Here is a 55,528-nt window from a genome sequence, read left to right as displayed (position 1 = left end):
AAGGCCGCAGCGCGCTCCGCCAACCTGGAGGCCATCGCGCACCTGGAGCGCGGGATCGAAGCCACCGTCCACATGGACAACTCTGAACGAAAGGACAGGTTGGAGCTTGAGTTTCAAGTCTCCCTTGGACCCTGCCTGATTGCCATGCAGGGACCGGCTTCCAACAAAGCGGTGGCAACCTTCGTCCGTGCGCGCGAATTGTGCGAGCGCCTCGGAGATCCTCCTGAACAACTGCAGATCATGTTTTGGTTGACCACCGCGAGCGTCATCCGCGGCGAATTGCCGGTAGCCCAGGAAACGATCGCGGCTCTGCTTCATCTCACCGAGACGCGCGGAGATCGGCCGGCGTTGCTCAATGCAACGCGAGGTCAGGCCATGATTCGCCTTTTCATGGGGCGCCTTGCCGATGCCCGGGAAGCCATCGAGCGCGCATTTGCGGAGTTCGAAACAAGCTCTGAGGATGACAGGTTGGCCGCCCGAGCGGCCGGCCAGGATGCCGGAGTGGCCGACCTTGCGCTGATGTCGTGGGTTCTCTGGCTGCTCGGTCACTCTGACACCGCGGTTACCCGCATGGATGCCGCGATCGAACGTGCCAACGCTATCAATCACCCTCATTCGCAGGCGTATGCCTGCTACTATGCCTCTGTTCTCCACGCTCTTCGAGGCGAGATGTTGCGTTCACAACGCTATGCCGAACGCTGTCACGCCTTGTCGGAAGAGCACGGCTTCCGGCAATGGCATGGGCTGGCGCAGGCGGTTCGCGGCATATGCGTAACGTCGCTGCAGCCATCGTCCCGCGCAGGCGAGGAGATCCGGGCTGCGATGGACGAATACCGTGGTGCGGGCTACCATCTGGGGATTACCGCGCTGTACGTGCTGCTTTGTCCGGTTCTGCTGCTTGGACAGGAATATGAGACTGCGCTCGCGCTCATCGAGCAGGGCCTCATGACGGTCAATCGCAACAGCGAACGGATATTTGAGGCCGAACTGTACCGATTGAAGGCGCGCACGCTGGTGCTCCGCGGCGCAAAGGATGATGGCACCGAGTTGCTCCAAAAGGCTCTCAGGACGGCAAGATGCCAACACGCCAAGGCTCTTGAACTCAGAGCGGCAACCGACCTTGCTGCGCTGTGGATGGAACAGGGCAAGCATGAAGAAGCACTTGAGGTCCTGACGCCCATCTACGGCTGGTTCACCGAGGGCTTTGAGACGCAGGACCTCAAGCAAGCAAAGGCCTTGCTCGACCGATTGGGGTGACCTCGACTATAGGAGGTTTAAATCCGGAGCCGGGTGAAGGTCACCATAGGCCTCTTTTACCTTCGGGTTGCGCAGCGCAAAGACAGCATACGGGATCGAGCCGTCTGGAAATTCACCTTTGTCGTTCGGCTCGACTTGTTGGCCTTTGGCGTCGACCCACCAGTGCATCTTCTGCGGCAGAATCTGCTGATCCAGCCGGGGCGGCTTGGCCTTGAGAATCGCCTGCATCAGCACGTCTTTGTTTATTCCTTCTCTCTCCAGAATTTCCTTCAGTCGCGCCTGAACTTTTCTGTCCTTCGCTGGGTTCTCGTTGATAAACCGCGCTTTTCCGATTTCGTCCTTGTTCTGTTTTGCAGTCTTCTCGCCAGCTCTTTTATATGCTGCGATTGCTTCTTCCGCGGCGGCCTTCCCGAGGGCCCGCCCGTGATCGAGGTTGCTGTGATTCCACTTGAAATTAATATGCGCGGGTACGTGGATCTCGACGACCGTGCCTGTCCACTTGCGAGGTTCGTCGCATTTGACGTGGTACTTGAACAGCCTGACATCATCTTCACCGACAGTCGCCGCAAACAATTGGCAAAGATTTGCCAGGGCGTCATGAAGGTCTTTCGGCTTTCGGACTTGCTTCGTATCTACGATCCTGCTGATCCATATCTCGTCAAGATCGCCATGCTCCTGCAGAAGGCTCTCGAAGTTGACCGTATCGACGAGCGCGCCTTCGCAGTAGGTCTTTCTGCCAATCTGTACGGTTTCCTCGATGAAGGGCAAAGCCGAACACGCACACAACGTGGATGCGTTGATGCCCCCCACGTAGTCTGGATCCTTCATTAGACGATTGCAGAACAACGCGAGTTTCTGGTCGTCAAGATTCCAGGCGTTGTGAAAGATGGTGGACTCGCATTTTTTTAGCTCTTCAAAATTTATGCTCTTCATAAAGTCGCTGTCTGGATAATTGATCCTCGATAACCCGGTGACATTAGAAAGATACATCATGGACGTCAGATAACGGACGAAGGGATTCGGCGCCATCACCTGGTTGAGAATCCATTTGTTTATGTCTCCTTTGTCCAGTTTCCTGAACTTATTCTCCTTGTCAGGCATGTGATCCAGGAAAATCGACATTGAATCCTGAAAGGCAGCCAGCGTCTTGTACGGATCCCATGCAAAATCCTCGTAATTGCTGGGCTCCCTAATGAACTTGCTCAGTGACTTCTTGATATTGCCCCAGTCCGGCCCGAACACAGTGTTTATGGGAAAGTGTTCGTAGCTTTCATCATCACGAAATACGCCATCTCTGAAGAATTGATACGTCTTCTCCGGCCTCTCTTTGTTTTTGACCTTCTCTTGATCGAACTGATTGTAGACGATGCCAACCCACGCACCGATGCATGACAGCGCCCAAACATCAAACGTTATCCCTTTGGCGGCGAGCGCATCCAGAACTCCAATGTGCAGCCCTGCTGCTGGCCCACCACCGCCAAGCGTAATTGCCCTGCGTAGCTTGTCTGGCTTTTCCTCAGCTGCTTTTTTCTCGGCTGGCATTCGCAATACTCCTTACAAAATATGGAATGCGCCCCCCCTCGACCTGAAATTGCGAAATGAGCGGCATACTAGTTTCTTTTAAAATAATTGGGAAGCGCTCCCCTCTGAGTGCAATGGTCGCGTAAGCGATCGAATATGGCAGCAGCGCTGACGCAAGGCCGATCGTCGATGAGATCATCGAGGCGTTCGGCCGGGGCGGCCATCGCATATGGTGACCTGCCCGTCTGACATGCAAGCGGAGAGGGATGCTGAAAAGCTTCGACAAAGCCGCCAAATAAAAAGCTCCGGGCGCGAGCCCGGAGCTTAGGTAAGCCTGCGCCAATACCGAAGCTATTGCTTCTGCTTGCCGTCCTTGTCGAAGGACGAGAGATAGGCCCATAGATTCTGGGCTTCCGTCTCGTTCTTGATACCGGCGAAGGTCATTTTGGTGCCGGGGATCTTTGCCTTCGGATCCTTGATGTATTCGAGGAACTGGTCCTTGTTCCAGGTGATGCCCGAGTTCTTGTTGGCATCGGAATAATTGTAGTCGGGCGCGGTGCCCGAGTGACGGCCGTCGATCCCGTTGAGTTCTGGTCCAACCTTGTTCTTGGCGCCCTCGCCGATCGAATGGCAGGGCAGGCACTTGTTGAACGAGGTCTTGCCGGCAGCGGCGTCCTGCGCCAGGGCGCCCGAAACCGTGGCCGCCGACGCGATGACCACCAATGCACTCAAGATCAGTTTGTTCATGGGATGAGCTCTTCGTTTCAAGGAAGGGAGTTCGATTGCGGGGGACTCGCCTGCTCTTGTTGCATGGCGTCCATGGGCCGGACAAGCCGCCAAAATGGTGTATGGATGTCATTTGTAATCAATAGTTGCCGCGTTGCAGCTGCGGATGGTTCGCGACCTGTTCAAGCCGAGGCGGATATGCTTGATTTGGCGACATAAAATCGAAATCCGGACGAGACGCCATGACTATCCTGATGCCGCAACCCGATGCCGCGATCATTGCCCGGCGCAACGAGATCGTCACCGCCCTGCGCGCGATCGTGCCGGGTGAGGGCGTGATCTCGTCCGAGCCCGAGATGCTGCCCTACGAGTCCGACGGGCTGATGGCCTACCGCCAGCCGCCGATGGTCGTGGTGCTGCCCGAGACCACCGAGCAGGTGTCGCGCGTTTTGAAATACTGCTTCGAGCAGCGGATCAAGGTGGTGCCGCGCGGCTCCGGCACCTCGCTATCCGGCGGCGCGCTGCCGCTCGCCGACGGCGTGCTGCTGGGCCTCGGGAAGTTCAAGCGTATCCGCGAGATCGATTTCGACAACCGCGTCGTGGTGACCGAGCCCGGCGTCACCAATCTCGCGCTCAGCCAGGCGGTGGCGCATGCCGGGTTCTATTATGCGCCAGATCCGTCTTCGCAGATCGCCTGTTCGATCGGCGGCAATGTCGCGGAAAATTCCGGCGGCGTGCACTGCCTCAAATACGGCATGACCACCAACAACGTGCTCGGCTGCGAGATCGTGCTGATGACCGGCGAGGTGTTGCGCATCGGCGGCAAGGCGGCGGAGAATGCAGGCTACGATCTGATGGGGATCATCACGGGCTCCGAGGGGCTGCTCGGCGTCGTGACCGAAGTCACGGTGCGCATCCTGCAGAAGCCGGAGACGGCGCGTGCGATGATGGTCGGCTTTGCCGAGGTCGAGGCGGCGGGCGAATGCGTGGCGCGCATCATCGGCGCCGGCATCATTCCCGGCGGCATGGAGATGATGGACAAGCCCGCGATTCACGCCGCCGAAGCCTTTGTGCAGGCCGGCTATCCGCTCGATGTCGAGGCGCTTTTGATCATCGAGCTCGACGGTCCCTCCGTCGAGGTCGACGAACTGATCAACCGCGTCGAGACGATCGCGCAGGGGTGCGGCTCGACCAGCTGCCGTATCTCGACCTCGGAAGCCGAGCGCAATCTGTTCTGGGCCGGTCGCAAGGCGGCGTTTCCGGCGGTAGGGCGGATTTCGCCCGACTATCTCTGCATGGACGGCACCATTCCGCGCGGCAAGCTGCCGCAGGCACTGGCGCGCATCCGCGAGCTCTCGGACAAATATGGTCTGCGCTGCGCCAATGTGTTTCATGCCGGCGACGGCAATCTGCATCCGCTCATTCTCTACGACGCCAACCAGCCCGACGAGATGGAGCGCGCCGAAGCGTTCGGCGCCGACATCCTGCGCTGCTGCGTCGAGCTCGGCGGCGTGCTCACCGGCGAGCACGGCGTCGGCATCGAGAAGCGCGATCTGATGCCGGAGATGTTTTCCGACATCGACCTCAACCAGCAGCAGCGTCTCAAATGCGCCTTCGACGCGCAGGGGCTGCTCAATCCCGGAAAGGTGTTTCCGACTCTGCACCGCTGCGCCGAGCTCGGCCGCATGCATGTACATGCAGGCAAGCTGGCATTTCCCGAGCTGCCGCGGTTCTGAGCGATGCCGGCCGGCGCAATCAGCGCGCCGGGGCGCGGCGTTTTGCGTGCAGCGTTTCGCGGCCCTTCACGTCGGCGTAATATTGGGGGGCCTCGCGCCGGTCGAAGCGGCCGTAGTCTCGCACCACGCGAATCCTGCGATGGCGCAGCTTTTCGACGCCGTCGATTTTCCTCGGCGACCAGCGGCTGGCGGCTTCAGCGTTCTTCCATCCGATCAAGAGCGCAATCTTCCCCTGATTGTAAATGCTGTCGAAGACGTCATGGTCGACGAGGCCGCCTTCTTTCAGATCGAGCCCGAAATGGGCCGGCAACAATTCTGTTCGGGTTGCGAATGCAGCGCCTTTCGACGGCGTGATCTCGGTGAATGTCACAAATGTGCCGGAGCCGACCTCGGTCTCATCAAGACGCTGCTCCCGGATCGACGCTTCCTTTGGGGGATCGGTGTCAAACGTCGCCTCACCGATGCGAAGATGGTAGTCCGCAAAGACCTCGAAGCGGCCCTTCTCCTGCATCTCGTGGTGCTCGCCGACGGTGCGCCAACGCACGAGCGATTTTTCGTCGCGCCAGGTCGAGTGCGACAAGACCCACCCGGACCTGAGCCTGCTCTCGAAACGCTCGTTGTCGATGAAACCGTCGATCGTCTCGATAATCGGCTTCAGGTACTTGGCCTTCTCGAGATAGTCGTCCTTCTTGCCTTCGTTCGGAAGTACTTCGAAGATCACGGAAAACATTGTTTTTTCCTTCTTGTTTGTTCAGGAGGGTACGGGCGCGGCATCGTCGCCGCGCAGGAAGTCGATGCTTTCGCGCCAGAGCGCCAGGCGTGTGGCTTCGAGATGCATCAGATGCGTGGCGCGGCCGATCTTGATGTCGCGCTTTTGGGGCGCCTGCGTGAATGCATCGAACAGCCAACGTGCATCCTCATCCAGCATCAAACCGTCCCATTCGCCGCGAATGATGGCAACCGGCGACCGCACCTTTGATGGATCATAGGCCAGTTGCCCGTGCCACGCCTTGATGATTTCGCTGAACGGGCCGAGCGGTGTCTTGACCCCGGCGGGAGCGCGCGAGCGGCTTTCGCGATCGCTGTCGAGATAGCGCTCGCCCCATTGCGCGAAATGGATGCGCGACAGCACCGGCGGCTCATGCGGGGGAACGTCCTCGACGAAACGATTCCACTGGTCTTCCAGTGTCACGATGCGCCAGGCCGCAAATTTCGGCGGGCCTTCGTAGCGGCGCGGACCGCGTCGTGCGATCGGCGCAAACAGCACCAGTCGGTCGATTAGCGCGGAATGGCTGCCTGCGAACAGGCCTGTCGGCATCGAGCCCCAGGAATGCGAGATCAGCGACAGTTTGTCCAGGCCTTGATGTGCGAGAATGAAGCGCGTCGCGGCCTCGAGCTGTTTTGCTGCATCATCTGCGACGCAAAGCGGCGGATTGTCGGACGGCGGCTGATCCATCTCGGGATAGCGGTCGGAATGACCGAAGCCGTAGAAATCGAGGCCCCATACGTCGAAGCCGGCCTCGTTGAGCGCGTCGCGCCAGGATCGTCCGTCGAAGCGGTGCGCAATCGACAGCGCCGAGGGAAAGGTCGCTCCATGGACATAGAGCACGGCGCGCCGGGTCCGGAAACTTGTGACCGCAGCGGGCAAGAAGCGCAGAAAAAGCGACAGTCCCCCACGCGGTCCCGGAATGCGAAAATGCTCTTCGCGGGAATCGAGTTTCTCGGCAGCCGAAAAGACCGTCATGTTCATACCACGTTGGTTTGGTGTTGATCCACTTGCGGTCGCGAGCGGCATTTCATCATGCCAACTCGCAACCGCAAGCAGCGGTTTCCTGCCTTCACTTCGACCGCGATCGAAGTGACAGCGGCAGGATCGGCCGTGGCGCCGTGAGCGTTACAGCAGCGCGTATTGCGTGCGCTCGCGATTGGCCAGCAGCGGCAACGCCTGATCCGCGATATAGGTCTTGAAATGCGCGCTCTGCTGGTGCGCCTTGAAGGCGGCTTCGTCGTGGAACAGTTCGTAGAACAGGAACTGCGCCGGGTTTTCCCTGGCGCGGCTGACCAGGAACATTTTTGCGCCGGGCTCGGCCTGCGCCTCCGGGAGGAAAAGCTGCAGAATCTCGGCAACCTTGTCCGCCTCTCCCTCTTTCGCTTCCCACTGCGCGACCACCAGAAGCCCGCCGTCGTTCACGGCCTCGTTGATGGTGCGTTGCTTGATTGCGTAACGGGTCATGTCGATCTCTCCTTCGCTTCGTCATCCGCCGATCGGGATCAGCAGATATAATTCGGTATATGCCGAATTGTGCCCGTCGATGTTTCGATGCTGATCGAAGTGAGTATGTTGATGCGGACGGCCGCCATGCCCGGCTTGAGGGGGACCGCGGCGCTGCTGAAGCGGGGGCGATCCGCGCCGTCCTATTTGCTTTCGGTCGCGATTTTGGCTACCGGCTTAGCCCGTGGACACGCTGAAAATCAGAGACGCCAGGGACGTGGAGGAAGCGGTGCGCGCGGCGATTGCCGGCGAGCAGCCGCTGGAGATCATCGGCCACGGCTCCAAACGTCTGGTCGGGCAGGTGACGGCGACCAATGCCGTGCTCGATCTGTCGCCCTTGAACGCCGTATCCGCCTACGAGCCGCAGGAGCTGATCATCACCGTCGAGGCGGGAGCGCCGCTTTCGGACGTGATGTCGCTGCTCGATTCCAAGAACCAGCAATTCGCCTTCGAGCCGGTCCAGCTTGCGGACCTCCTGGCCGCGCCGGACGATGGAACCATCGGAGGCATGATCGGCGCCGGCTTTGCCGGACCGCGCCGGATCAAGGCCGGCGGTGTGCGTGACCACCTCTTGGGGGCGCACGCGGTGTCGGGCTTCGGCGACAGCTTCAAGACGGGCGGCAAGGTGGTCAAGAACGTCACCGGCTATGACCTCTGCAAGCTGCTCGCGGGCTCCTGGGGAACACTGGCGGTCATGACCGAGGTGACGCTCAAGGTGATGCCGCGGCCAGAGGCCGAGAGCACGCTGTTGATCCGCGGCCTCGATCCTCTCGCCGCGAACCGGGCAATGACGGCAGGCCTCGGCTCGCCCTTCGACGTCTCCGCGGCGGCGCATGTGCCGGCCTCTGCCTTGCACGGCGAGGTCGCGGGCCTCGTCGAGGTCGGCTCACCCGGGGAGGCCGTGACACTGTTGCGGCTGGAGGGCATTGCAGCCTCGGTCCGTCACCGTGCCGGCTTGCTGACCGAGACGTTGAAGCCGTTCGGAGCGGTCGAGCTCGTGGAGGAGGCGCCCTCGCAGGCGGCGTGGGGTGCCATCCGCGACGTGCGGACGTTCGCGGCAAGCGGGCCGCTGGGGGCGTGGCCGGTGTGGCGGATCGTCTGTCCCCCGGCCTCGGGCGGCGCGCTAGGCGAGGCGTTGGCCCGCGAGACCGGCGGTGAGATGATCTATGATTGGGGCGGCGGCCTGATCTGGGCCGCGCTTCCACCCCAATCAAACGCTCGGCCCGACGGCCAGGCCACGCTGGTGCGCCAGCGCGCAAACGCACTCGGCGGCCATGCCATGCTGGTCCGCGGCTCGGTTGAGTTGCGCAGCCAAATCGACGTGTTCCATCCGCAGCCGGCCGGCCTTGCGGCTTTGAGCGAGCGCGTCCGCAACAGCTTTGATCCCAGGCGCATTCTCAATCGCGGCCGGCTTTCGCGGGAGGGCGTATGAAGACCGCGTTCAGTCTCGCCCAGCTCGCCGATCCCGACATCGCCGAGGCCGACAAGATCCTGCGCGCCTGCGTGCACTGCGGCTTCTGCACCGCGACTTGTCCGACCTATGTGCTGCTCGGCGACGAACTCGATAGCCCGCGCGGCCGCATCTACCTGATCCGGGAGATGCTGGAGAAAGAGAAGCCGCCGACCAAGGACGTGGTCAAGCATATCGATCGCTGCCTGTCCTGCCTTGCCTGCATGACCACCTGTCCCTCGGGCGTTCATTACATGCACCTGGTCGACCAGGCGCGGGTGCGGATCGAGGAGCAATATAAGCGGCCGCTGGCCGAGCGCTGGCTGCGCGCGCTGCTTGGCTTCGTGCTGCCGCGGCCGGCCGCGTTCCGCACGGCGATTCAGCTCGGCCGGTTGGCGCGCCCGCTGCTGGCTCTGTTTCCCACTGGCCAAAACTCGACGGCCGATCCATCCCTGTTGCGTCGCATCAAGGCCATGCTGGAGATGTCGCCGGGCGAGCTTCCGCCCCCGGGGCCGGCGGCCGGCCGCGTGTTTGCCGCGCAAGGCAAGCGGCGTGGACGCGTCGCGCTGTTGCAGGGCTGTGCGCAACAGGTGCTGGCGCCGCGAATCAACCAGGCCGCCATCAATGTCCTGACCCGCCATGGCATCGAGGTCGTGCTGGTCAAGGACGAGCAATGCTGCGGCGCGCTCACCCATCACATGGGCCGCGATGCGGACGCCTTGGGGCGGGCGCGGTCCAATGTCGCAGTGTGGGCGGCTGAGGCCGAGCGAAGTGGCCTCGACGCTATCGTGGTGACGACCTCGGGCTGCGGCTCCGTGATCAAGGACTATGGCTACATGCTGCGGACGGATCGCGACTACGCCGCGCGTGCCGCCAAGGTCTCAGCGCTCGCCAAGGACATCACCGAGTATCTTGCCGGCATCGAACTGAAGAGCGCGCGAGAGCAAAGCGGCGTCGTCGTTGCCTATCACTCGGCGTGTTCGCTGCAGCATGGACAGAAAATCACAGCACTTCCGAAAGATTTGCTTTCCAAGAATGGATTCGTGGTGAAAGATGTGCCGGAGAGCCATTTGTGCTGTGGCTCGGCGGGGACCTACAACATCCTCCAGCCTGACATTGCGACCAAGCTGCGCGACCGGAAGATCGCCAACATCGCAAGCGTCAAGCCGGACATGATCGCCGCGGGCAATATCGGCTGCATGATGCAGATTGCGTCCGCTGCGTCAGTTCCTGTCGTCCACACGATTGAGCTTCTCGATTGGGCGACGGGCGGTCCCAGGCCAGGATCGAATTGATCGATTGAGCCACCGCGGGAGATGCACGGACGACGAGACAGCGCCCGATGGACATTGATCGGCGGCAATTAGGAGGACCACGATGGCTAAAGCGAAAAAGGCCAAGAAGGGTAAGAAAGCCAAGAAGAAGAAACTCGTAGCGAAGAAAGCGGCGAAGAAGGCTTCGAAGAAGTCGGCAAAGACAGCCAAGAAGTCGGCGAAGAAGGCTGCCAAGGCGCCGAAGAAGTCGGCCAAGAAGGCGGCAAAGAAAGCTGCAAAGGCGCCTGCCAAGAAGGCGGCTCCAAAAAAGAGCGCAGCGAAGAAACCGGCTGCTCCGAAGCCCGCTCCCGCCCCGGCGCCCGAGCCTCCGGCTCCCAGCTGGGCCACACCGAGTCCCGCGCCGTCATGGGGCGATAGCTCCACGACCGGCGGGGAGGACCAGGGCCAATAGAAGCTGGCCATCAACGGCAGCGCCCGGCCTGGTCGGGCGTTCGAGTCCTATCCATGCGCGAGACAAAGGGGCTGCGGCATGTTCGCCGCGGCCCCTTTTGCCATGCGTTCAACCTTGCAAGCCCTTGTGCCGCTGTTAGCGCCTCTCGCGACTCGCCTGATTCGTCCTGCGCCTCTGCGAAAAATGGCTTTGCCGCCGTGGCCGCGCCACGCCCGCGTGAATTACGGGCCGGGATGCCGCAATATTGTTGTTGGAATGCCACACACGACAACAACCTTGTCGGGAATGCTCGATTAGCTCAAAAAGTCATCAAATGATATTGTTTTAATCTTCACGGTCACGTCAGCCCACGTCAGATTGCCAAATAATAAATTTTTGGGCCGCATCCGGCTACCGTTTCAGCTTGCGCGCTCCAAAGGTTTGGCTTGGGAAGTGTGATGGGGATCGACATGAAGAAATTCGCTTTGTTAGCAACGACGCTAGCATTGGTTTCGGGTTCGGCGTTCGCGGCCGACCTGCCTGTGAAGGCCTTGAAGGCGCCGCCACCGCCGGCGTTTGACCCGTGGGATATCGCCTTCGGTGGCGCGCTGATGAACGATTACATCTTCCGCGGTATCACGCAGTCGAACCACCAACCGTCGGTCGCGGCCTATTTCGAGCCGCGCTACAACATCAACAAAGACCTGCAGCTTTACGTCGGCACCTCGGGCGAGAGCATCTCGTTCTCCAACCGCGCCGCTGCTGAAATCGACGTCTACGGCGGTATCCGCCCGACCTTCGGCCCTGCTGCCTTCGACTTCGGTGTCTGGGGCTATCTCTATCCGGGTGGGCAGTGCGCGGATAACGTCCTGACGCCGGTCGGTGGCGTGCTCACGCCTGGGGGCGGTGTTTGCCCGGTCTCGACGACCACGATCTTCCTCGCTGACGGCAACGTCATGAAGAAAAACGTCAGCTTCTTCGAGGTCTACGGCAAGCTGAACTACACCATCAACGACAACTGGGCGTTCGGCGTGAACGAATACTATTCGCCGAACTTCCTGAACTCGGGTGCGTGGGGCGACTACGCCTCGATCACCGGCAAGTGGACTGCTCCGAGCACGACCTTCGGCTCCAGCGGCGTCGGCATGTATGTGTCGGGCGAGTTCGGCCGGCAGTGGCTCGGAACGTCTGACGCCTTCTACGGTGTGCCGGCCTTCCCGAACGGTATCAAATACGCCGATTACGATACCTGGAACATCGGCATCGGCTTTACCTGGAAGGTGTTGACGCTGGATCTGCGTTACTCCGACACCGACCTGAGCAAGGGCAATTGCAGCGCCTTCACCAGCGCCTTCAATGCCACCGGCACCACCAACGTGACTCCGATCAATCCGGGCGGCACGAGCTCCAACTGGTGCGGCGCGGCCGGCATTGCGAAGCTCTCCTTCGACCTGACGGCGATGAGCAGCCTGAAATAAGGCGGGTCTCCCAGCGGATCGCAAAGAAGGGCGGCAGGACAACCTGCCGCCCTTGTTCTTTGTGCGGAGTGTGACCAGCGCCGCTGGCCATGCGGCTTATTCGGCCAGCGACGATTTCATCTCCTCCCGGCTGCGGCCCCGCAGCGAAAAGACGTTGCCGTCGCGGGTGAGCGCGACGCTGCTGGTATGGAACGCGGCCAAGGTCGAGCGATGGCCTATCGAGACGATGGTGGTGGCCGGCAGCCGCTCCTCCAACAGACGATAGAGCTTCGCCTCCGCGCCCTCGTCCACCGAAGCCGTTGCTTCGTCGAGGAATAAGTATTGCGGGGCGTGCAGGAGCGCGCGGGCCAGTCCGAGCCGCTGCTGCTCGCCCAGCGATAGCATCCGGTTCCAATGCTCGTCCTCGTCAAGCCGGGGCGCGAGCTTGGCTAGTCCCACCGCAACTACTGTGTCGTGGACCTGTTCGTCGCTGAACGCGTCCGCTTGCGCGGGGTAGGCAATGGCGGCCTTCAGGGTGCCGATCGGGAAGTAGGGACGCTGCGGAAGCATCATCAGGCTGGCATGCGCGGGGATTGCGACCGAGCCGCTGCCATACGGCCAGATACCGGCGATGGCGCGGAACAGCGTCGACTTGCCGGCACCGGAGGGGCCGGTGAAGAGAACACGGTCGCCGCCGGAAATGTTGAAGCCTTTCGCCGTGACCAGCGGCTCACCATTGGGCAACTCGACCAGAAGCTGCTCGATGCTGATGGTGTCGGCCGCGCCGGACGGCTCGACCTGGATCGAAGACTTGCTGACAGCAAGCGCTGCGGAGCTCTTGATCGACATTTCGAAGCCGTCGAGACGCGCAATCACCGCGCGCCAATCCGCCAACGAGGTATAGGCCGTCACGAAGAAGGACAGCGAATCCTGCACCTTTCCAAATGCTTCCGCGGTTTGCATCAAGGCTCCGAGCAGGATCTTGCCGGCGAAGAAGGCCGGCGCGCAGAGAATGAAGGGAATGACCACAGCGGCCTGGGAATAGCTCTGCGTGAAGGCGCCCAACCGCTTGGTCCGGCTCATGATCCCATACCAGTTCGCGACCACCGAACCGAACCGCTGCCCCAATCGCTGCCGCTCCGCGTTCTCGCCCTTGAGCAGCGCGATTTGCTCGGTGTTTTCGCGGACCCGGACCAGGTCGAAGCGGAAGTTGGCCTCGTAACGCTCTTGCTGAAAGTTGAGATTGACCAGTGGCGAGCCGATCCACTGGGTCAGCGCTGTTCCGAAGATGGCATAGATCAGTGCCGCCCATACCAGATAGCCGGGCACCGACAGGTCGTGGCCATACATGAAAAATGGCGCAGCAGCCGACAGCCCCCAGAGAATGACGACAAAGGATATCAGGCTGACGATTGCCCCCAATAGCCCCACGCAAATGCCGAGCGTCTGGGAGACGAACGACTTCACATCGTCGGTCAGGCGCTGATCGGGGTTGTCAGCGGCATCGCCCTGCAGCTGCATGCGGTAGTAATTGGCGTCATGCATCCAGGCGCCGAGATATCGGGTGGTCATCCAGCGCCGCCAGCGGATCTGAAGCCACTGGTTGAGATAAAGCTGATAGACCGAAATCAAAACCGAAAAGGCGGCCAGCACGCAGAATACGATCATCTCACGGACAAAGCCGTCCCAATCCTTTTCCTGGAGCGCGTTGTAGAACCGGTTGCGCCATGCGTTGATCAGGACGTCGGCGCCGACAGAGGCTAGCTGCAAGGCGATCACGGCAGCGAGCAGCGTGCGACCGGCGATTTTGTCTTCGGAGTTGAAATAGGGGATGGCGATCCGCCATACGATTGCGAGCGTCGCGCGGATTTTTTGCACTGGTCCAACATCTCCTGACGGGATGGGTCGAGGCGGCTCAGCGGCCTGAAAATCGGCCTATTTCGAGCGCTTGCAGCCTGTTTAGACTAAAGTCGTATGTATGGCGATCTGGGTTCGCTTGTCGGGCCCCGCGAGTCGACCCTAGCATGGGCGTAACGGCGAGGGGCGGGGGCGCAATCCAATTCGCGAGGTTTTGAGCGGAGTTTGGCTTCTGCCGAATTCCTGAGCTGACCTCGCACATTGTCGGCCCCCGTGATCACGCCAAGCCACTCGATTCGTCCACGCCGGGTGGGCGGCCGAAGATGGCGCGGGGAGGATACGCAATGTGGAACCAAGTCTATAATCCGCTCGGAAACGCGGCGCTGTCGACGCTCGCCGCCGCCGTTCCGGTCGTCACCCTCTTGGTCCTGATCGCAAGCGGCAAGGTGAAGGCGCATGTCGCCGCCATCATCGCTGTGATCCTGACCAATCTGATCGCGATCTTCATCTTCACCATGCCTGCGGGCATGTCGATCCGGGCTTCGATCCTGGGCATCGTGACCGGTTTCTTCCCGATCGGCTGGATCGTGCTCAACGTCATCTTCCTCTACCAGATCACGGTCACAACCGGAAAATTCGAGCTGTTGAAGCGAGCCGTCGGCGGCGTCACCGAAGACCGCAGGTTGCAGTTGCTGCTGGTGGCGTTTTCCTTCGGCGCCTTCTTTGAGGGCGCGTCCGGCTTCGGCACGCCGGTTGCGATCACCGGCTCGATCCTGATCGGGCTCGGCTTCTCGCCGCTCGCCGCCTCAGGCCTGTCACTGATCGCCAACACCGCGCCGGTGGCTTACGGCGCGCTCGGTACGCCGATCCAGGGCCTGGCCTCCGTCACCGGGCTCGATCCCTATATCCTCGGCGCCATGGTCGGACGGCAATTGCCGTTCTTCTCGCTGATCGTGCCGTTCTGGGTGGTGTGGGCCTTTGCCGGCTGGCGCGGCATGAAGGATGTCTGGCCGGCGATCCTCGTTACCGGCGTTTCCTTCGCGGTCCCGCAATTCGTGATCTCGAACTTCATCAATCCCTGGATTGTCGATATCGGGGCCTCGCTGATCTCGATGGGCTGCCTGATCCTGTTCCTGCGCGTCTGGCAGCCGCGGCAACTGTGGCTTTCGCCAGCGCTGCGCGGGCGTGACGAATCGGCTGCGACCATGGCGGCCGCCAAGCCGCTGGACCGCACGCCGCTCACGCAAGCCGAGCTATGGAGCGCGCTTCTGCCATGGATCATCGTCTGCATCGTGATGCTGATCTGGGGCAACGGCGTCTTCAAGACCTGGGCGAATTCCATCTTCACCTGGAACTACGCTGTTCCCGACCTGCACAACATGATCAACAAGATGCCGCCGGTGGTGCCCAAGCCGACGCCGGAAGGCGCGGTGTTCGGCTTCACCTATCTGTCGTTCACCGGGACCGGCATGCTGATCGCTGCGATCATCTCGGGCTTCATGATGGGGCTGTCTCCCGCAAAGCTGATCACCGAATACGCCCGCACCATCCGGCTCTGCGGGATTTCGCTGATCACGATCTCGGCGATGCTGGCGATTGGCACGCTGACCCGACTCGGCGGCGTCGATGCCACGCTCGGTCTCGCCTTTGCCGCAACCGGCGTGCTCTATCCCTTCTTCGGCACGCTGCTCGGCTGGCTTGGCGTTGCGCTGACGGGATCGGACACCGCCTCCAACATCCTGTTCGGCAATCTGCAGAAGATCACCTCTCAGCAGCTCGGCCTGTCTCCCGTCCTGATGGCGGCCGCCAACTCTTCCGGCGGCGTGATGGGCAAGATGATCGACGCCCAGTCCATCGTGGTCGCCTCGACCGCCACCAACTGGTACGGCCATGAAGGCTCGATCCTGCGGTATGTGTTCAAGCACTCGATCGTGCTGGCCTGTCTGGTCGGCATCTTCGTGACCCTGCAGGCCTATGTCTTTCCGTTCACGGCGATGGTGCTGAAGTAGGCTCGCCGATATCCGCCAATCATCGGTTGCCCGCGGCGTCGTAAGGCCCGCGGGCAATTTTTTTTGAGCGAGCAAATCTGTTCAAGACCACATCCGTCCAATAGAACGACGCCGTCTCCCGCCATCGTTCCGGGCGCGCGCACGCGCGAACCCGGAACCTCGAGATTCCGGGTTCGGTGCTGTGGACCGCCCGGAATGACGAAAGATCCGAAGATTCGCGAGGTCGTATGATTCCCATCAAGTCTGCTTTTGCCGCGGCGGTTGCAACCGTTCTGCTCGCGTCAACGGCGAATTTCGCCCCGGCCCGCGCCGACAGCAGTTTTCCCTTCGGCATGGAAATGACGCTCGATGTGTCGCCGATGCCGGGCTCCAAGCGCATCCCCGACCTTGATATCGGCGACAACGGCGAAACCGTTCTCGAATTGTGGTGCAGGGGCGGCAAGGGCCAGTTCTCGGTCGCCGGCAACACCGTGATCTTCGTCGCAGGTCCGATGCAGGAGCGCCCGTGTCCCGCCGACCGCGCCCAGGCCGATGACGAGCTGATCGCTGCCTTGAGCGAGGCGACCAACTGGAGGCGCCAGGGCGATTCCATCTTCTTCGTCGGCCCGCGAACGCTGCACTTCAGGCTCAATACGAATTGAGCGGTCCCGGCGATGCGGAGCGCGACATCTCTCCCTGACGGGAAGAGGTGCGAATCACTTCCACGCCGATTTGTCGGAATCCCAGCGCTGGCCCTTGAGTTCCTTGGCGAGCGCCTCGACCGAGCCGGACTCGTCCTTCTGATCGCCTTCATCCTCGCCGGAGGAACCGTCCGATAGGTTGAGCTTCGCGCCGGCGCTCTCGTCGCTGGTCGTGATCACGGGCGTCCCGATCCAGACGATCAGGTGATCCGATCCGCCGGGGCGGTCCGGCGCGATCAGGCCGGCCACCTCGACGGTCTCGGTCAGGCCGAGCGCAGGAAACAGTTGGCTCGGTCGCTTGAAGGACAGCCTCAGCTTGCCGGTGGTGCTGCTCCAGCCTGCCGCGGAAAGCTTGGCTGAAAGCGTCCTGGTCAGCACATTGCCGATTGCCGTTGCGAGCTTCTCCCGGTTGAGCTTGTCGCCGTCGCGCCAGTCGGAGGCGGGAATGCGGATCGCGCGATCCATCTCGACGATCCCGGTGGTCCAGCCCGCGGCGACGACGCCGGAGGAGGATTTCGCCTTCTCGATCAGAGCGGCGGCGCGATCGGGATCGACGGAGAGATTGATGGTCTGTTGGCCGGCGCGCATGGCATCGCAGGTCACGGCAAGGCTGCTCACGGCAACCTCGACGTCCTGGCCCTTCAGGCCCTTGAGGAAATCCTCGACCGCCTCGAGCTTGAGCCTGATGCCGACCGATTCCGGCGACACCTCGCTGAAATCCTTCGGCTGCGGCGTGATGCCGTCGTCGGTTGACTGGCTGTCCTGGAATTCGCGTTCGCTGATGTCGGAATTGTCGGTCGAGGCCACCTCGGTCACATTTGGGCCGACCGCGATCTGGCCGCGGAATTCGAACGTGTCGCCGGTGGCCTTGCGCGTCAGTTTGACCGAGACCGGGGCCTTGTCGACCAGGCTCTGCGTCGCGCCCGACAGTGTCTGGCCGCTGACGGCAAGATTGACCACGAAACGGTCCTTGCGATCCGTCATCTTGCTGACGGGATAGCAGACATCGAGGGTTGCGGCCGTCACCTGCTTGCCCTGCCGGGTCTCCTTCAGGATCACGTCGGCATTGCCGTCCATCAGCCCGTCGATGGAGGTGAAGTAGCGCGTTTCGACCGCGCCCGGCGTCGGCTTGGTCTGCAGCTTCGTATCCGCAAATGCGAGGCCGGAGGAGGCGATCAACAGGCCAGACAGGCCGAGCAATAGCGCGCGCATCAGCAATTTCCTGTTCCATCGGTTCAATAGGCGGATCACCTTTTACGAGCGCCTTGGCCAAAAAAGAAGGCCGCCCGGAGGCGGCCTTCGATTTCATTTCGGTTCGGAACGGGGCTTCAGAAGCCCATGCCTCCCATTCCGCCCATGCCACCGCCGCCGCCCGGCATCGCGGGGGCGGACTCCTTCGGCAATTCGGCGACCATGGCTTCGGTGGTCACGAGCAGGCCCGCGACCGACGAGGCGTCCTGCAGCGCGGTGCGCACCACCTTGGCAGGGTCGATGATGCCCTTGGCGACCATGTCGACATATTCCTCGGTCTGGGCGTCGAAGCCGAAGGTCTCGGACTTGTCTTCGAGAATCTTGCCGACCACGATCGAACCCTCGATGCCGGCGTTCTCGGAGATCTGGCGGACCGGGGCTTCCAGCGCCTTCAGCACGATGTTGATGCCGGCCTGGACGTCGGCATTGTCGTTGTGGATGCGTCCGACAGCCTTCTTGGCGCGCAACAGCGCCACGCCGCCGCCCGGTACGATGCCTTCCTGCACCGCGGCGCGGGTTGCGTTCAGCGCGTCCTCGACGCGGTCCTTCTTCTCCTTGACCTCGATTTCGGTCGCGCCGCCGACGCGGATCACCGCGACGCCGCCGGCGAGCTTGGCCAGCCGTTCCTGCAGCTTCTCGCGGTCGTAGTCCGAGCTGGTCTCCTCGATCTGCGCCTTGATCTGGGCGACACGGCCCTCGATGTCGGCCTTCTTGCCGGCGCCGTTGACGATGGTGGTGTTCTCCTTATCGATCACGACCTTGCGGGCGCGGCCGAGCATCTTGATCGTGACGCTCTCGAGCTTCATGCCGAGTTCATCGGAGATCAGCTGGCCGCCGGTCAGGATCGCGATGTCCTCGAGCATGGCCTTGCGGCGATCGCCGAAGCCCGGCGCCTTGACGGCGGCGACCTTCAGGCCTCCGCGCAGGCGGTTGACCACCAGCGTGGCAAGCGCTTCGCCCTCGACGTCCTCCGCCACGATCAGCAGCGGCTTGCCCGACTGCACCACGGCTTCCAGAACCGGCAGCATGGCCTGCAGGCCCGACAGTTTCTTCTCGTGCAGGAGCACGTAGACGTCCTCGAGCTCGGCAGTCATCTTCTCGGCATTGGTGACGAAATAGGGCGAGAGATAGCCGCGGTCGAACTTCATGCCTTCGACGATGTCGACCTCGGTCTCGAGCGACTTGTTCTCCTCGACCGTGATGACGCCCTCGTTGCCGACCTTCTGCATCGCCTGCGCGATCATCTTGCCGATCGCCGCATCGCCATTGGCCGAGATGGTGCCGACCTGAGCAACTTCGGAGGATGACGCGACGGGCTTGGCACGCTTCTCGATGTCCTTCACGACGGCGGACACCGCGATGTCGATGCCGCGCTTCAAATCCATCGGGTTCATGCCGGCCGCCACCGACTTGCCGCCCTCGCGCACGATTGCCTGCGCCAGCACGGTCGCTGTGGTGGTGCCGTCGCCGGCGGTGTCGTTGGTCTTGGAGGCGACCTCGCGGAGCATCTGCGCGCCCATGTTCTCGAACTTGTCCTCGAGCTCGATCTCCTTGGCGACGGTGACGCCATCCTTGGTGATGCGGGGGGCGCCGAAGCTCTTGTCAATGACGACGTTGCGGCCCTTGGGGCCGAGCGTCACCTTGACCGCATTGGCGAGAATGTCCACGCCGCGCAGCATGCGGTCGCGCGCATCGCCGGCGAATTTTACGTCCTTGGCAGCCATTGTCCTAACTCCTTAAATATGCGGAAGGTTTGTGCTCGCCGCTTTGCCACTTCGTCATTGCCGGGCTTGACGTGGCAGTCCGGCTCTCGTGAGGGATGCATGCTCGGAACAAGTCCGGGCATGACGCATGAATACGCAGCGAGGTTACGGGTTTAACTTCGGGCCGGTTTCAGGCCAGCACGCCCATGATGTCGGACTCCTTCATGATCAGGAGTTCCTCGCCATCGATCTTGACCTCGGTGCCCGACCATTTGCCGAACAGCACGCGGTCGCCGGCCTTGACGTCGATCGGGATCAGCTTGCCGGCCTCGTCACGGCCGCCTGGTCCGACAGCGACGACTTCGCCCTGGGAGGGCTTTTCCTTGGCGGAATCGGGGATGATGATGCCGCCCTTGCTCTTCGCTTCCGCGTCGATGCGTTTCACCACAACACGGTCGTGCAGCGGACGGAATTTGGATTTGACCATGACGTTTCCTTTTTGAAGGCTCGCTTGTGAGGTGCGGTGGATCGAAAGAGCATCTGTTGCGCGTTGGTCGCGCCCCAGGGGGCGGATGGCTGGCAGTCGTGCTTTCGGAGTGCTAAATTGTGAGCCCGAAATATGGCCTGGCGCCGATCCTGTCAAGCAAAGCAGGGTTAAGTGCTCCTTGAGGCCGGTTGAGCATATTGCTAAGCGAAACCAAACCTGAAATCGGGGCGTAGTTGTTGCTCCGGCAGCGGATTTGGGGTTGGTTGGGCGTGGGTGCGACCACGATCCAGTTCGGGGGAAGGCCAATGGTGAGTTTCGGGTACGCGCAGACGGTTCGAAATCTGTCGGTCGTCGCGGCCTTATCGATAATTCTCGGGGCCTGCTCGAGCTTCAGCCTGGGCACGTCCACGCCGACGACGTCCGAGGCTGAGCCGGGTGTCGAGCCCGCGCTGCCGTCGAGCATCCGTTCCGAGGAGCTGGTCGGCAAGTGGGGGCTCGCCGCCTTCAACAACCCTGCCGACCGCGCGCGCACGGAGAAGATGGCCCTGGCGCAGTGCAAGCAGCCCTACACGATCGGCGCGGGGTCGACGGGCGGAGTGATAATGCATCTGGCTGACCAGGCGACGCCGCAGGAATTACGGCTGAAGGGCAGCCGCAGCGGCAAGAACTATATCGGTCCGGATGGTCCGCCCGGCGGCGACCAGGATCGCGAGATCATCTCCTTTGACGGGCGCGTCTTGGTCACGCGCTTCGTGGACAAGGATGCGGCGACCCGGTACCAGACCATGGTCTATGTCCGCTGCGGGCCGCGGGCCTGAGGCCACGTCACAGCATTCGGGCGGCGACGTCGCGAACCTGGCATCCTGAAAGTCGCGGCGCGAGAATCCGGGTTCGATACTGGCGTATCGCCCCGGAATGACGAAGCAAGGGCAAAACAAAAACGCCGGCCACGGGGCCGGCGTTTTGATTTTGGCTGCGGTCGAAACCGGGACTCAATCGAACAGCGCGTCGATGTCGTCCTGCGAGGCGTGACCGGCGTCGCCTTCGAGTTTCGGGCCGTTGAGGAGCTTCTCGTCTTCTTCCCGGGTGTCGACGATCGGCACCGCATGGGCCTTGATCGCGTCGACGCCGCCCCAGATGTCCATCATCACATTGATGTGGCCCTCGATCAGCTTCATCGTGTTCATGACTTTGTTGATGCGCTGGCCGGTCAGGTCCTGGAAGTTGCAGGCCTCGAAGATCGAAACCACGCGCTCCTGGATTTCCTCGGACAGGATCTTCTGCTGGTCGGGCGAGTTCACTTTCGCCAGCGCGCTGGCCGCCTGGTCGATGAACTCGGCGCATTCAAGAATCTGCTGGGTCGCCTGCTCGGTGCCGTTGGCGACGGCGCCGAGCTCGCCATTGACCTTGGCCATTTCCTGACCGTCGAAGCTGTTGCCGTGGATCGCCGCGATCTCGCGCTTGGTGCGGCTGATGGCGTCGTGGATGAGGTCGAGCTCGACCTTGAGCTTTTCGCACTGCTCGATCTGGGCGCGGTAGGTTTCGAGAAGCGCGCGCGCCTCGGCAACCTCGCGGGTGGCGGTGTCCTCGAGCACGTTGGCCGCGGCGCTCCTGCTGGCGTTGCCGCCGTTTGCCATCTGGGCGCGGATGGCACGCAGCTCAGCCATGATTTCACGATGCATCGGCGCCACTTCGCCTCCAGAAACTTCCTCGGCCGCAACCGGCACGTCGATGCCGATAGCCTCTTCAATGCGATAACGCTTGCGATGAACAACCATCAGGGCTCCCCCATACATTCCGCGAGGAGTCTTATCCAGCTGCTCTTTAACATCGGGTTCACGTCAGGAACTGTGACCGATAACGCCACGCAGTTATGGCAAACCGCGAATTAACCATCAGCGCCTTGCGTTTATCGAAAATAAACGCTGTCGCACAAATCGGGGCGGGCTGCCGACTGGGTGAATCGAAACGCGGTCTTCGTTTACCAGACCGACGCGGGTTCAAGGTTAATCGTTGCCTTGCGCAGCGCGCTTTCCCGCCTGCCGATCAAGTCGATCAGACGAACCAGTACAGAGTACGTCGATGTTGAAAACAACTTTCCTCGCGCTGCTTGCCGGCGCAGCCTTCCTTGCCATTGGCACAGATCGCGCCGCAGCGATTGATCCCGCAAGCCTTCCCGAGCCTGCCGTGATCTACGCGGGCTCGCCGCAGCAGATCGCACCGGTGCGCACCGCTTATGCGGAGCGCTCCAACATGGGCGGTGGCTTCATTGAATTCCTGTTCGGCGACCGGCCGGCGCAGGATCCGCGCTATCAGCAGCAGCCGACGTATCAGCAGCAGCCGGCCTATTACGGGCGAGAGCCGATGCCTCCGCAGCAGGGCTATCCGCAGGCCGTCTATCCGCAACAGGCGTACCCGCAAGCCGAGCAGGAAGCATACGATCCGCGGCAGCGGTCCTTCGATCCGAGATATGAGAAGCAGGAGGTCGACTATCGCGGCAGCGAGGGCGCCGGCACGATCGTGATCGACACGCCGAACAAGTTCCTGTTCCTGGTCGAAGGCAACGGCCACGCGCTGCGCTACGGCATCGGTGTCGGCCGTCCCGGCTTCACCTGGTCAGGCGTCAAGACGATTACGGCCAAGCGCGAATGGCCGGACTGGACCCCGCCGGCGGAGATGATCGCACGGCGTCCCGATCTGCCGCGCCACATGGAGGGCGGACCGGAAAACCCGCTCGGCGCGCGCGCCATGTATCTCGGCTCGACGCTCTATCGTATCCACGGCTCCAACGAGCCATGGACCATCGGCACCAATGTTTCCTCCGGCTGCATCAGGATGCGCAACGAGGACGTCATCGACCTCTATGGCCGCGTCAACGTCGGCACCAAGGTCATCATTCTCTGATTGGTTGATACCTGACAAAACAGAACGGCCACCCGGAGAGGGTGGCCGTTTTCACGTTCGCAGTACGGCGAGCCTCAGACGTCCTGGCTGTCGTCACCGCCGAAGTCTCCGCCATTGTCGGCGAAATCGTCAGTGTCCATGTCCATGTCGTCGGGGTCGTTGCCGCTGAAGTCGCGATCGTTGGAGCTCTGGTCGAACAGGCCGCTGCGCGATGAGTTGTCGGCATAATCACGGGACGAGCCGACATCGCTGATCCCTGCGTCGCGCGCCAGCGTGCTCCCCGACTGATCGCTCCAGGGGCTCGGACGATCGGTCTCGACGACCGTCGTCGGATCGCCGAAGCCGTGACGCGGGCCGCCCATCATGTTGCGAATGCCGCTCATCAACAGCGAGCCGCCGACCAGACCCGCCGCCGCGGCCGCAGCGGTGCCGAGGAACGAGCCGCCGCCACCGCCGAACGGCGGGGCGCCGTAGGACGATCCATAAGGCTGTCCAGGGCCCTGATAGCCGCCTTGGCCGTAACCTTGACCGTAACCTTGGCCGTAGCCCTGACCGTAACCCGGCGCCTGCGTCTGCTGCATCACCTGGCCGCTGTTCCACACCGGGCGGCTCGCAGGCGGCGGGACATTGGGTACCGAGCCGTGCGGCTGGTTCGGTCCGGCTTGAGCGGAGTTGCCCTGGCCGAAGATGGCGTCGCGCATCGAATCGAGGAAGCCGCCGGACTGCTGCTGTTGCGGCGGCTGCATCGCAGCCTCAAGCTCCTGGATGTGGGCGTTGGCGCGCTTCAATGCCTCGTCCTGGAGCAGCACGGTTTGCACCAGGGGGTAGATGGCGTTCGGTGCTTTGCGCAAGCCGTCTGCGATGGCACTGGCCGCATCGGGATCGCGCGGCGCACCTTCCAGCTTGGCGAGCCGGTCGAAAAGTTCATCAACCAATTGGCGTTCTTGCGGGTTCATTGTGTCTCTCCAGCGGCTTCCTGTTCCGAAGCGCGGCCAAGATGTAAGCCGGCTTCATGGCGCCCTGAAGTGCGGTTCCGGATTAAATTTAGGTAGGCGTCAGATTGGCCCTGGCCTTGCCGGGGCGACCCCTCAGCCCAATGTCAGCTGTTTTTCGGCGAGCAGGGCCGGGAATTGCTCGCCGGCCAGATAGGCGTGCTCGCGCTCGCGCTGCTCGGTGAAGGGGTCGAGGCTCAACAGCTGTTCGTCGACGAAGCCGGGATGGCACATCACCACGGCTTGCGCCGGCAGGCGATCGAGAAAGCCGCGCATCAACGCGCCGAAATCGGGCTTGCGCGAAAAATCATAGGCACCGGCAAAAGCGGGATTGACCATGATGCCGGCGCGGGCCGCGCGTGCGCGAAATTGTGCGCTCAGCATATCCAGCAACACGGCCTTCGGCGCGGCGAATCGTTGCAGCAACGGCGTGGCGCGGCCTGCCTGCCGGACCCAGGCCCTGGGCGCGATCTCTTTCACTGCCGCAAGGAACGCATCCCGGACGGCGGGGTAGAGTTGCACATGCTGATGGCCGTCGATGAAATCCGGCACGCGGCCGAACATTCCGGCGAAGGTCGCGAGCTGCAGCTTGAGCTCGGTATGGATGATCTCGGGATCGAGCCGTCGCAGCAGGCTCGCGCGCAAAAGTTTCGGGAAGGGGAGGAACATGCCGCCATCGAGGGGACGGAAGTGCATGGAGAGCGGCCGGAACGGCGCCGTCAACGTGGCATGCAGCCCGATCGCGCAACGCGAGCTCGCGCCCGCCACGCTTTGCAACGCGCCGATTTCCTCGCGGCCGATCGCAGGACCGACGACCATGACAGACGTGGCGTTAAGCCGGCCGCGCTCGATCAGATCACGGATGGCGCGGTTGACGCCCGGGCTGATGCCGTAATCGTCAGCGCACAGCCAGATCGGCGCGCGCCGCGCGGCATCGCTCATTCCGCGGCGGTCCTTTTGCTTTCGCTCTCGCCGCGCTCTGCCTCGAACTGCTTCTCGCTGTGCTCGGCGACGAAGTAGATCGGCCGTGCCTTCAGCTCGGACAGGATCTTGCCGATATATTCGCCAACGATGCCGATCATGATCAGCTGCACGCCGCCGATGGTCATGAGGCCGACGACCAGCGAGGGATAACCTGGAACCTGCTTTCCGGTGGTCCACACTTCCCAGATGATCGAGATCCCGAACAGGAAGGCGACCGACGCCAGCAGCACGCCGAGCAGGCTCGCGAAGCGCAACGGCGCCACCGAGAACGAGGTCAGCCCCTCGACCGACAGGCCCATGAGCCGGAAGAAGCTGAAGGTGGTGACGCCATGCGCGCGCGGGGCCGGCTCGTAGTCGACCCGAATCTGCCGGAAGCCGATCCAGCTCGCGAGTCCCTTGAAGAAGCGGTTCCGCTCGGGCAATTGCCGCAGCGCCGCGACCGCGCGCGGCGACAGCAGGCGGAAGTCGCCGGCGTCCTCGGGGATCTTCTGCCGCGCGCCCCAGTTGATCAGGGCGTAGAACCCGTGCACCGAAAGCCGCCGCAGCAGCGATTCATTGTCGCGATGGGCCTTGGCGGTATAGACCACGTCATAGCCGCCATCGATCCAGTGGCTGACGAGCTGCTCCACCAGCGCGGGTGGATGCTGGCCGTCGCCATCCATGAACAGCACGGCGCCGCGTCGGGCATGATCGAGCCCGGCCATCAACGCGGCCTCCTTGCCGAAATTGCGCGACAGCGAAACCACCTGCACGTCGAGCGCAGAGGCCGGCAATGTGCGCGCGATCGCCAGCGTCGCATCGCTGGAGCCGTCATCGACATAGACGACCTCGCAACCGAGTCCATAGCGCTGCCGCAGCGCGATGGCGAGATCGCAGATGCGCTGATGCAGGGCCGCGAGGCCCGCCGCCTCGTTGTAGGCGGGGACGACAATCGACAGCCCCTTGGCCGCGGCAGTGACCGCGGTCGTGGACAGGTTCGAGACGTCGCTACCGAGCATCATCAATCAGATTTCCCAACTCGCCCCTCGAGCATGCCCCGCCCGAGAGCCGGTTCATGCGTCCACCTTGCGCCGTGCTACCATATGGTAATCGTCCCGGCTTGTCGCCACGCCTCGATAGCGGCGCTTGGGCGCAGCGCTCACGTCTTGAGGAAAGCCTCGAGCCGCGCGAACAGCGGGTTGTCCCGGTCGAAGACGTAATCCAGCGAAGCCACCGAGACGGTGTCGGCGCCGTTCGTGCGCAGGAAGCTGACCAGCCCATAAAGCTGCGCCGGCGGGCAGTGCAAGGTCAGCATGCCCGACGAGGTCGGGCCGCCGAACGGCGCGACCACGCCGAAACGATTATGTGCCTCGGCGAGCATTGCTGCATCGCATCCTTTGAAACGGGTGCGGACCTCGCTGTATTGATTGGCTCGCGCGCGGGCATGGATGTGATCGAGGATGACGCGCGCAGTCTCCAGCGTGGCGCCCGACCAGTCCGCCTCGCGCGAGGCCACGAGGTTGGCATGGCTCTTCAGGATCACGCCGTCGTCCAGCACCTTCAGGCCGTTGGCTGCGAGCGTCGCGCCGGTCGTGGTGATGTCGACGATCAGCTCGGCGGTGCCGCCGGCCGGCGCGCCTTCGGTTGCGCCCGCGCTTTCGACGATGCGGTAGTCGACGATGCCGTGGCTCGCGAAATAGCCGCGGGTGAGGTTGATATATTTGGTCGCGACTCGCATCCGCCGGTTATGCTGGGCGCGAAAGCCGGTGGCGACATCGTCGAGATCGGCCATGGTGCGCACGTCGATCCACGCCTGCGGCACGGCCACCACGACGTTGGCGCTGCCGAAGCCCAGATTGTCGAGCAAGAGCACCCGCTTGTCCGCATTGACGATGCTCTCGCGCACAAGGTCCTCGCCGGTGACGCCGAAATGCACGGCGCCGCGCGAGAGCTGTGCGGCAATCTCGCTCGCCGACAGATAGGCGATCTCGACATTGTCGAGGCCGGAGATGGTGCCGCGGTATTCGCGCGCCCCGCGCGGCTTGGCGAGCGTAAGCCCTGCGCGGGAGAAGAACGCCTCGGCATTCTCCTGCAGTCGGCCCTTGGAGGGAACGGCTAGAACAAACGGCCCGCTCATGACGTCCTCGCATTCCGGCCGATCTTGATGAGTGCCTCGACCCATGCTGCGAAGCCGACCGCAGGGATCGGCACGGGCGCGCCGAGCCGCGTCATCAGTCCGTCATAGCGGCCGCCGGCCACAAGCGGCTCGGCGCCGTTGCCTCGCGCATGCAGTTCGAACTCGAAGCCGGTGTAGTAGTCGAGCCCCCGTCCGAAGGCAGTCGAGAAACGCAAGGTCTTTACGTCGATGCCGCGCGCCGCCATGAACCCGATGCGGGCCTCCAATTGATCGATCGCCGCTGTGATCTCGAGCTTCGCCTCGCGCGACAGTGCCCGCAATTGCGCGACCGCTGCGTCCGGATCGCCAGAGATGGCGAGGAAGCGCTTGATCAAATTGAGCGCGTTGTGCGGCAGCGCGCCGCCCTTCAGGGTCGATTGCTCCAGGAAGCGGTCGGCGATCTCGGCCACGGTGCGGCCGCCGACATTGGTGGTGCCGGCGATCGACATCAGGTCGGTGACGAGCGCGAGCGCCGCCTTGCGGTCGGAGCCGGCAAGCGCCGCCAGCACGCCCTCATATTCGTTGCGGCCGGGGATGGTTGCGAGCGTCAACTGCTCGAGGTCCTTGTCCAGCGAGATCTTGCGGTTGAAATCCTTGACCAGCCGACGGCGCCAGACTGGATAAAGTTCAAGCGCATCGATCAATGCATTGAACAGTGCGACGTCGCCGGTGCGGATTTCGACGTCCGTGACGCCGAAAGTGTTGATCGCTTGCAGCGCCAGCGCCAGCATCTCGGCATCGGCCGCGGCGCGGTCCTGTCGGCCGAAGGATTCGATGCCCGCCTGCAGGAACTCGCTTGGGGTAGTGCCGCGATAGCGGAATACCGGGCCGAGATAGCTGAAGCCCGCGGGCTGGCCGGCGCGATCTGACGCGAGGTAATCCCGTGCCACCGGGATCGTCAGGTCAGGGCGCAGGCAAAGCTCCTCGCCGCTGGAATCGGTGGTCAGGTAAAGGCTCTTGCGAATGTCCTCGCCGGACAGATCGAGGAAGGGCTCGGCCGGCTGCAGGATGGCAGGCTCCGCCCGCTCGTAGCCCGCCTGGGCGAACGAGGTTAGAAGAGCACCCGCCCAAGGAGCGGTCGAAACGGCGGTTCCGGTCATCAAAATTGGGTTCCGGCGGTCAAAGTTGGGCAGCCCTTAGCATGGCTTTACAACGGTTTCGACAGCGATCGGCCCAAGCCTCGATGCGAAATGACCTTAACGAGAACTGCCTTAACGGAAAAAGCGGCGACCTAGCCGCTCTTTTCGGCCCGCCAGTCGCCCAGCACGGCCTGAACCACCGCCAACGCAGCCACCGCGGCGGTGTCCGCCCGCAAAATCCGCGGGCCGAGGGACAGCCGCAAAATCTGCCTCTCGCGCAGCAAAAGCGTTCGCTCCTCCTCGGCAAAGCCTCCCTCGGGACCGATCAGGACGTCGATACCGCCATGGGCCGCACCATGTTCCAGCGCCCGCAAGGGATTTGCGACCTCGGCGGCCTCGTCGCAGAAGATCAGCAGGCGACCCGCCTGGCGGGAGGCCAGGAACCGCTCCAACGGCACGGGCTCGGCGACCTCCGCCACGCTCAGGATGCCACATTGCTCGGCCGCCTCAATGACATTGGCGCGCATCCGTTCGCCATTGACGCGGGCAACCTGGGTGAACCGGGTCAGCACCGGCTGCAGCCGCGCCGCGCCCATTTCGACGGCCTTCTGCACCATGTAATCGAGCCGGGCATGCTTGAGCGGGGCGAAGGCGTAGGTGAGGTCTGGCAGCCTGTCCTGCGGGCGCGTTTGTTTAATGGCGGTGAGCGTTTCCGGACGCTTGCGGCCTGCGATCTCGGCCTGCCACTCGCCGTCGCGGCCGTTGAACGTCAGGATGCTGGCCCCGGCGGCAAGCCGCAGAACATTGCCGAGATAATTGCTCTGATCGCGCTCCAGCGCGACTGCGACGCCTGGCCGAAGTTCCGCATCGACAAAGAGGCGGGGCGCGCGAAAATCGACTTCGGGCATGGTCGTTCCAGCTGGCATATCGTTCCGATTCCACCCGATTTTAACCTAAAGGTTTAGAATCAGGGGCAAATATTGGCTGCGCCCTGCGGCTCCACGCCGCGCTGTTGCCAAATTCCGCGTTCTTGTTAAGGACCAGCAGGAATCGTAAAAAAGCCTGTATTCGGACACCCGAGCCGTGATCACAAAAGCCTCGTGCCGGGCGTTGAGGGCATCACGGGCCTTGCCGGAGAAACTGCCTTGATCATCCGTCGCTTGCTGGTACCGCTCACGGTTGCCGTCGTCGCTCTCCATGCTGGGCACGCCGCTGCACAGAGCGCGTTTCCTGCGCCGCTTCCCAGTCGGGGCGTGCAGCCGAACGACCCGGCATTCCCGCCGGTCAATGGCGCGGCGCCGTCGGCGTCGGTTGGAACGGCGTCGCCATTTCCCTCGGGCGGTGCGGCGCCCCTGACGGGCGGCGGTGGCGCCGGCTTCGGCCCGCCACCTGCTGCGGGTCCGACGCAGGCTGCCGGCGAGGCATGCATGAAGGAGTTCACGCCGCTGCGCGAGGAAGCCGAAAAGCGCGGCAAGCTGATCAAGGCCGCGAGCGACCATCATGCCGGGCCGGACGAGGCCTGCAAGTTGATCAAGAACTACTCAATGGCCGAAGCCAAGATGCTCAAATATGTCGAGACGCATCAGGCCAAATGCGGAATCCCGCCGCAGATCGGCGATCAGATCCGCGCCGGCCACAAGAATACCGAAGCGCTGGAGACCAAGGTTTGCAATGTTGCCCAGCAGATGCAGCAGCGCGGGCCGGCAGGCCCGAGCCTGAGCGAAGTGCTGGGGTCGGCGACGTCGGTGCCGGAAGCCACTGCGGCCAAGAAGGGCGGCAGCACCTTCGATACGCTGAACGGCAACGTGCTCGCGCGGTGATGCCGTGAGCGACGCGGCAGCGCGTGTTGCAGACGCGACCGGCAACTGGGTCGATACTCATGCGCCTTTGTGGCTGCGGCCCTATCTGCGGCTCTCGCGCCTCGACCGTCCCATCGGCTCCTGGCTGTTGCTGCTGCCCTGCTGGTGGTCGGCGGCGCTCGCAGCCGGCGTTGCGCGCGACCTCTCGCAATTGCCGCTGATGATCCCCTTGTTCCTGCTCGGCGCCTTTGCGATGCGCGGCGCGGGCTGCACCTGGAACGACATCACCGACCGCGACCTCGATGCCAAGGTCGAGCGCACGCGCTCGCGGCCGATACCGGCGGGCCAGGTCAGTGTGAAGCGGGCGCTGGTTTTCCTTTTGTTGCAGGTGCTGGTTGGGCTTGCCGTGCTGCTGCAGTTCAACCGCTTTGCCGTCCTCACCGGCATCGCCTCGCTTCTGGTCGTTGCGATCTACCCCTTCATGAAGCGCATCACCTACTGGCCGCAGGTCGTGCTCGGGCTTGCATTCTCCTGGGGCGCGCTGATGGGCTTTGCGGAGGTACTGCAGCGGATCGATGCGACCGCGCTTCTGCTCTATGCCGGCTCGATCTCCTGGGTGATCGGCTACGACACCATCTATGCGCATCAGGATGCCGAGGATGATGCGCTGATCGGCGTCAAATCCACGGCGCGCCTGTTCGGCGCACGCACGCATCAGGCGCTCGTGATCTTCTATGGATTGGCCGTGGTGCTGATTGCAGCCGCGCTCTTGCGTGGCGGCGTGCACTGGCCGGCCTGGCTCGGACTCGCTGCGTTTGCGATGCATCTGGCCTGGCAGATCAACCGGCTCAGGATCAGCGATCCCGTGCTCTGCCTGCGGCTGTTCAAGTCTAACCGCGACGCCGGATTGTTGTTGTTTGCGGGACTGCTGGTCGATGCGCTGATGCGCGCTTAGTTCCGCGCGATGATCTCGCGCTCGCCGCTAAAGTTCTTCGCCGCATCGAGCAGGCCGCCGGCGCGCCGACGCAGCAGGAATTTCGGCCGGCGCGTGCGGATGACGTTGCGGCGACGGCGGCGCTGGGCCGGCTCTCGCGACGAATCATCGAGCATCGGCAACGCGAAGATGTCGCTCCACAGCTGCCAGGCGGCGGCGAGTTCGTCCGTATCGGTCGTGATGCAAAGGGGAATGCTCAACGAGGGATCGCGATGCGCCAACACCAGCATCTCGCCGTCCTTGACGCTGCGCAATCCGATGCCGAGATAGTCTCTGACACGAAGCTTGACCGACATCTGCATGCCGCGAACGGCACGATGCAGTACCACGCGTTCGCGGTGAAGCTCGACCTGCCGCACGAAACCGTCGGCACGGGCATCATGCGCATGAAAGCTGACGGGCAGAGAGAGTGGGTCGAGCCGCAATGCGCGGCTCGACCCGGCGGGATTGATCCCACCTGTTGCTGTTTGACGCCTCACGGCTTTGGTCTCCCCGCCGGGAATTGTTCCCCGGTCGTTGCGTAAGACCTTACGCGGTCCCCGTCCGTTTCGCCTTAAAAAGCCTGGTTAAAAGGAGGTCACCGGGCCTCGTTCGCTCCTCATGATTGACAAGACCTCACTGTGCATGATTGACGAGAAGTTGCGCGTCTCCGGAGATTCTTATGGATCGGCTGCGTAAAAGCGCTTGAAGTCCGCGCCAGTTGGGCACATCTGGGGTGATCGGGATTATTTCCGGCGCTTCCTCCACTGCATGGGAAAACGTTTGTGATCTCTTCACCATCGGCCGCATCGACTGCTCAAGCTGCTGGCTCCGACCTGTTCGATCAATCGGCCTTGTCGGACCTCGCGCAACGTCTCGTGGAGGCGGCCAGACGCGCCGGTGCGGATGCGGCCGATGCGGTCGCGGTGCGCGGCGTTTCGCAGGGCGTCGAGGTGCGCGACGGCCGCGTCGAGGAATCCGAACGCTCCGAGGGCGATGACGTCGGCCTGCGCGTGCTGGTCGGACGGCGGCAGGCGGTGGTCTCGACCAATGATGTCTCGGGCGACGGCGTCGCACGGCTCGCCGAGCGCGCCGTGGCGATGGCGCGGGTTGCGCCGGAAGACAAATTTGTCGGGCTCGCGGACGCGTCCCTGCTCGCGCGCGATTTCCCCGAGCTCGATCTGCTCGATCCGGTGGTGCCCTCGACCGCGGAGCTGGAGCGGCGTGCGCAGGAGGCCGAGGCCGCGGGCCTTGGCGTGAAGGGCGTCACCAAATCGGGCGGCGCGTCGGCCTCATCAGGCATCGGCGGCATGGTGCTGGTGACGAGCACAGGCTTCCACGGCAGCTATCTGCGCTCGAGCCAGAGCATCTCCATGACGGCGATCTCGGGCGAAGGCACCGGTATGGAGCGCGACTATGATTACACCGCAGCTCCTCACGGAGCCGATCTCGACGCGCCGGAGCGCGTCGGCCGCAGCGCCGGCGAGCGCGCGGTTGCGCGCGCCAATCCGCGCAAGGTCGAGACCTGCCAGGTGCCGGTGGTCTACGATCCGCGCGTCTCGGGCTCGCTGGTCGGCCACCTCGTCGGCGCCATCAACGGCGCCTCGATCGCTCGCAAGACGAGCTTCCTGAAGGACAAGCTCGGCGCGCAGCTGTTTGCGGGCGACATCCGTATCATCGACGATCCCCTGCGCAAGCGCGGCCTGCGCTCGCAGCCCTTTGATGCCGAAGGGGTGAGCGTGAGGAAGACCGCGCTGATCGATCAGGGCGTGCTGACGACATGGCTGCTGGATTGCGCGACCGCGCGCGAGCTGGGACTGGCAACCACCGGACACGCGCATCGCGGCGTCTCCTCGTCGCCGTCGCCGGGGCCGTACAATCTGCACCTGGAAGCTGGCGCCGTCACGCCGACGGAATTGATTGCCGATATCAGCCAAGGCTTCTATGTCACCGACCTGATCGGCTCCGGCGTCAACGGCGTCACCGGCGACTATAGCCGCGGCGCATCCGGCTTCTGGATCGAGAACGGCAAGATCACCTATCCGGTGAGCGAGGTGACCATCGCGGGCCACCTGCTCGAGATGTTCAAGTCGCTGGTCGCGGCCAACGACCTGGAATTCCGCTACGGCGTCAACGCGCCAACGCTGCGCATCGAGGGGCTGACGCTTGGCGGACGCTAGCCCGCAGATCTTGTTAGCCGACGCAGAACTCCTGAAAGACACCGTACGCGAGGCGGGCGCGCTTGCGCTCTCGTTGTTTCGCACCGAGCTGAGAAACTGGACCAAGGGGGCGTCCTCACCGGTCTCGGAAGCCGACATCGCCGTCAACGATCTCCTGGAAGCGCGGTTGCGCGCGGCAACTCCCGACTACGGCTGGCTGTCGGAGGAAAGCGTCGACGGCGAAGATCGGCTGGGCAAGAGGCTGACATGGATCGTCGATCCGATCGACGGCACGCGTGGCTATCTCGCCGGGCGCGAGGACTGGTGCGTGAGCGTGGCGCTGGTCCAAGACGCAGCTCCCGTGCTTGCCGCAGTATTCGTGCCGGTAGCCGGCGAGTTCTTCTTTGCCATGCGCGGGCAGGGCGCCATGCTCAACGACCGCCGAATCCAGGCGACGCCGGGCACGAGCCTGGATTTCTCCCGCATCGCCGGACCCAAACCGTTGGTCGAGCGGTTGAACACGGAAGCCGGCGAGATTGCCTTGTATCCGCGAATCGGCTCATTGGCGCTGCGGCTCTGCCGGGTCGCGCAAGGTCGATTGGATGCGGCATTCGCCGGCGGAAATAGTCGCGACTGGGATCTTGCAGCGGCTCATTTGATCGTGCAGGAAGCGAATGGTAGAATGACCACGCTTTCCGGTGAGGGGATTCTGTATAATCGCCGGGAGGTTACACACGGGGTACTGGTGGCGGCGGGACGCGATCGTCATGCGAGCATTGTCTCGCATTTTCGAAAGTCTTCGCCCGCCTGAGGCGCCTTGACGTCATCGGGATAATGCTTGCCGGGCATCAATAGGAAAGACAGCCATGCCAGATAGTGCCCCGCAGCCCCAACTGCTTCATCTCGTTTTCGGCGGTGAACTGGTTGACCTCGAACACAATACGTTCAAGGACCTCTCGAAGTTGGACATCGTCGGTCTCTTCCCCAATTACGCCTCGGCACATGCAGCCTGGAAGGCCAAGGCGCAGCAGACCGTGGACAACGCACAGATGCGCTATTTCGTTGTGCACCTCCATCGGCTGCTCGATCCGAGTCAAGACGCGAAATCGGACCATTGAAGAAGCTGCTTCGCGATATTTTGCGCAGCGGCTGGTTTCAGCGTGCTGTGGGGTTCCTCGCAGCCGAATATTTGCGGCTGGTTTGGAAAACCAACACGTTTATCTTTGACCCGCCCCATGTCTACGGCATGGTCGAGGCACGGCAGCCCGCGATCTTCGTGTTTTGGCACGGCCAGCATTTCCTGACACCGTTCATCAAGACCAAGAAAGAGCAACGCGGCAAGGTCTTGATCTCGCGGCATCGCGACGGCGAATACAACGCCATCGTTGCCGAGCGACTCGGTATCGGTACCATTCGCGGCTCCGGCGACCATGGCGGGGCTTTCCACCGCAAGGGTGGGGTCGGCGCCTTCAGGGAGATGGTGTACGCGCTTGAGGACAACTATAATGTGGCCCTCACCGCCGATGTGCCGAAACGCGCGCGGGTTGCCGGCCTCGGCGTCATCATGCTGGCGAGGGAAAGCGGACGGCCGATCATGCCCTTTGCAATGGCCACCAGTCGTTTCATCCGTCTTAAGAACTGGGACCGCACCACCATCAATTTGCCGTTCGGGCGCGGCGCGCTGGTCGGCATCGAAGAGATCCGCGTGCCGCGCGACGCCGACGCCGCCACCATGGAACGGCTGCGCCTCAGGCTCGAGGCCTATCTGAATGAGGCGACCCGGCGCGCTTACGCCAAAGTGGGCCGCCCGGAGGCCGGTCGTGCCTAACACGCTACCGATGACGCTGCGCGTGTACCGCAAACTGTCGTCTGCGATGGTGCCGCTCGCGCCGGCGCTGATCAACCGTCGCCTCAAGCAGGGCAAGGAGGATCCAGAGCGGATCGGCGAGCGCCGCGGCATGTCCCGCGACGTGCGGCCCGCGGGCCCGCTGGTCTGGATCCATGGCGCGAGCGTCGGGGAGGTGCTGGCGGCGGGCGCCCTGATCGAACGGCTGCGCGCGCTCGACATCCGCATCCTCTTGACCTCGGGCACCGTGACGTCGGCCGCGATCGTCGCAAAGCGCTTCCCGCCCGACGTCATCCACCAATACGTGCCGTACGATTCCCCGCGCTATGTCGCGCGCTTCCTTGATCACTGGCGCCCGTCGCTGGCGCTGTTCATCGAGTCCGATTTGTGGCCGAACCTGATCCTGCAAAGCGCAGCGCGGCGGCTGCCGATGGTGCTGATCAACGGGCGGATGTCGCAGCGCTCCTTTCCGCGCTGGCGGCGGATGTCGGGCACGATCTTGGCGCTGCTCGACAAGTTCGATCTCTGTCTTACGCAGTCGAGGACCGACGGCGAACGCTTCTCGGCGCTTGGCAGCCGTAATGTCATCGTCACGGGCAATCTGAAGCTCGACGTGCCGGCGCCGCCGGCCGACCCGGTCAAGCTCGAAAAGCTCACTGCGGTGATGCGCGGCCGCCCCGTCATCGTGGCGGCCTCGACCCATCCGGGCGAGGACGAAATCCTGATCGAGACGCAGCGCACGCTCGCAGGCTTCTTTCCGCAGCTCTTGACCGTGATCGTGCCGCGCCATCCGGACCGCGGCGGCGCGATTGCAAGGCTGGTCGAGGCCGCAGGGCTGACGGCCAGCTTGCGCTCGCGCCAGGAACTGCCGACGGCTGCAACTGACATTTATGTCGCCGACACGCTCGGCGAACTCGGCCTGTTCTATCGTCTCGCGCCGATCGTCTTCATGGGCGGCTCGCTGGTCGAGCGTGGCGGACAGAATCCGATCGAGGCGGTGAAGCTTGGGGCTGCGATCGTGCACGGCCCGCATGTCTTCAACTTCACCGACGTCTATGAGGCGCTGGACCGGGCCGGCGGCGCGCGCGTGGCCGCCGATCGCGAAGCGCTTGTGAGGCAGCTCGGCCAATTGCTGGCCGATACCGACGCGCACGACACGCTCGTCGCGGCGTCCCGCGACGTGGTTGATCAGCTCGGCGGCGCGCTGGAGCGCACGCTTGGCGCGCTCGAGCCCTATCTGCTGCAGTTGCGGCTCGAGATGGGAGCTGCCGATGCGTGAGCCGGCGTTCTGGCACCGGCCCCGATCCTTAAAATCACATCTGCTTCGGCCGCTCGCGGCGCTCTACGGCACGGTCGCGGCGCTCCGCCTGCAGCGCAAGGGCTTTGACGCCGGCGTGCCTGTGCTCTGCGTCGGCAACTACCATCTCGGCGGCGCCGGCAAAACTCCGACCGTGCTGGCGCTGGCGAAGCTCCTGCGCGAGCTCGGTGAAAAGCCGGTCGTGCTCAGCCGTGGCTATGGCGGAGAGCGGCGCGGCCCGCTGCTGGTCGATCCTGATCGCCACGGCGCGCGCGACGTTGGCGACGAGCCGTTGATGTTGTCATCGCAGCTTCCCGTGGTGGTGGCGCGCGACCGCATTGACGGCGTGGCGCTCGCCAGATCGCGCCTTGCAAGCGTGATCCTGATGGATGACGGCTTCCAGAACCCGGCCCTGGTCAAGGACGTCGCGCTGATCGTGATCGACAGCGAGCGCGGCATCGGCAACGGCCTGGTGTTTCCCGCCGGCCCCTTGCGGGCGCCGCTGGCGCCGCAGCTTGCACGCACCGATGCGTTGGTCGTGATCGGCACGGGCGCCGCAGCGAATGGGGTGGCGGCCGCCATTGCCGCGCCCGGCAAGCCGGTGCTTGCGGCACATCTCGAGCCGGACGGGGCCGTGGTTGCGAGGCTTGGGGGGCAGCGCGTGCTGGCCTTCGCCGGGATCGGCGATCCCGGCCGTTTCTTCCGGACGCTGCAGGCAAGCGGGATCGAAGTGGCGCGGCAAAGGGCCTTCGCCGATCATCATCGCTTCTCAATGAGCGAGATCGAGACGCTGATTGGGGATGCAAAGCGCGATCGCCTGATCCTGGTGACGACGGAAAAGGATCTGGTGCGGCTGCGCGGCGAGGCACAGCTGTCGGCGCTGGCGCGCGAGATCGTGCCGTTCCCGGTGAGGCTGCAATTCGACGATGCGACCGGCTTAAAGAGTTTTCTCGCCGATCGCCTGTTCAAGGCCCGCGAGAAGGCGTTTCGCGGGTGATTTTTGCAGGGTGGGCAGAGCGTAGCGAAACCCACCGTTTCGCGCGAGATCGATGGGTTTCGCTGCGCTCAACCCCATCCCGCGATTCTACATTCGTCGCTATTTCTGGAGCTGAGCCGGATAATGCCGCTGCAGCACGGCGATGGGCGTCGCGTAGGCTTCCTGGAGATCGACGCTCCAATATTTGAGCTCGTCGAGCGGGATTCGTGCGTCGGTCACCGCGCAGCGCACATAGGTTCCGGGCGAGATCACGCGGAAATCGCCGTCCAGATATTGCACCTGCGCTTCGCCATGGCCCGAGGGACCGAATTTATTCAGCACGGTTTTGGAGCTCCGATCAAATGCCGGTAATGTTTACGCACGTTCAAGCTTGCTAACATAAATAGGGTGCGCTGTCCGCCCGCAAAACCCACCGATTTGTGATGTTTTACGTTTCCGACCACATGCTATTTTTTTGCCGGGGTGGCGCTGGTTTTGGGTTCCGGCATAACGGTTTGCAACGTTGGATGCGCGTTCTCGCCGCAATCGCAGGGCTGATCATGGCCGCGGCTCAGGCCGCGCCTGCACCCGCGGCATCGCTTAACCAGGTCGAGATCCCTTCCGGCAACGTCACCCTGCGCGCCCAACTGTTCAAGCCGACGGGCGACGGGCCGTTTCCGACCGTGATTGCGCTGCATGGTTGCGGCGGCCTTTCCACCCGCGCCGAGCCTGTGCTGCCGCGCTATCGCGACTGGGCCGAGCAACTGGTGAAGAGCGGCAGCGCGGTGCTGCTGCCGGATAGCTACGCCTCGCGCGGGCTCGGTCCGCAATGCCGCGTCAAGGAGCGGCGGCTTTCCGCACGCCACGAGCGGGTGGCCGATATCCTCGCGACCCGGCGATGGCTGATGGAGCAGAGCTGGGCAAGGCACGACCGCATCAGCCTGATCGGCTGGGCCAATGGCGCGAGCGCGCTGCTCTGGGCGATACGTCCGCAATTGCTCGCGCGCAATTCCGATCCGGATTTCCGCTCGGCGATCGCCTTCTATCCGGACTGCCGGCTCTCGGCCGGGCTCGGCTGGAGCGCGCGGGTGCCGACCCTGCTCTTGATCGGTGCCAAGGACGACGTGTCCTCGCCGCCGGCCTGCCGGCAGATGATCGACGGTGCCCGTGGGCGCAGCGCGCTGACGCGGATCGTGGTCTATCCGGGCGCCTTTCATGATTTCGACCGCCCCAATCTGCCGGTGCATGCCGTATCGGCCACAGCAGATGCCGCTACCCCCGAGCGCGGCCATGTCGGCACCGACCCTGAAGCCCGCGAGGATGCGCAGAAGCTGGTTTCGGAGTGGCTCTCGCGGTAACCGCATCGCATTCGCCGTCAAGGCTTGATCCGGCCATCCACGTCTTGGCCATGAAAGAAAGTGGTGGGTGCCCGGGGCAAGCCCGGGCAGGACTGCGAATGCGAAGCCCCAAAGCGCGATGAGATTTGGTTGAATCGTCGTCGCGCTTAAGGTCTTTGATTGAGCATGATCTTTTCGGAAAACCGCTACACGCTTTTCCGGATCATGCTTTAGAACAAGCTTCCCTGATCGGTAGATTTAGCCACGCGCTTCGGCAGTCGCGGTCCGCGCGGAGCCGCCTTCGGGCGCTCGGGTTGCATCAATACAGGCCGATCCGCGCCGGCGGTTGCCGCAACGCGTCCATCTGCAAACTCCAGCTCCAGCCGCGTGCCGGGCTCGACATCGGCCGCCGCATGCAGCGGATGTCCGGTCTCGTTGCGGACCAGGGCAAAGCCGCGCGTGAGCACGCTGCGGTAGGACAGCGCGGCGAGCAGCTGCCCGCTGTGGTTCATGCGCGCTTCCATCCGGTCGAACATGGTCAGCATGGCGCGCTCGGCGCGCTCGGCGAGCCTGAGCGTGCGCTCGCGGCTGCGCGCAATGGTCTGGCGCTGGGCCTGTGCGTTGGCGAGCCTTGAGGCGCGCAGGCGTGCCTCAAGCCCTGCAAAGCGGTCGCCGCGGCGACGCAGCAGCGTGCGCGCGGCGAGGGAGAGCCGTTCGCCGCAGACCTGCTCGCGATGCCGCGCCTGCTCGACCTGGCCGCGCAGCACCCGCAGGGTGAGCCTGGCGCCGGCCGCGACAAAGCGGCGGAAATGCGCATGCGTATTGGCGCGCAGGCCATGGGACAGGGCGCCTCCGGCGTTGTCGAGCCGTTGGCGCGGGATCGCGAGCAGCTCGCCGGCGGCCGGCAGTGCGCGGGCAGCCGCACGCAATTCGTTGCGACGACTTTCCTGGCCGCGCTGCCAGCAGATCATCAGGCGCCGGCGCAAGGTCTCGATCTCGCCCATCAGCTCGCTGCGCACGGGCACGGCCATTTCCGCCGCGGCCGTCGGTGTCGGCGCGCGCTTGTCGGCAGCGAAATCGATCAGCGTGATGTCGGTCTCGTGGCCGACGGCAGATATCAGCGGAATGTGGCTCTCGGCCGCCGCCCGCACCACGATCTCCTCATTGAACGACCAGAGGTCCTCCAGCGAGCCGCCGCCGCGCGCGACGATCAGGACATCGGGCCGCGGGATCCGGCCGCCCTCGGGCAGCGCATTGAAACCGCGGATCGCAGCCGCGACCTGTTCGGCGGAGCCGTCGCCCTGCACCTTGACCGGCCACACCAGCACCTGGCGCGGAAAACGGTCGGACAGGCGATGCAGGATGTCGCGGATCACGGCGCCGGTCGGCGAGGTGACCACCCCGATCACCTCGGGCAACCAGGGCAGCAGCTGCTTGCGCCGCTCGTCGAACAGGCCTTCTGCGGCGAGCTTGCGCTTGCGCTCCTCCATCAAGGCCATCAGGGCGCCGATGCCGGCCGGCTCCAGCGCCTCGATCACGATCTGGTACTTCGAGGAGTTCGGATAAGTGGTCAGCTTGCCGGTGGCGATGACCTCGAGCCCCTCCTGGGGTTTGAACCGCATCCGGTAGTGCACGCCCTTCCAGATCACCGCCTCGATCTTGGAACTCTCGTCCTTTAGCGCGAAGTAACAGTGCCCTGAGGAATGAGGCCCGCGGAACCCCGAGATCTCGCCGCGCACCCGGACATGACCGAAATTGTCCTCGACCGTGCGCTTCAGCGCAGAGGACAGCTCGGAGACGGTGAATTCGGGCGCGTTGATCAGGTTTTCCGCTACGGCCATTGCGAATCGCGAGGTTGAGTAGGGCCCAAGTTAGGGATTTTGGCCGGCAAGCGCCAATGAACCCTTGTGGTGTCCAGTACTCTGTAATATAGAGTACTCTATAATGGAAAATGGGAGGAGGATCATGCTGTTGAAATGGTTGCTCTGGTTTCCGCTAGGCCTCGCGCAATGGGCCCTATGCATCATCGGTGTGGCCGCCCTTGTCCTCGCCGCGATGATCGCAACGCCGCTGACCCCGCTCCCCGAGCTGCGCTCCGTCTCTGAGACGGCCCGCGCAGTCGACCGCAGCACCATGCCGGCGTTGAACCATTTCAGCGCCAGGGACGGCACGACGCTGACCTATCGCCACTATCCGGCTGGCGGTCCTGCGGCCGGACCGATCGCCATCCTCGTCCATGGCTCGTCGGGCTCGAGCCCGGCAGTGCATGCGCTCGCGGCTGGCCTTGCCGCCCATGGCGTGGAGACCTATGCGCCCGACATCCGCGGCCATGGTGGCTCCGGCACCCGCGGCGACATCGGCTATCCCGGCCAGCTCGAGGACGACATGGCCGATCTCGTCGCGCTGGTGCGGCGGACCCATGCGGACGCGCCCATCACCTTGCTCGGCCATTCCGCCGGCGGCGGCTTTGCACTGCGGCTGGCCAGCTCGCCGATCCAGAATCTGTTTGCCCGTACCGTGCTGCTCGCGCCCTATCTCGGCTATGACGCGCCGACCAACCGGCCGGATTCCGGCGGATGGGCCCGGCCAGATCTCCCGCGCTTCTTCGGACTCTCGATCCTGCGCCGTCTCGGGATCGAGTGCTGCGAACAGCTCCCGACGCTCGCTTTTGCAGTTCCGGCAAACAGCAGTGAGATCCTCGCATCCACCTATTCGTACCGGCTGATGCGCAACTTCGCGACGCGCGGCTATCGCGACGATTTCGCCGCCGTGACGCATCCGGTCACCTTGATCGCCGGCGCGGGCGACGAGTTGATGCTGTCGGATAAATATGCCGATGCTGTGCATGCGGTCGCGCCCAAGGTTGACGTGAAGCTGATCGATGGCGTCAATCACATGAGCATCTTGAGCGATCCGAAGGCCGTCTCGGCGATTGCCGAGGATGTGGCCAGGCGCGGGATGGCGGGAACATGATCGACAGCAAGCAGGCCGCAGCGGCGCTCAGCGACATCGACGATATCGTGCGCCGCGTGCGGCAATCGCAGGTCTACAATCTGGCAAGCCTCATCATGATATGGTGGGGCGTGCTGGTTTTTGCTGGCAACATCGCGACCTGGCTCTGGCCCTGGTACGCCGCCTACATCTGGCCGGCGGTCAATACCGGGGGCGTCCTGGGCACGGTGGTGATCAGCGCGCTCCTTCAAATCCGAGCGCGCTTGCGCGCTGTCGACGGCCGGGTCGTCGCTGCCTATGTCCTGTTCTACGCATTCGGCTATTTTTGTTCTGACGTGCTGGGCGATTTCGGTCCGCGCGAACTCGGCGCGTTCTGGCCGATCTATTTCATGCTGTTCTATGTGCTCGCGGGCCTATGGTTCGGCCAGGCCTTTGTCGCACTCGGGCTTGCCATCACCGTGCTGACCCTGGTCGGCTATTTCTATGTGATGGGCGGCACCTTCCTGTTGTGGATGGCGGTCGTGAACGGCGGCGGATTGGTGCTGGGCGGTCTCTGGATGCGGTGGAACTAGCGCGGTGGCCGATCTCGACGACATCATCCACCAGCCCTTGCGGCTGCGCATCATGGCGGCGCTGAATGCGTTGCCGCAAGGAACGGGGCTGGAATTTTCCAGGCTGAAGAAGCTGACCGGCGCCACCGATGGCAATCTCGGCGCCCATATCGAGACGCTTGCCAAGGCGGGTTATGTCGACGTGGAGAAGGCGTTCGTAGGAAAAAAACCGCAGACTACGGTGACTGCGACCGCCGCCGGGCGCGGCGCGTTTGCGCGGCATGTCGCAATGCTGCAGGAGATCATCGCCGGCGGCGGGGGCGAGCGGGCGTAGTGGCGTGTTCGCGCCGGGGGCGCCGTCCGGAATGACGGTGCAAATGGCGCTTTCCCCTTGCAGAAGGAGGGGGACTCGTGTCACCGGACCCAAAACCGCTCTTCGTTAGGCTCTTCCCATGAACATTCTCCTGATCGGCTCCGGCGGCCGCGAGCATGCCCTGGCCTGGAAGATCGCAAGCTCGCCGCTGCTGACAAAGCTCTGGTGCGCGCCGGGCAATGCGGGAATCGCGCGCGAGGCCGAATGCATCGCGCTCGATGTTGCCGACCACACCGCGGTAATCGCATTCTGCAAGACCAACGCGGTCGAGCTCGTCGTGGTCGGACCTGAGACACCGCTCGCAGCCGGCATTGTCGACGATCTCGAAGCCGCCGGCATCAAGGCGTTCGGCCCGCGCAAGCAGGCATCGCAGCTCGAAGCCTCCAAAGGCTTCACCAAGGCGCTATGCAGCGAGTTCGGCATACCGACCGGCGCCTATCGGCGCTGCACCAGCGCCGCGGAAGCGCTCGACTATGTGCGGGCGCAGGGCGCGCCGATCGTGGTGAAGGCCGACGGGCTCGCTGCCGGCAAGGGCGTGGTCGTGGCCAGGACGCTGCAAGAAGCCGAGGACGCCATCGCCATGATGTTCGAGGGCGCGTTCGGTTCGGCCGGCGCCGAGGTCGTGATCGAGGAGTTTCTGGAAGGGCGTGAGGTCTCATTCTTCGCGCTCTGCGACGGCGAGACCGCGATCCCGCTCGCCTCCGCCCAGGACCACAAGCGAGTGTTCGATCATGACCAGGGGCCGAACACCGGCGGCATGGGCGCCTATTCGCCGACGCCATTCGTCACCGCCGAAGTTCACGACCAGATCATGGACCGTATTATCAGTCCTACGGTCGCCGGCATGAAGGCGCGCGGCACGCCGTTCTGCGGTGTGCTCTATGCCGGGGTGATGCTGACCAAGGGGGGGCCGAAACTGTTCGAGTTCAACGTCCGCTTCGGCGATCCGGAATGCCAGGTGCTGATGCTGCGGATGATGTCCGACATCGTGCCGGCTTTCCTCGCCGCATGTGACGGCGAGTTGAAGCATTTCGATCTGCGCTGGTTTCCAGACTCCGCGATCACCGTGGTGATGGCGGCCAAGGGCTATCCCGGCGACTACAGGAAGGCCACGCGCATCGAGGGGCTGGACGAGGCTGAGAAGATCGATGGCGTCGAGATCTTCCACGCCGGCACGGTCGAGAAGGATGGCGCCATTCTCGCCAATGGCGGGCGTGTGCTCAACGTCTGCGCGATCGGCAAGACGATCGCGGAGGCGCAAGCGCGCGCCTACCAGGCGCTCGACCGTATCAACTGGCCGGATGGCTTTTGCCGTCGTGACATCGGCTGGCAGGCCGTGGAGAAAGAGCGGGGCGGGAATTAGTCTCCGTCATTCCGGACGATGCGCAACGCGCGTCGATCCGGAATCCAGAGCTTTTTTGGCACTTCGTCCCCTACTGCGAGATTCCGGGTTCGCGCTAATGCACGCCCCGGAATGACGATGCTTGTTGCTACAACAAATCACCGCCCGCAGCCGATGCCGTGGTGCCGTGCTCGCGGAACGCCTTGATGACGTTGCGGCCGACCTTCCATTTGTGCACCTCGTCGGGACCGTCGACCAGTCGCTGCGAGCGCACCTGGGTGTACCATTTGGCCAGCACCGTATCCTGGCTGAAGCCGAGCGCGCCGTGCAGCTGGATCGCGGTGTCGATTACGTGATGCACCATATGCGCCAGATACACCTTGGCGATGGAGTTCTCCTGCCGCAGGTCGAGGCCCTTCTCCGCCTTGTAGGCGATGTGCAGCAGCATCAGGCGGCCGATATAGAGCTGGCTTGCGCATTCGGCGAGCATGAACTGTACGGCCTGGCGGTCGGCGAGCAGCACGCCGAACGTCGACCGTTTGGTGACATGCGCCACCGCCATGTCCAGCGCGCGCTGGGCCTTGGCGACGTTGTGCATGCCGTGACGAAGCCTTCCGTAGGCGAGGCGATGCTGGCCCATGGCGAAACCATTGCCCTCGCCGCCGACGAGGTTGTCGGCCGGCACTTTCAGATCCCTGATCTCGATCTCGGAATGTCCGCCGGAGAGCACGTCGTAGTGCGGGCCTTCAATGGCCATGTTCTTGATGTTGCGCTTGATGCGATAGCCGGGGTTGGGCAGTTCCACGATGAAAGTCGAGAACTGCTTGTGGCGCGGCGCGTTCGGATCGGTCTTGGCCATCACAAGCGCGAGATCGGCGACGCTCGCCGACGAAGAGAACCATTTCTCGCCGTTCAGGATGTAGTTCTCATTGCCGTCCTTCACCGCCGAAGTCTGCATGCCCGTGGCATCGGCGCCGGAGGCCTTTTCCGTCATGGAGAAGCAGATGCGCTTGTCGCCATTGAGCAGGGGCTTGAGGAATTTTTCCTTCTGGTAGGGTGTGCCGTGCTCCAGGATCGTCAGCATGGAGGCATCGTCAGGGCCCTGCGTATTCATCGAGAGTGCGCCGAGAATGCTCTCGCCCAATTCCATCTGCACCAGTGCATTGGCCAGCGGCCCGAGCCCCATGCCGCCATATTCCTTCGGCACGAAGGGGCACCACAATCCTTGCGCGCGGGCCTTTGTCCGCAGTTTGCCGAGCACCTCGTCGAGCGGTTTCTCGTCCAGTTCCTTCTCCGCGGGGATGCATTCATCGTGCACCCATTGACGGACCTTTTCGCGGATGGCCTTGGCCTCATCAGGGATTTCGAAGTCGATCGGCATGGCATTTCCTCTACTGCTTCTTTATGGTGGTCCCCGCCTATTTGGATATATCCATGGGCCGAATGCGGCAACGAAAAACAAAGTTTGAAGCACCATGTCCGACTTCGCCGACCTCTTTCCGGGTTTTGCCTCAGAATGGATCAACACGAGATCCGGACGCATCTTTGCACGCGTCGGCGGCAAGGGACCTCCATTGTTGCTGCTGCATGGCTTCTCTGAGACGCATGTGATGTGGCATCGTGTGGCGCCGCAACTCGCCGATCGCTTCACGCTGATCATAGCGGACTTGCCGGGCTATGGCTGGTCGGACATGCCCGAGAGCGATGCGGAGCATACGCCCTACACGAAGCGCGCAATGGCGCGCACGATTGTCGAGGCGATGCAGCAACTCGGCCATGTGCATTTTGCGCTTGCCGGCCATGATCGCGGCGGCCGTGTTTCCTATCGGCTTGCACTCGATCATCCCGGACGGCTGTCGAAGCTCGCAGTGCTCGATATCCTGCCGACCTATAACTACTGGGAGCGCATGAACAGGCTTTATGCGCTGAAGATTTATCACTGGACGTTCCTCGCCCAGCCCTATCCGTTGCCGGAAACGCTGATCACGGCGAGTTCCGACTTCTTCCTGAAGACCAAGATGGCGAGCCAGACCAAGTCGAAGACGCTCGACGCCATCGACCCACGCGCGCTCGAACATTATCTGGCGCCGTTCCGCGATCCGTCGCGGGTGCATGCGATGTGCGAGGATTACCGCGCCGGCGCCTACGCCGATTACGATATCGACAAGGCGGATTTCGAAGCGGGCAAAAAGATCACCATCCCGATGCTCGCGCTGTGGGGCGACGCCGGTATCGCCAGCGCCGCGGCCACGCCGCTTGACACCTGGAAGAAATGGGCGACGAACGTGACGGGCTCGCCGGTCGATTCAGGGCATTTCCTGACGGAAGAGAATCCGGGAGAGACGGCGAAACTGCTGCGGGAGTTTTTCCTCGCTGGCTAAGTGGCCGAGGCTCGATCCGCATTCTCGTCATGGCCGGGCTTGTCCCNGCCATCCACGCCTTTCTTCACGCGGCTGGCGCGTGGATGCCCGGGACAAGCCAGGACAAGCCCGGGCATGACGGAGCACGCGGCCGCTACCTCCGCGCCTTGAAAAACGCCTTCAGCATCCCCGCTGCTTCGCGCTCACCGACGGCCGAATAAACCTCTGGCACATGGTGGCAGGTGGGGGAGGCGTAGAAACGCACGCCGGAATCGACCGCGCCGCCTTTCGGATCGGTTGCACCGTAATAGAGCCTTCGGATGCGGGCGAAGGAGATGGCGGCTGCGCACATGGTGCAGGGCTCGAGGGTGACGTAGAGGTCGCAGTCGGTCAGCCGTTCGCTGCCGATCTTTTCCGCAGCGGCGCGAATGGCGAGAATCTCGGCATGTGCGGTCGGGTCGCGGTCGGCGAGCGTCCGGTTCCCGGCCGTGGCGATGACTTCGCCGGCCCGCACGATGACGCAGCCGATCGGCACCTCGCCCGCCTGGCCGGCCGTTTCGGCCGCTTTCAGCGCCAAATTCATCAAAGAAGGTGCGTTCATGCCTCGTATCTTGAAATAAAAGCTGCTAAACGGGCCACCTTCAGCAAAAGTGCATATGGTTTTTTTGCGAAAGTAGCGGCGCGCGACCGCGCGCGATAGCGTTTTGACCCGACCAAGAGAGCCTTTCATGCCCCGCGACAAAGATAAAGACAACGCTCACACGCGGGGCCCGCGCGATCGTGCAGGTGGCCGCAAGGAGCGGCCGGCGGGCGCGCGAGGCGGGGAGAAGAAATTCGCCAATCGCGGCTTCGGCGGCAAGCGCGAGGAGGGCGGCCGGCCGCATCGTGGCGACCGCGATGCGCGCCCGTACCGAAAGCGCGAAGACCGCGGCGAGCGGCCTTTCCGCGCCCGCGACGATCGCGGTGAACGGCGTGATTTCCGTGAGGGGCGCGGTGAGCGGAAGGATTTCCGCGAGGGCCGTGGCGAACGGAAGGATTTCCGTGCGGGCCGCCGTGAGAGCAATGACTTCCGCGGGGATCGCGGAGAGCGTAAGGAATTCCGCGACGATCGCGGCAAGCGGCAGGATTTTCGCGGAGAGCGCAGTGAGCGCGGCGAACGCCGCCCGTTCCGCGAAGATCGCGTCGAACGCGGTGAGCGGCGGCCGTTCCGGGAGGATCGCGGCGAGCGCCGGCCGTTTCAAAAGGACCGTGCCGAGCGCGGTCGTTTCCGCGACGAGGCGCCGCGCAAGCGGTTTGATCGTCGCGACGAGGCGGGTGACGCAAAACCCTGGCGCGAGCGTGAGGACCGGCCGCGCGATGCGCGACGAAGCGCGGAACGAGGCGGTGAGGACCGGCCGCGTTTTTCGCGCGACCGCGATCAGCGCGGAGGCGATGATCGCCCCAAATTCAGCCGCCCGCGTTCTGAGCGGCCGCGCCGCGAGGACGACGAGGGAGGCGAGCGTTTCGCCAAGCGTCCGGCCTTCGGTGGCCGTGGCGCCTATCGCGAGCGCAAGGATGATTTTCGCGACCGCAAAGGCGGTTTCGAGAAACGTGCGCCGCGCGAGGAGACGAAGCCCAAGAAGACCGGCGAGCGGATCGCGAAGGTGCTGGCCCGCGCTGGCCTTGCCTCGCGCCGCGATTCTGAGGAGTGGATCGTGCAGGGGCGCGTTGCCGTCAACGGCCGCGTGATCAATTCGCCCGCGCTCGACGTCACCTCCAATGACGTGATCACGGTCGACGGCAAGCCGCTGCCGGAACGCGAGCGCACGCGGCTGTTCATGTATCACAAGCCGCGCGGGCTGATGACGACCCATGCCGATCCGGAAGGGCGGCCGACCGTGTTCGACAATCTGCCCGAAGGTCTGCCGCGGCTGATCAGTGTCGGGCGGCTCGATTTCAACACCGAAGGCCTGCTGCTGCTGACCAATGACGGCGGGCTCGCGCGCGTGCTGGAATTGCCCGAGACCGGCTGGCTCAGGCGTTATCGTGTGCGTGCCCATGGCGAGGTGACGCAGGCGCAGCTCGACGAATTGAAGAACGGCGTCGAGGTCGACGGCGTCAAATACGGCCCGATCGATGCCACGCTGGAGCGCGACCAGGGCGCCAATGTCTGGCTGGTGTTTGCGATCCGCGAAGGCAAGAACCGCGAGGTGCGCAATGTGCTTGCCCATCTCGGGCTCGAGGTGAACCGGCTGATCCGCATCTCCTATGGTCCGTTCCAACTCGGCGAGATCGAGGAGGGCGCGGTCGACGAGGTGAAGACGCGGGTGCTGCGCGAGCAGCTCGGCGAAAAGGTCATTGCGCAGGCCGGTGCAGATTTCGCGCTTCCCCCGCCGGCGCGCGGCGACGACGAGGGCGAGGAGCGTCCGGCCAAGAAGCCATTCAAGCCCGCGGGAAAGAGCGCGCTGATCGCCGACCGCAAGGGCCGCCGCGTACTGGTGCAACGCACCGGCAGCGAGGAGGCGCGCGCCCGCAACGAAGAGGAAGCACACGGCTATGGCCCGCCGCGCCGGCCCAAGCGCGGCTATCACGGCAAGCGCGATTTCAAGCCGCGGGACGAGTAGGCCACGATGCGTGTCGTCGGGGGACGGCTGAGGGGCCGCAATCTGGCTTCGCCTGCATCGCGAGAGATCCGTCCGACCGCGGACCGACTGCGCGAATCCGTGTTCAACATCCTAGTTCACGCCTATGGCGATCCAATCTCAGGCGCGCGGGTGCTCGACCTCTTTGCCGGCACAGGCGCGCTCGGCATCGAGGCTGTTTCGCGAGGAGCCGCCTTTGTGCTGTTCGTCGACAACGGCACCGAGGCGCGCGCTCTGTTGCGCAACAATGTCGAGGCGCTGGGACTCGGCGGCGTGACCAAGGTCTATCGCCGCGATGCCACTAATCTCGGCCCCGCGCACCCTGTCGAGCCTTTCTCGCTCGTCTTCCTCGATCCCCCCTATGGCAGGGGGCTCGCCGAGAAAGCGCTCACCTCGCTCCGCGACGGAGGCTGGCTGACACAGGAGGCGCTGGTTGTGGTGGAGGAGGCGAAGGCCGCGGGTTTTGTCGCGCCGGATGGTTTTGCGGAAGAGGAGCGCCGCGACTACGACGATACGGAGTTCGTGTTCTTGCGGGCTGCGAGCCTCTAGAGAGCATGATCCGAAAAAGCGTGTAGCGGTTTTCCGGGAAGATCATGCTCGATCAAAAAGCAAGGCGCGGTGACGATTCGGCCTAATCCCATCGCGATTTAGGTCTGCTGTCGTCCCGGCTCGCGCGTTGCTTGCCTCCCGAACACGACACTACTTCCTCCCGAACAGCCGTTCGATATCCGATAGCTTGAGCTCGACATAGGTCGGCCGGCCGTGGTTGCACTGGCCGGAATTCGGTGTTTCCTCCATCTCCCGCAGCAGCGCATTCATCTCTTCGGGCTTCAGGCGGCGGCCGGCGCGCACCGAGCCGTGGCAGGCCATGGTGGCGGCGACATGCATCAGCTTGCGCTCCAGCGGCAGCGCCTCGTCCCATTCGTCCATATGCTCGGCGAGATCGCGCAAGAGCGCCGCCGCATCGATCCTGCCGAGCAGGGACGGCGTCTCGCGTACCGCCACCGCACCCGGGCCGAAGGATTCTATCGCAAGCCCGAACGAAGTGAGGTCGTTTTCCCGTGCCAGCAGCCGCTCCACCGTGGCTTCGTCCAGCTCGACGATTTCGGGTATCAGCAGGATCTGCCGCTGCACGCCGTTCCTGGCAAGCGAGGCCTTCAGCCGCTCATAGACGATGCGCTCATGCGCGGCGTGCTGGTCGATCACGATCAGCCCGTCGCGGGTCTGCGACACGATGTAGGTCTCGTGGATCTGCGTGCGCGCAGCACCCAGGGGCCGGTCGACCAGGTCGACCGGCGCTTCCGCCTCGAGGCGTACGTCAGCGGTGGGCGGGCCGACATCGAAGCCCGCCTGCTCCCGCTCGGCAAAGGCGGTGGCCGCGGCGCCGGCAAAGCCCGGCAGCGGGCCGGTCGGCAGCGACGGCGAGCTTCGCCAGTCCCAATTGCCCGGGCGCGGCGGCGCAAAGGCCGGACGGAACGAGGCGATCGTGGCCCCCGCGCCGTTTGCGGCAGTGCGCCGGCCTTCGCGCGCGAGCCCCTCCTTCAGCGCGTGCACGATCAGGGCACGCACAAGCCCGGCGTTACGGAAGCGCACCTCCGTCTTGGCGGGATGCACATTGGCATCGACCTCGCGCGCGTCGCAGGTCACGAACAGCGCCACCACCGGATGGCGGTCGCGCGGCAGATAGTCGGCATAGGCCGCACGCACCGCGCCCACGATCAGCTTGTCGCGCACCGGGCGGTCATTGACGAAGAGATATTGCCCGAGCGCGTTCGCGCGGGTCAGCGAGGGCGAGGCGGCGAAGCCTTCGACTATGACGCCGTCGCGCTCGGCGCGCACCTCGATGGCATGGCTGCGGAACTCCGCGCCCAGGACATCGCCGAGCCGCGTCAGCCGTCCGGCTGCACCGGGCAGGGCGGCCGCCCAAGTCACCGGCGCGCGCTCTTCGCCTGCGAGCGTAAAGGCGATGTCGGGGCGCGCCATCGCGAGCCGCCGCACTACCTCGCGGATGGCTTCCGCCTCGGTGCGCTCGGTCTTCAGGAATTTCAGTCGCGCCGGTGTCGCGTAGAAGAGATCGGCGACCTCGACGCGCGTGCCCTGGCTCAGCGCTGCCGGCATCGCCTCCGATTTCAGGCCGCCTTCGACGGAGAGCGACCAGGCATGCGGCTCGCTGGCATGTCGGGTGGTAATGGCGAGCCTTGCCACCGCGCCGATCGAGGGCAGCGCCTCGCCACGGAACCCGAGGGTGCGGATCTGTAGCAGGTCCTCATTGTCCAGCTTCGAAGTTGCGTGACGCTCAACGGCAAGCGTGAGATCGACCGCCGTCATGCCGCCGCCGTCGTCGGTGATCCCGATCCGCCGTCGTCCGCCGCCATCGGTGAAAACATCGATGCGGCTCGCGCCGGCGTCGATCGCGTTTTCGACGAGCTCCTTCACCACGCTCGCAGGCCGCTCCACCACTTCGCCCGCGGCAATGCGGTTGACGAGTTGTTCGGGGAGCTGGCGGACGGGCATGGGTTTCCTGGGATTCGTGAGGCAAAGCCATTTTAGCGGCTGCATCGGTAAATGCATGCGGCTGTCAGATAAAGCTTGCGATCTGGGGATGGGGCGCACCTATCGCATTGAAGATATTGACTTTAAGCGAAGCGAGGGCAAGCCGCGCCGTTTAGCTTGCGGCGCACGGTGCGAGGATTGTTAGGCCGCGCGGGCAGGTATATTGTTTAGAAAAATTATAAGATCACGGGAGGAAACCATGTGCCATTTGTTCGCGCATCAGCCGCAGCGCGACTATGAGTCCCAGACCCGATCGCTGCGTATCGGCGGGCATTCCACCTCGATCCGGCTGGAAATGGCATTCTGGGACACCCTGGATGAGATCGCCGCCACGCAGAACATGAGTCTCGCCAAGTTCCTCACGACCTTGCACGACGAGGTGCTCGACCATCACGGTGAGGTGAAGAATTTCGCTTCGCTGCTGCGGTGCTCTTGCCTGATCTACCGCGCCCGGAGCGTGCAGCCGGTTGCGGAGTTTCATCAGGCGGCAACCCCGATCCTGGATGCGGCGGAATAGAGTTCGGGGATATCGGAACGGCAAACGGTAAAGAAAGGCCCTGCCTCGTGGACAGGGCCTTTTTCTTTGTCGTCTTTTTTTCTCGTCTTCTTTCTCGTCCTGGCGAAAGCCAGTGCCGGTAAAATCAAATCTCCTTCTTCTGCATCGCGCCTGCGATGTAATCCGCCTGCCGGATGGCCAGCGAGACGATGGTGAGGGTGGGGTTGCACGCCGCGCCGCTGGTGAACTGGCTGCCATCGGAGACGAACAGGTTCTTGACGTCGTGGGTCTGGCCGAACTTGTTCACCACGCCGTCCCGCGCCTTCTCGCTCATCCGGTTGGTGCCGAGATTGTGCGTGCTGGGGTAGGGCGGCGTCGGATAGGTGACGGTGGCGCCGACCGCTTCATAGACCGCAGAACCCTGTTTGTAGGCGTGGGCCCGCATCGCGAGATCATTGGGGTGATCGTCGAAATGCACGCTCGCGACCGGCAGGCCAAACTTGTCCTTGGCCTTGGGATCGAGGGTGATGCGATTGGTCTCCTGTGGCATGTCCTCGCCGACCAGCCACATGCCGGCCATCCGCGAATAGCCTTCCATGGCGCTGGTGAACTCGCGTCCCCAGGCGCCGGGATTGAGGAAGGCCGCCATGAAGGGCACGCCAATCGAGAGCGTTTCCATCTCGTAGCCGCCGACGAAGCCACGGCTCGGATTGTTGCGCGCCTCATCGCGGACGATGCCCGCCATGGTCGTGCCGCGATACATGTGGACCGAGTTCTCGAACACGGCATAGACGCTGCCGGTCATATGCCGCATGTAGTTGCGCCCGACCTGGCCTGACGAATTTGCCAGACCATCCGGGAACATGTTCGACGCGCTATTGAGCAGCAGGCGCGGGCTCTCGATCGAATTGCCGGCCACGGCGACCACGCGTGCCTTCTGACGCTGCATGGCTCCGGTTTCGTCGGCGTAGACGACGCCCGAGACTTTGCCGTTCGCATCATGCTCGATCTTGAGCACCATGCTGTTCGGGCGCACCTCGAGATTGCCCGTGGCTTCGCCCTTCGGAATCTCTGTGTAAAGCGTCGACCATTTCGCGCCGGATTTGCAGCCCTGGAAGCAGAAGCCGATCTGGAGGCAGGATCCGCGGCCGTCGCGCGGTTCGCTGTTGATCGCCATTCTGCCGGTATGCACTTCCTTGTAGCCGAGCTTTTTCGCACCCGCCTCCATCACCTTGAAATTGTTGTTGCCGGGCAGGCCAGGAATGCCGTTGGTGCGGGTCACGCCCATCTTGTCTTCGGCTTTGGCGTACCACGGCTCCATTTCGGCGAGCGTGATCGGCCAGTCCAGCAGGTTGGCGCCGGGAATGCCGCCATAGCTGCTCTTGACCTTGAACTCATGCTCGTCAAAGCGCAGCGACGCGCCAGCCCAGTGGGTGGTCGAGCCGCCGACCGCCTTCACGATCCAGGCCGGCAGGTTGGGAAAATCCTTGGCCACGCGCCAGCTGCCAGACGTCGTTCGCAGGTCGGACCAGGCGAGCTGCGAGAAACTCTCCCATTCATCGTTGACGAAATCCTGGTTCTCGATGCGGGGGCCCGCTTCGAGGATGACGACCTTGCAGCCCTTTTGCGCCAGCTCGTTGCCGAGCGTGCCGCCGCCGGCGCCGGATCCCACCACCACGACCACGCCAGAGTCGTTCATATCGAATTTTGCCATGTTGTGCTCCTCTCGACTGTGTGTTGACCGGGCCTAGACTTTCGGCAGCCAGTCGATGTCGGCGAAGCCGCGCTTGATGTAGCCGCCATGCTCGGCGGAGGAGCCCTCGTAGCCGAATTTCGGCCACAGCTCCTTCTGGTTATAGAGCGAGACGATCAGGTCGCCGCGCACCTTCTTGAAGAAGTCGCTCTGCTCGATGCCGCGCAGCAGGGCCACGCGATCCGCCTCCCACTGCAAGTCGGCATAGGCGACCTGGTAGCGCTCGCGGGCATCCTGATCCAGCCGGCTGATGCCGTCGCTGATGAGCGATTTGATTGCGGGATCCTTTGCCGCCTTGGCGTCCCAAGGCTTGACCGCGGTGATGTAGTAGCTGTCACCCAGCATGTCGTGCGGATAGATGTCGCGCGCGACCTTCACCAGGGTCTTCATTGTTGACGGCGGCAGCGCAACCGCATCGTCAGCCCAGGCATCCTGGATGCTGAGCCCCGTAGTGGTCGCGGCTGCAACGACAGGAACCGTGCTTGCCGCGCCCTTGAGAAAGACCCGGCGATCGAATTTGCTTCGACGATCAACTTCCCTCATGAGTTCCTCCAATGATTTGGTTTATTGCGCCTTTATTGTTTGAGCATGGTGTTTTCGCAAAACCGGCGCCCACTTTACGCTGACGCGGCCCTGCGGGTCCGAATCATGCTCTAGCCGAAACGTCCGCCCCGCTGGATCACCTCGATCTTGTAGCCGTCGGGGTCTGAGACGAAGAAGAATCGCGCCAGCGTCTTGCCGTCATGCTTGAAGTCGCGCAGCGGGCCGGGCGAGAGACGCTCGCGCTCGAAGCGATCATGCTCGGCATCGACGTTGTCGACGACGACGGCGAGATGGCCGTAGCCGTCACCGAGCGAATAGGGTTCCTTGCGGTCGAAATTGACCGTCAGCTCGACTTCGAACGGCGAGGAAGGATGGCGTAGATAGAGCAGCGCGAAGTCAGGGAATTTGAGGCGGTCGGCGATTTCGAGGCCGAAGGCGCGTGCGTAAAAATCGAGCGACTTCGCTTCGTCGAAGACGCGGATCATGGAGTGAACCGGTTTTGCCATCAATTAAGCCCCTTCAGATAGGCAATGATCGCCGCGCGCGTCTCGGGCTTGGCCTGCCGGTAGGCCATAACGGCGCCGGGTATCACCGCTTGCGGATCGGTCAGCCAGGCGTCGAGTTTTGTCTCGTCCCAGACGAAATCGGCCTTCGCGAGCCCGGGAGAATAGTGAAAGCCGTCAACCTTGCCGGCCGTGCGGCCGAGGATCTTTGCCAGAGGCGGTCCTTGCCGCATCGGATCAGCCGGGTCGATGGTGTGGCAGGTCGCACATTGCTGCTTGAACAGCGTCGTGCCATCAGGCGGCTTCGGAGCGGGCAGCGGTATTTGCGCGGCCGCCAGCGTTCCCCAGGATATCGCGCTGCAAAACGCGATCGCATGTCTCAAGCGCAGCTTCGCCATCCACGTCACCTCGCCATGCCCGGATGTTAGGCGGCGGAAAATTGACGTGGTAGTAGCGGGCTGTTTCAGCGCAAGAACGGGAAGAACAAAAAGGCAGTCGCGCTAGGAAACGCTATCAACGATGGGGCAAGCGGATTGACCTAATCGTCGAAGCCGCGCGAGCCGCGCCGCGCCTTGATGTCGCCGCGCCGTTTCTTGCCCTCCAGCCGGCGCTGTTTCGAGCCCAGTGTCGGTCGGGTCGGGCGACGCGGCGTCGGGCGCACCATCGCTTCGCGCAGCAACTCGACCAGCCGCTCGATCGCGTCGGCGCGGTTGCGCTCCTGGGTACGGAAGCGCTGGGCGTGGATGACGATGACGCCGTCCTTGGTCATGCGCTGGCCGGCAAGGGTGACCAGCCGCGCCGTTGCGTCGTCCGGCAGCGCGATGCGGCGCGTGTCGAACCGGAGTTGCGCCGCGGTCGAGAGCTTGTTGA

The 55,528-nt window shown here is 63.6% G+C and carries 55 protein-coding genes (2 of these 55 running past the window's edge); 27 read left to right on the top strand and 28 right to left on the bottom strand.

Features of this window, described 5'->3' with window-relative positions:
- Positions 1 to 1,257, top strand: the 3' end of a protein-coding gene (locus A3AI_RS0103005; RefSeq protein WP_245286809.1) for an adenylate/guanylate cyclase domain-containing protein. 2,145 nt of this gene lie to the left of the window's left edge; only the last 1,257 of its 3,402 coding nucleotides appear in the window; its start codon lies beyond the left edge, outside the window; its stop codon occupies positions 1,255 to 1,257.
- Positions 1,258 to 1,263: 6 nt separating this feature from the next.
- On the opposite strand, the gene A3AI_RS42045 is transcribed toward A3AI_RS0103005, so the two are convergent.
- The 3 genes from A3AI_RS42045 to cycA all read right to left on the bottom strand — a co-directional run bounded on the left by A3AI_RS42045 (position 1,264) and on the right by cycA (position 3,525).
- Entirely contained in the window at positions 1,264 to 2,799 is a 1,536-nt protein-coding gene (locus A3AI_RS42045) for a patatin-like phospholipase family protein (RefSeq protein ID WP_024514152.1), read from the bottom strand.
- The gene (locus tag A3AI_RS47185) at positions 2,774 to 2,977 is read right to left on the bottom strand and encodes a hypothetical protein (RefSeq protein WP_156927606.1); all 204 of its coding nucleotides are present in this window, start codon (positions 2,975 to 2,977) and stop codon (positions 2,774 to 2,776) included. Before A3AI_RS47185 ends, A3AI_RS42045 begins: the two co-directional genes overlap by 26 nt.
- Before the next feature lie 152 nt (positions 2,978 to 3,129).
- On the bottom strand, positions 3,130 to 3,525 hold the full coding sequence (cycA, locus tag A3AI_RS0102995; protein ID WP_024514151.1) for a cytochrome c-550 CycA: 396 nt from the start codon (positions 3,523 to 3,525) through the stop codon (positions 3,130 to 3,132).
- Positions 3,526 to 3,746: 221 nt separating this feature from the next.
- Between cycA and A3AI_RS0102985 the strand changes: the two genes are divergently transcribed.
- Positions 3,747 to 5,240 carry an FAD-linked oxidase C-terminal domain-containing protein gene (locus A3AI_RS0102985; RefSeq protein WP_024514150.1) on the top strand — a complete coding sequence of 498 codons (1,494 nt, stop codon included), beginning with the start codon at positions 3,747 to 3,749 and terminating at the stop codon, positions 5,238 to 5,240.
- Between the two features lie 19 nt (positions 5,241 to 5,259).
- Here the strand turns inward: A3AI_RS0102985 and A3AI_RS0102980 are convergent, their stop codons facing one another.
- The 3 genes from A3AI_RS0102980 to A3AI_RS0102970 all read right to left on the bottom strand — a co-directional run bounded on the left by A3AI_RS0102980 (position 5,260) and on the right by A3AI_RS0102970 (position 7,473).
- Positions 5,260 to 5,970 (bottom strand): antibiotic biosynthesis monooxygenase family protein, encoded by a 711-nt coding sequence (locus A3AI_RS0102980; protein WP_024514149.1) that lies wholly within the window; start codon positions 5,968 to 5,970, stop codon positions 5,260 to 5,262.
- A gap of 21 nt (positions 5,971 to 5,991) precedes the next feature.
- Positions 5,992 to 6,984, bottom strand: a complete 993-nt coding sequence (locus tag A3AI_RS0102975; protein ID WP_198030045.1) for an alpha/beta hydrolase — start codon at positions 6,982 to 6,984, stop codon at positions 5,992 to 5,994.
- Positions 6,985 to 7,134: 150 nt separating this feature from the next.
- Positions 7,135 to 7,473 (bottom strand): putative quinol monooxygenase, encoded by a 339-nt coding sequence (locus A3AI_RS0102970; RefSeq protein WP_024514147.1) that lies wholly within the window; start codon positions 7,471 to 7,473, stop codon positions 7,135 to 7,137.
- Positions 7,474 to 7,696: 223 nt separating this feature from the next.
- Between A3AI_RS0102970 and A3AI_RS0102965 the strand changes: the two genes are divergently transcribed.
- The 4 genes from A3AI_RS0102965 (at position 7,697) to A3AI_RS0102950 (ending at position 12,144) form a co-directional block, all read left to right on the top strand.
- Positions 7,697 to 8,944: an FAD-binding protein gene (locus tag A3AI_RS0102965; RefSeq protein WP_024514146.1), complete on the top strand. Its 1,248-nt coding sequence runs from the start codon at positions 7,697 to 7,699 to the stop codon at positions 8,942 to 8,944.
- Positions 8,941 to 10,257 carry a glycolate oxidase subunit GlcF gene (glcF, locus tag A3AI_RS0102960; RefSeq protein ID WP_024514145.1) on the top strand — a complete coding sequence of 439 codons (1,317 nt, stop codon included), beginning with the start codon at positions 8,941 to 8,943 and terminating at the stop codon, positions 10,255 to 10,257. The genes A3AI_RS0102965 and glcF overlap by 4 nt, the downstream gene beginning before the upstream one ends.
- Before the next feature lie 82 nt (positions 10,258 to 10,339).
- Positions 10,340 to 10,687: a hypothetical protein gene (locus A3AI_RS0102955; RefSeq protein ID WP_024514144.1), complete on the top strand. Its 348-nt coding sequence runs from the start codon at positions 10,340 to 10,342 to the stop codon at positions 10,685 to 10,687.
- Positions 10,688 to 11,136: 449 nt separating this feature from the next.
- Complete coding sequence (locus tag A3AI_RS0102950) at positions 11,137 to 12,144, top strand: TorF family putative porin (protein ID WP_024514143.1); 1,008 nt, start codon at positions 11,137 to 11,139, stop codon at positions 12,142 to 12,144.
- Positions 12,145 to 12,240: 96 nt separating this feature from the next.
- Here A3AI_RS0102950 and A3AI_RS0102945 read toward each other — a convergent pair whose 3' ends face one another.
- A complete protein-coding gene (locus A3AI_RS0102945) occupies positions 12,241 to 14,001 on the bottom strand; it encodes an ABC transporter ATP-binding protein/permease (RefSeq protein ID WP_024514142.1) in 1,761 nt (586 codons plus the stop codon).
- A 323-nt stretch (positions 14,002 to 14,324) separates the two neighbouring features.
- Here A3AI_RS0102945 and A3AI_RS0102940 point away from each other — a divergent pair, with 323 nt between their 5' ends.
- Entirely contained in the window at positions 14,325 to 15,989 is a 1,665-nt protein-coding gene (locus A3AI_RS0102940) for an L-lactate permease (RefSeq protein ID WP_024514141.1), read from the top strand.
- 227 nt (positions 15,990 to 16,216) lie between these two features.
- Positions 16,217 to 16,630, top strand: coding sequence for an META domain-containing protein (locus tag A3AI_RS42040; RefSeq protein WP_024514140.1), 414 nt, complete (start codon positions 16,217 to 16,219; stop codon positions 16,628 to 16,630).
- Between the two features lie 54 nt (positions 16,631 to 16,684).
- Here the strand turns inward: A3AI_RS42040 and A3AI_RS0102930 are convergent, their stop codons facing one another.
- From A3AI_RS0102930 to A3AI_RS0102920, 3 genes are all read right to left on the bottom strand, one after another.
- Positions 16,685 to 17,881, bottom strand: coding sequence for a hypothetical protein (locus A3AI_RS0102930; RefSeq protein ID WP_024514139.1), 1,197 nt, complete (start codon positions 17,879 to 17,881; stop codon positions 16,685 to 16,687).
- Between the two features lie 116 nt (positions 17,882 to 17,997).
- Entirely contained in the window at positions 17,998 to 19,644 is a 1,647-nt protein-coding gene (gene groL / locus A3AI_RS0102925) for a chaperonin GroEL (RefSeq protein WP_024514138.1), read from the bottom strand.
- A gap of 169 nt (positions 19,645 to 19,813) precedes the next feature.
- The gene (locus tag A3AI_RS0102920) at positions 19,814 to 20,110 is read right to left on the bottom strand and encodes a co-chaperone GroES (RefSeq protein ID WP_024514137.1); all 297 of its coding nucleotides are present in this window, start codon (positions 20,108 to 20,110) and stop codon (positions 19,814 to 19,816) included.
- A gap of 305 nt (positions 20,111 to 20,415) precedes the next feature.
- Here A3AI_RS0102920 and A3AI_RS0102915 point away from each other — a divergent pair, with 305 nt between their 5' ends.
- Complete coding sequence (locus A3AI_RS0102915) at positions 20,416 to 20,928, top strand: hypothetical protein (protein ID WP_024514136.1); 513 nt, start codon at positions 20,416 to 20,418, stop codon at positions 20,926 to 20,928.
- A gap of 174 nt (positions 20,929 to 21,102) precedes the next feature.
- Here the strand turns inward: A3AI_RS0102915 and A3AI_RS0102910 are convergent, their stop codons facing one another.
- Entirely contained in the window at positions 21,103 to 21,888 is a 786-nt protein-coding gene (locus tag A3AI_RS0102910; RefSeq protein ID WP_024514135.1) for a protein phosphatase CheZ, read from the bottom strand.
- Between the two features lie 304 nt (positions 21,889 to 22,192).
- Here A3AI_RS0102910 and A3AI_RS0102905 point away from each other — a divergent pair, with 304 nt between their 5' ends.
- Positions 22,193 to 23,014, top strand: coding sequence for a L,D-transpeptidase family protein (locus A3AI_RS0102905; RefSeq protein WP_024514134.1), 822 nt, complete (start codon positions 22,193 to 22,195; stop codon positions 23,012 to 23,014).
- Positions 23,015 to 23,088: 74 nt separating this feature from the next.
- Here the strand turns inward: A3AI_RS0102905 and A3AI_RS0102900 are convergent, their stop codons facing one another.
- The 6 genes from A3AI_RS0102900 to A3AI_RS0102875 all read right to left on the bottom strand — a co-directional run bounded on the left by A3AI_RS0102900 (position 23,089) and on the right by A3AI_RS0102875 (position 29,132).
- Complete coding sequence (locus tag A3AI_RS0102900) at positions 23,089 to 23,970, bottom strand: DUF2076 domain-containing protein (RefSeq protein ID WP_024514133.1); 882 nt, start codon at positions 23,968 to 23,970, stop codon at positions 23,089 to 23,091.
- A gap of 132 nt (positions 23,971 to 24,102) precedes the next feature.
- Positions 24,103 to 24,948: a ChbG/HpnK family deacetylase gene (locus tag A3AI_RS0102895; protein WP_024514132.1), complete on the bottom strand. Its 846-nt coding sequence runs from the start codon at positions 24,946 to 24,948 to the stop codon at positions 24,103 to 24,105.
- Entirely contained in the window at positions 24,945 to 25,991 is a 1,047-nt protein-coding gene (locus A3AI_RS0102890) for a glycosyltransferase family 2 protein (RefSeq protein ID WP_024514131.1), read from the bottom strand. Before A3AI_RS0102890 ends, A3AI_RS0102895 begins: the two co-directional genes overlap by 4 nt.
- A 137-nt stretch (positions 25,992 to 26,128) precedes the next feature.
- On the bottom strand, positions 26,129 to 27,106 hold the full coding sequence (hisG, locus tag A3AI_RS0102885; RefSeq protein WP_024514130.1) for an ATP phosphoribosyltransferase: 978 nt from the start codon (positions 27,104 to 27,106) through the stop codon (positions 26,129 to 26,131).
- Positions 27,103 to 28,245: an ATP phosphoribosyltransferase regulatory subunit gene (locus A3AI_RS0102880; protein ID WP_024514129.1), complete on the bottom strand. Its 1,143-nt coding sequence runs from the start codon at positions 28,243 to 28,245 to the stop codon at positions 27,103 to 27,105. Before A3AI_RS0102880 ends, hisG begins: the two co-directional genes overlap by 4 nt.
- Positions 28,246 to 28,376: 131 nt before the next feature.
- Complete coding sequence (locus tag A3AI_RS0102875) at positions 28,377 to 29,132, bottom strand: 16S rRNA (uracil(1498)-N(3))-methyltransferase (protein ID WP_024514128.1); 756 nt, start codon at positions 29,130 to 29,132, stop codon at positions 28,377 to 28,379.
- A 240-nt stretch (positions 29,133 to 29,372) separates the two neighbouring features.
- On the opposite strand from A3AI_RS0102875, the gene A3AI_RS0102870 reads away from it, so the two are divergent.
- Together A3AI_RS0102870 and ubiA are read left to right on the top strand one after the other, a co-directional pair.
- Entirely contained in the window at positions 29,373 to 30,044 is a 672-nt protein-coding gene (locus A3AI_RS0102870; RefSeq protein WP_024514127.1) for a hypothetical protein, read from the top strand.
- A gap of 4 nt (positions 30,045 to 30,048) precedes the next feature.
- The gene (gene ubiA, locus A3AI_RS0102865) at positions 30,049 to 30,978 is read left to right on the top strand and encodes a 4-hydroxybenzoate octaprenyltransferase (RefSeq protein ID WP_024514126.1); all 930 of its coding nucleotides are present in this window, start codon (positions 30,049 to 30,051) and stop codon (positions 30,976 to 30,978) included.
- On the opposite strand, the gene A3AI_RS0102860 is transcribed toward ubiA, so the two are convergent.
- Positions 30,975 to 31,496 (bottom strand): DUF6101 family protein, encoded by a 522-nt coding sequence (locus tag A3AI_RS0102860; RefSeq protein ID WP_024514125.1) that lies wholly within the window; start codon positions 31,494 to 31,496, stop codon positions 30,975 to 30,977. The genes ubiA and A3AI_RS0102860 overlap by 4 nt on opposite strands.
- 285 nt (positions 31,497 to 31,781) lie before the next feature.
- On the opposite strand from A3AI_RS0102860, the gene A3AI_RS0102855 reads away from it, so the two are divergent.
- From A3AI_RS0102855 to lpxK, 6 genes are read left to right on the top strand one after another with little or no spacing between them, the layout of a single operon-like run.
- Positions 31,782 to 33,176, top strand: coding sequence for a TldD/PmbA family protein (locus A3AI_RS0102855; protein ID WP_024514124.1), 1,395 nt, complete (start codon positions 31,782 to 31,784; stop codon positions 33,174 to 33,176).
- The gene (locus A3AI_RS0102850) at positions 33,163 to 33,966 is read left to right on the top strand and encodes a 3'(2'),5'-bisphosphate nucleotidase CysQ (protein ID WP_024514123.1); all 804 of its coding nucleotides are present in this window, start codon (positions 33,163 to 33,165) and stop codon (positions 33,964 to 33,966) included. Before A3AI_RS0102855 ends, A3AI_RS0102850 begins: the two co-directional genes overlap by 14 nt.
- A 55-nt stretch (positions 33,967 to 34,021) precedes the next feature.
- On the top strand, positions 34,022 to 34,273 hold the full coding sequence (locus A3AI_RS0102845; protein ID WP_024514122.1) for a DUF4170 domain-containing protein: 252 nt from the start codon (positions 34,022 to 34,024) through the stop codon (positions 34,271 to 34,273).
- Positions 34,270 to 34,983: a lysophospholipid acyltransferase family protein gene (locus A3AI_RS0102840; protein ID WP_024514121.1), complete on the top strand. Its 714-nt coding sequence runs from the start codon at positions 34,270 to 34,272 to the stop codon at positions 34,981 to 34,983. Before A3AI_RS0102845 ends, A3AI_RS0102840 begins: the two co-directional genes overlap by 4 nt.
- The gene (locus tag A3AI_RS0102835) at positions 34,976 to 36,280 is read left to right on the top strand and encodes a 3-deoxy-D-manno-octulosonic acid transferase (protein ID WP_024514120.1); all 1,305 of its coding nucleotides are present in this window, start codon (positions 34,976 to 34,978) and stop codon (positions 36,278 to 36,280) included. The genes A3AI_RS0102840 and A3AI_RS0102835 overlap by 8 nt, the downstream gene beginning before the upstream one ends.
- Entirely contained in the window at positions 36,273 to 37,295 is a 1,023-nt protein-coding gene (gene lpxK, locus A3AI_RS0102830) for a tetraacyldisaccharide 4'-kinase (RefSeq protein WP_024514119.1), read from the top strand. The genes A3AI_RS0102835 and lpxK overlap by 8 nt, the downstream gene beginning before the upstream one ends.
- Before the next feature lie 99 nt (positions 37,296 to 37,394).
- Here the strand turns inward: lpxK and A3AI_RS0102825 are convergent, their stop codons facing one another.
- Positions 37,395 to 37,616, bottom strand: a complete 222-nt coding sequence (locus A3AI_RS0102825; RefSeq protein WP_024514118.1) for a DUF2093 domain-containing protein — start codon at positions 37,614 to 37,616, stop codon at positions 37,395 to 37,397.
- A gap of 218 nt (positions 37,617 to 37,834) precedes the next feature.
- Between A3AI_RS0102825 and A3AI_RS0102820 the strand changes: the two genes are divergently transcribed.
- Positions 37,835 to 38,632 (top strand): dienelactone hydrolase family protein, encoded by a 798-nt coding sequence (locus A3AI_RS0102820; RefSeq protein WP_245286820.1) that lies wholly within the window; start codon positions 37,835 to 37,837, stop codon positions 38,630 to 38,632.
- 209 nt (positions 38,633 to 38,841) lie between these two features.
- On the opposite strand, the gene xseA is transcribed toward A3AI_RS0102820, so the two are convergent.
- Positions 38,842 to 40,452: an exodeoxyribonuclease VII large subunit gene (gene xseA / locus A3AI_RS0102815; protein ID WP_024514116.1), complete on the bottom strand. Its 1,611-nt coding sequence runs from the start codon at positions 40,450 to 40,452 to the stop codon at positions 38,842 to 38,844.
- A 124-nt stretch (positions 40,453 to 40,576) separates the two neighbouring features.
- On the opposite strand from xseA, the gene A3AI_RS0102810 reads away from it, so the two are divergent.
- From A3AI_RS0102810 to purD, 4 genes are all read left to right on the top strand, one after another.
- Entirely contained in the window at positions 40,577 to 41,584 is a 1,008-nt protein-coding gene (locus A3AI_RS0102810; RefSeq protein WP_024514115.1) for an alpha/beta fold hydrolase, read from the top strand.
- Entirely contained in the window at positions 41,581 to 42,135 is a 555-nt protein-coding gene (locus A3AI_RS0102805) for a hypothetical protein (RefSeq protein ID WP_024514114.1), read from the top strand. The genes A3AI_RS0102810 and A3AI_RS0102805 overlap by 4 nt, the downstream gene beginning before the upstream one ends.
- Positions 42,136 to 42,139: 4 nt before the next feature.
- Entirely contained in the window at positions 42,140 to 42,448 is a 309-nt protein-coding gene (locus tag A3AI_RS0102800) for a winged helix-turn-helix domain-containing protein (RefSeq protein WP_024514113.1), read from the top strand.
- A gap of 118 nt (positions 42,449 to 42,566) precedes the next feature.
- On the top strand, positions 42,567 to 43,850 hold the full coding sequence (purD, locus tag A3AI_RS0102795) for a phosphoribosylamine--glycine ligase (RefSeq protein WP_024514112.1): 1,284 nt from the start codon (positions 42,567 to 42,569) through the stop codon (positions 43,848 to 43,850).
- Between the two features lie 127 nt (positions 43,851 to 43,977).
- Here the strand turns inward: purD and A3AI_RS0102790 are convergent, their stop codons facing one another.
- Entirely contained in the window at positions 43,978 to 45,210 is a 1,233-nt protein-coding gene (locus A3AI_RS0102790) for an acyl-CoA dehydrogenase family protein (protein ID WP_024514111.1), read from the bottom strand.
- Positions 45,211 to 45,304: 94 nt separating this feature from the next.
- On the opposite strand from A3AI_RS0102790, the gene A3AI_RS0102785 reads away from it, so the two are divergent.
- Positions 45,305 to 46,210 carry an alpha/beta fold hydrolase gene (locus A3AI_RS0102785; protein WP_024514110.1) on the top strand — a complete coding sequence of 302 codons (906 nt, stop codon included), beginning with the start codon at positions 45,305 to 45,307 and terminating at the stop codon, positions 46,208 to 46,210.
- 133 nt (positions 46,211 to 46,343) lie between these two features.
- On the opposite strand, the gene A3AI_RS0102780 is transcribed toward A3AI_RS0102785, so the two are convergent.
- Positions 46,344 to 46,790, bottom strand: coding sequence for a nucleoside deaminase (locus tag A3AI_RS0102780; RefSeq protein ID WP_024514109.1), 447 nt, complete (start codon positions 46,788 to 46,790; stop codon positions 46,344 to 46,346).
- A gap of 127 nt (positions 46,791 to 46,917) precedes the next feature.
- Between A3AI_RS0102780 and A3AI_RS0102775 the strand changes: the two genes are divergently transcribed.
- Together A3AI_RS0102775 and rsmD are read left to right on the top strand one after the other, a co-directional pair.
- On the top strand, positions 46,918 to 48,792 hold the full coding sequence (locus tag A3AI_RS0102775) for a pseudouridine synthase (protein WP_024514108.1): 1,875 nt from the start codon (positions 46,918 to 46,920) through the stop codon (positions 48,790 to 48,792).
- 6 nt (positions 48,793 to 48,798) lie between these two features.
- Positions 48,799 to 49,359 carry a 16S rRNA (guanine(966)-N(2))-methyltransferase RsmD gene (gene rsmD / locus A3AI_RS0102770; protein ID WP_024514107.1) on the top strand — a complete coding sequence of 187 codons (561 nt, stop codon included), beginning with the start codon at positions 48,799 to 48,801 and terminating at the stop codon, positions 49,357 to 49,359.
- Between the two features lie 150 nt (positions 49,360 to 49,509).
- On the opposite strand, the gene mutL is transcribed toward rsmD, so the two are convergent.
- On the bottom strand, positions 49,510 to 51,324 hold the full coding sequence (gene mutL, locus A3AI_RS0102765; RefSeq protein WP_024514106.1) for a DNA mismatch repair endonuclease MutL: 1,815 nt from the start codon (positions 51,322 to 51,324) through the stop codon (positions 49,510 to 49,512).
- Positions 51,325 to 51,562: 238 nt separating this feature from the next.
- Between mutL and A3AI_RS0102760 the strand changes: the two genes are divergently transcribed.
- Positions 51,563 to 51,880: a ribbon-helix-helix domain-containing protein gene (locus A3AI_RS0102760; protein WP_024514105.1), complete on the top strand. Its 318-nt coding sequence runs from the start codon at positions 51,563 to 51,565 to the stop codon at positions 51,878 to 51,880.
- Positions 51,881 to 52,004: 124 nt separating this feature from the next.
- Here the strand turns inward: A3AI_RS0102760 and A3AI_RS0102755 are convergent, their stop codons facing one another.
- From A3AI_RS0102755 to arfB, 5 genes are all read right to left on the bottom strand, one after another.
- The gene (locus tag A3AI_RS0102755) at positions 52,005 to 53,573 is read right to left on the bottom strand and encodes a GMC family oxidoreductase (RefSeq protein ID WP_024514104.1); all 1,569 of its coding nucleotides are present in this window, start codon (positions 53,571 to 53,573) and stop codon (positions 52,005 to 52,007) included.
- 33 nt (positions 53,574 to 53,606) lie between these two features.
- Positions 53,607 to 54,155, bottom strand: coding sequence for a GAF domain-containing protein (locus tag A3AI_RS0102750; RefSeq protein WP_024514103.1), 549 nt, complete (start codon positions 54,153 to 54,155; stop codon positions 53,607 to 53,609).
- A 110-nt stretch (positions 54,156 to 54,265) separates the two neighbouring features.
- Positions 54,266 to 54,661 (bottom strand): VOC family protein, encoded by a 396-nt coding sequence (locus A3AI_RS0102745; protein ID WP_024514102.1) that lies wholly within the window; start codon positions 54,659 to 54,661, stop codon positions 54,266 to 54,268.
- Positions 54,661 to 55,056 (bottom strand): c-type cytochrome, encoded by a 396-nt coding sequence (locus A3AI_RS0102740; protein ID WP_024514101.1) that lies wholly within the window; start codon positions 55,054 to 55,056, stop codon positions 54,661 to 54,663. Before A3AI_RS0102740 ends, A3AI_RS0102745 begins: the two co-directional genes overlap by 1 nt.
- A 140-nt stretch (positions 55,057 to 55,196) precedes the next feature.
- Positions 55,197 to 55,528, bottom strand: the 3' portion of a protein-coding gene (gene arfB / locus A3AI_RS0102735; protein ID WP_024514100.1) for an alternative ribosome rescue aminoacyl-tRNA hydrolase ArfB. Its footprint extends 88 nt past the window's final position; only the last 332 of its 420 coding nucleotides appear in the window; its start codon lies beyond the right edge, outside the window; the stop codon is at positions 55,197 to 55,199.

It is taken from the genome of Bradyrhizobium sp. Tv2a-2 (assembly GCF_000472425.1).
Classification (GTDB): domain Bacteria; phylum Pseudomonadota; class Alphaproteobacteria; order Rhizobiales; family Xanthobacteraceae; genus Bradyrhizobium.
Note: the sequence above shows the minus strand (reverse complement) of the source record. Positions and strands in the feature narration are given on the sequence as shown.

Bases quoted from the DNA above. Each gene is read 5' to 3' on its own strand.
- A3AI_RS0102955 (WP_024514144.1), top strand. From the start codon at position 10,340: ATGGCTAAAGCGAAAAAGGCCAAGAAGGGTAAGAAAGCCAAGAAGAAG.
- A3AI_RS0102915 (WP_024514136.1), top strand. From the start codon at position 20,416: ATGGTGAGTTTCGGGTACGCGCAGACGGTTCGAAATCTGTCGGTCGTC.
- A3AI_RS0102810 (WP_024514115.1), top strand. From the start codon at position 40,577: ATGCTGTTGAAATGGTTGCTCTGGTTTCCGCTAGGCCTCGCGCAATGG.
- mutL (WP_024514106.1), bottom strand. From the start codon at position 51,324: ATGCCCGTCCGCCAGCTCCCCGAACAACTCGTCAACCGCATTGCCGCG.
- A3AI_RS0102880 (WP_024514129.1), bottom strand. From the start codon at position 28,245: ATGACCGGAACCGCCGTTTCGACCGCTCCTTGGGCGGGTGCTCTTCTA.
- A3AI_RS0102970 (WP_024514147.1), bottom strand. From the start codon at position 7,473: ATGACCCGTTACGCAATCAAGCAACGCACCATCAACGAGGCCGTGAAC.
- A3AI_RS0102920 (WP_024514137.1), bottom strand. From the start codon at position 20,110: ATGGTCAAATCCAAATTCCGTCCGCTGCACGACCGTGTTGTGGTGAAA.
- A3AI_RS0102900 (WP_024514133.1), bottom strand. From the start codon at position 23,970: ATGAACCCGCAAGAACGCCAATTGGTTGATGAACTTTTCGACCGGCTC.
- A3AI_RS0102975 (WP_198030045.1), bottom strand. From the start codon at position 6,984: ATGACGGTCTTTTCGGCTGCCGAGAAACTCGATTCCCGCGAAGAGCAT.
- groL (WP_024514138.1), bottom strand. From the start codon at position 19,644: ATGGCTGCCAAGGACGTAAAATTCGCCGGCGATGCGCGCGACCGCATG.
- A3AI_RS0102790 (WP_024514111.1), bottom strand. From the start codon at position 45,210: ATGCCGATCGACTTCGAAATCCCTGATGAGGCCAAGGCCATCCGCGAA.
- A3AI_RS0102750 (WP_024514103.1), bottom strand. From the start codon at position 54,155: ATGAGGGAAGTTGATCGTCGAAGCAAATTCGATCGCCGGGTCTTTCTC.
- A3AI_RS0102980 (WP_024514149.1), bottom strand. From the start codon at position 5,970: ATGTTTTCCGTGATCTTCGAAGTACTTCCGAACGAAGGCAAGAAGGAC.
- cycA (WP_024514151.1), bottom strand. From the start codon at position 3,525: ATGAACAAACTGATCTTGAGTGCATTGGTGGTCATCGCGTCGGCGGCC.
- A3AI_RS0102985 (WP_024514150.1), top strand. From the start codon at position 3,747: ATGACTATCCTGATGCCGCAACCCGATGCCGCGATCATTGCCCGGCGC.
- A3AI_RS0102905 (WP_024514134.1), top strand. From the start codon at position 22,193: ATGTTGAAAACAACTTTCCTCGCGCTGCTTGCCGGCGCAGCCTTCCTT.
- A3AI_RS47185 (WP_156927606.1), bottom strand. From the start codon at position 2,977: ATGATCTCATCGACGATCGGCCTTGCGTCAGCGCTGCTGCCATATTCG.
- A3AI_RS0102890 (WP_024514131.1), bottom strand. From the start codon at position 25,991: ATGATGCTCGGTAGCGACGTCTCGAACCTGTCCACGACCGCGGTCACT.
- A3AI_RS42045 (WP_024514152.1), bottom strand. From the start codon at position 2,799: ATGCCAGCCGAGAAAAAAGCAGCTGAGGAAAAGCCAGACAAGCTACGC.
- A3AI_RS0102930 (WP_024514139.1), bottom strand. From the start codon at position 17,881: ATGCGCGCGCTATTGCTCGGCCTGTCTGGCCTGTTGATCGCCTCCTCC.
- A3AI_RS0102895 (WP_024514132.1), bottom strand. From the start codon at position 24,948: ATGAGCGATGCCGCGCGGCGCGCGCCGATCTGGCTGTGCGCTGACGAT.
- A3AI_RS0102760 (WP_024514105.1), top strand. From the start codon at position 51,563: ATGTGCCATTTGTTCGCGCATCAGCCGCAGCGCGACTATGAGTCCCAG.
- A3AI_RS0102940 (WP_024514141.1), top strand. From the start codon at position 14,325: ATGTGGAACCAAGTCTATAATCCGCTCGGAAACGCGGCGCTGTCGACG.
- A3AI_RS0102910 (WP_024514135.1), bottom strand. From the start codon at position 21,888: ATGGTTGTTCATCGCAAGCGTTATCGCATTGAAGAGGCTATCGGCATC.
- hisG (WP_024514130.1), bottom strand. From the start codon at position 27,106: ATGAGCGGGCCGTTTGTTCTAGCCGTTCCCTCCAAGGGCCGACTGCAG.
- A3AI_RS0102785 (WP_024514110.1), top strand. From the start codon at position 45,305: ATGTCCGACTTCGCCGACCTCTTTCCGGGTTTTGCCTCAGAATGGATC.
- A3AI_RS0102780 (WP_024514109.1), bottom strand. From the start codon at position 46,790: ATGAACGCACCTTCTTTGATGAATTTGGCGCTGAAAGCGGCCGAAACG.
- glcF (WP_024514145.1), top strand. From the start codon at position 8,941: ATGAAGACCGCGTTCAGTCTCGCCCAGCTCGCCGATCCCGACATCGCC.
- A3AI_RS0102845 (WP_024514122.1), top strand. From the start codon at position 34,022: ATGCCAGATAGTGCCCCGCAGCCCCAACTGCTTCATCTCGTTTTCGGC.
- A3AI_RS0102820 (WP_245286820.1), top strand. From the start codon at position 37,835: ATGGCCGCGGCTCAGGCCGCGCCTGCACCCGCGGCATCGCTTAACCAG.
- A3AI_RS0102950 (WP_024514143.1), top strand. From the start codon at position 11,137: ATGAAGAAATTCGCTTTGTTAGCAACGACGCTAGCATTGGTTTCGGGT.
- A3AI_RS0102745 (WP_024514102.1), bottom strand. From the start codon at position 54,661: ATGGCAAAACCGGTTCACTCCATGATCCGCGTCTTCGACGAAGCGAAG.
- A3AI_RS0102875 (WP_024514128.1), bottom strand. From the start codon at position 29,132: ATGCCCGAAGTCGATTTTCGCGCGCCCCGCCTCTTTGTCGATGCGGAA.
- A3AI_RS0102755 (WP_024514104.1), bottom strand. From the start codon at position 53,573: ATGGCAAAATTCGATATGAACGACTCTGGCGTGGTCGTGGTGGTGGGA.
- purD (WP_024514112.1), top strand. From the start codon at position 42,567: ATGAACATTCTCCTGATCGGCTCCGGCGGCCGCGAGCATGCCCTGGCC.
- A3AI_RS0102775 (WP_024514108.1), top strand. From the start codon at position 46,918: ATGCCCCGCGACAAAGATAAAGACAACGCTCACACGCGGGGCCCGCGC.
- rsmD (WP_024514107.1), top strand. From the start codon at position 48,799: ATGCGTGTCGTCGGGGGACGGCTGAGGGGCCGCAATCTGGCTTCGCCT.
- A3AI_RS42040 (WP_024514140.1), top strand. From the start codon at position 16,217: ATGATTCCCATCAAGTCTGCTTTTGCCGCGGCGGTTGCAACCGTTCTG.
- A3AI_RS0102740 (WP_024514101.1), bottom strand. From the start codon at position 55,056: ATGGCGAAGCTGCGCTTGAGACATGCGATCGCGTTTTGCAGCGCGATA.
- A3AI_RS0102805 (WP_024514114.1), top strand. From the start codon at position 41,581: ATGATCGACAGCAAGCAGGCCGCAGCGGCGCTCAGCGACATCGACGAT.
- lpxK (WP_024514119.1), top strand. From the start codon at position 36,273: ATGCGTGAGCCGGCGTTCTGGCACCGGCCCCGATCCTTAAAATCACAT.
- xseA (WP_024514116.1), bottom strand. From the start codon at position 40,452: ATGGCCGTAGCGGAAAACCTGATCAACGCGCCCGAATTCACCGTCTCC.